Annotated in this window: 54 protein-coding genes, 4 tRNA genes, 2 pseudogenes and 1 riboswitch (2 of these 61 running past the window's edge); of the genes and pseudogenes, 17 read left to right on the top strand and 43 right to left on the bottom strand. The window is 59.4% G+C overall.

Annotation, left to right across the window (positions count from 1 at the left end; translation table 11 throughout):
- Positions 1-127 carry the end of a catalase family protein gene (locus AB4P97_RS04075; RefSeq protein WP_042558396.1) on the top strand. The gene continues 1040 nt to the left of window position 1, outside the view, so only the last 127 of its 1167 coding nucleotides appear in the window; the start codon falls outside the window, past its left edge; it ends in the stop codon at positions 125-127.
- 228 nt (positions 128-355) lie between these two features.
- Here the strand turns inward: AB4P97_RS04075 and AB4P97_RS04070 are convergent.
- From AB4P97_RS04070 to AB4P97_RS04055, 4 genes are all read right to left on the bottom strand, one after another.
- Positions 356-432 (bottom strand) — tRNA-Asp (locus tag AB4P97_RS04070).
- A 19-nt stretch (positions 433-451) separates the two neighbouring features.
- A tRNA-Val gene (locus tag AB4P97_RS04065) sits at positions 452-527 on the bottom strand.
- Between the two features lie 191 nt (positions 528-718).
- Positions 719-795 (bottom strand) — tRNA-Asp (locus AB4P97_RS04060).
- A gap of 19 nt (positions 796-814) precedes the next feature.
- Positions 815-890: transfer RNA gene (locus AB4P97_RS04055), tRNA-Val, on the bottom strand.
- Between the two features lie 159 nt (positions 891-1049).
- Here AB4P97_RS04055 and rdgC point away from each other — a divergent pair.
- The 3 genes from rdgC to sugE all read left to right on the top strand — a co-directional run bounded on the left by rdgC (position 1050) and on the right by sugE (position 3522).
- A complete protein-coding gene (rdgC, locus tag AB4P97_RS04050) occupies positions 1050-1970 on the top strand; it encodes a recombination-associated protein RdgC (RefSeq protein WP_042558339.1) in 921 nt (306 codons plus the stop codon).
- Positions 1971-2123: 153 nt separating this feature from the next.
- Positions 2124-3089: a bile acid:sodium symporter family protein gene (locus AB4P97_RS04045; protein ID WP_042558338.1), complete on the top strand. Its 966-nt coding sequence runs from the start codon at positions 2124-2126 to the stop codon at positions 3087-3089.
- A gap of 118 nt (positions 3090-3207) precedes the next feature.
- The gene (sugE, locus tag AB4P97_RS04040; RefSeq protein WP_042558337.1) at positions 3208-3522 is read left to right on the top strand and encodes a quaternary ammonium compound efflux SMR transporter SugE; all 315 of its coding nucleotides are present in this window, start codon (positions 3208-3210) and stop codon (positions 3520-3522) included.
- A gap of 114 nt (positions 3523-3636) precedes the next feature.
- Here the strand turns inward: sugE and AB4P97_RS04035 are convergent, their stop codons facing one another.
- The 4 genes from AB4P97_RS04035 to AB4P97_RS04020 all read right to left on the bottom strand — a co-directional run bounded on the left by AB4P97_RS04035 (position 3637) and on the right by AB4P97_RS04020 (position 8432).
- Positions 3637-5511 (bottom strand): MFS transporter, encoded by a 1875-nt coding sequence (locus AB4P97_RS04035; protein WP_042558336.1) that lies wholly within the window; start codon positions 5509-5511, stop codon positions 3637-3639.
- Positions 5512-5610: 99 nt separating this feature from the next.
- Positions 5611-6762, bottom strand: a complete 1152-nt coding sequence (locus AB4P97_RS04030; RefSeq protein ID WP_042561995.1) for a TDT family transporter — start codon at positions 6760-6762, stop codon at positions 5611-5613.
- Positions 6763-6868: 106 nt separating this feature from the next.
- Positions 6869-7180: a cupin domain-containing protein gene (locus AB4P97_RS04025; protein ID WP_042558335.1), complete on the bottom strand. Its 312-nt coding sequence runs from the start codon at positions 7178-7180 to the stop codon at positions 6869-6871.
- Positions 7181-7232: 52 nt separating this feature from the next.
- The gene (locus AB4P97_RS04020) at positions 7233-8432 is read right to left on the bottom strand and encodes an MFS transporter (RefSeq protein ID WP_395602091.1); all 1200 of its coding nucleotides are present in this window, start codon (positions 8430-8432) and stop codon (positions 7233-7235) included.
- A gap of 91 nt (positions 8433-8523) precedes the next feature.
- Between AB4P97_RS04020 and AB4P97_RS04015 the strand changes: the two genes are divergently transcribed.
- Positions 8524-9066, top strand: coding sequence for a TetR/AcrR family transcriptional regulator (locus tag AB4P97_RS04015; protein WP_042558333.1), 543 nt, complete (start codon positions 8524-8526; stop codon positions 9064-9066).
- Between the two features lie 246 nt (positions 9067-9312).
- The gene (locus tag AB4P97_RS04010) at positions 9313-12783 is read left to right on the top strand and encodes a PAS domain-containing hybrid sensor histidine kinase/response regulator (RefSeq protein WP_261736972.1); all 3471 of its coding nucleotides are present in this window, start codon (positions 9313-9315) and stop codon (positions 12781-12783) included.
- A gap of 112 nt (positions 12784-12895) precedes the next feature.
- Here AB4P97_RS04010 and rmuC read toward each other — a convergent pair whose 3' ends face one another.
- Complete coding sequence (rmuC, locus tag AB4P97_RS04005; RefSeq protein ID WP_162184597.1) at positions 12896-14260, bottom strand: DNA recombination protein RmuC; 1365 nt, start codon at positions 14258-14260, stop codon at positions 12896-12898.
- A gap of 175 nt (positions 14261-14435) precedes the next feature.
- On the bottom strand, positions 14436-14759 hold the full coding sequence (locus tag AB4P97_RS04000; RefSeq protein ID WP_047300324.1) for a sel1 repeat family protein: 324 nt from the start codon (positions 14757-14759) through the stop codon (positions 14436-14438).
- Positions 14760-15743: 984 nt separating this feature from the next.
- Here AB4P97_RS04000 and AB4P97_RS03995 point away from each other — a divergent pair.
- The 3 genes from AB4P97_RS03995 (at position 15744) to AB4P97_RS03985 (ending at position 18143) form a co-directional block, all read left to right on the top strand.
- Positions 15744-15968, top strand: a complete 225-nt coding sequence (locus AB4P97_RS03995; RefSeq protein ID WP_042558329.1) for a hypothetical protein — start codon at positions 15744-15746, stop codon at positions 15966-15968.
- A gap of 274 nt (positions 15969-16242) precedes the next feature.
- The gene (locus AB4P97_RS03990) at positions 16243-16725 is read left to right on the top strand and encodes a hypothetical protein (RefSeq protein WP_042558328.1); all 483 of its coding nucleotides are present in this window, start codon (positions 16243-16245) and stop codon (positions 16723-16725) included.
- A gap of 146 nt (positions 16726-16871) precedes the next feature.
- Positions 16872-18143 (top strand): OmpP1/FadL family transporter, encoded by a 1272-nt coding sequence (locus tag AB4P97_RS03985; RefSeq protein WP_042558327.1) that lies wholly within the window; start codon positions 16872-16874, stop codon positions 18141-18143.
- Positions 18144-18239: 96 nt separating this feature from the next.
- Here the strand turns inward: AB4P97_RS03985 and AB4P97_RS03980 are convergent, their stop codons facing one another.
- The 14 genes from AB4P97_RS03980 to cobO all read right to left on the bottom strand — a co-directional run bounded on the left by AB4P97_RS03980 (position 18240) and on the right by cobO (position 29899).
- Positions 18240-18800 carry a glutathione peroxidase gene (locus AB4P97_RS03980; RefSeq protein ID WP_042558326.1) on the bottom strand — a complete coding sequence of 187 codons (561 nt, stop codon included), beginning with the start codon at positions 18798-18800 and terminating at the stop codon, positions 18240-18242.
- A 54-nt stretch (positions 18801-18854) separates the two neighbouring features.
- Entirely contained in the window at positions 18855-18977 is a 123-nt protein-coding gene (locus tag AB4P97_RS03975; protein WP_267910631.1) for a hypothetical protein, read from the bottom strand.
- Positions 18974-20182: an MFS transporter gene (locus AB4P97_RS03970; protein ID WP_042558325.1), complete on the bottom strand. Its 1209-nt coding sequence runs from the start codon at positions 20180-20182 to the stop codon at positions 18974-18976. The genes AB4P97_RS03975 and AB4P97_RS03970 overlap by 4 nt, the downstream gene beginning before the upstream one ends.
- 52 nt (positions 20183-20234) lie before the next feature.
- On the bottom strand, positions 20235-20639 hold the full coding sequence (locus AB4P97_RS03965; RefSeq protein ID WP_042558324.1) for a MarR family winged helix-turn-helix transcriptional regulator: 405 nt from the start codon (positions 20637-20639) through the stop codon (positions 20235-20237).
- A 124-nt stretch (positions 20640-20763) separates the two neighbouring features.
- The gene (locus AB4P97_RS03960; RefSeq protein ID WP_042558323.1) at positions 20764-21495 is read right to left on the bottom strand and encodes an adenosylcobinamide-GDP ribazoletransferase; all 732 of its coding nucleotides are present in this window, start codon (positions 21493-21495) and stop codon (positions 20764-20766) included.
- A gap of 1 nt (position 21496) precedes the next feature.
- Positions 21497-22072: an alpha-ribazole phosphatase family protein gene (gene cobC / locus AB4P97_RS03955; RefSeq protein ID WP_042558322.1), complete on the bottom strand. Its 576-nt coding sequence runs from the start codon at positions 22070-22072 to the stop codon at positions 21497-21499.
- On the bottom strand, positions 22069-23124 hold the full coding sequence (gene cobT / locus AB4P97_RS03950; protein ID WP_395602090.1) for a nicotinate-nucleotide--dimethylbenzimidazole phosphoribosyltransferase: 1056 nt from the start codon (positions 23122-23124) through the stop codon (positions 22069-22071). The genes cobC and cobT overlap by 4 nt, the downstream gene beginning before the upstream one ends.
- Positions 23121-23642: a bifunctional adenosylcobinamide kinase/adenosylcobinamide-phosphate guanylyltransferase gene (cobU, locus tag AB4P97_RS03945; RefSeq protein WP_047300318.1), complete on the bottom strand. Its 522-nt coding sequence runs from the start codon at positions 23640-23642 to the stop codon at positions 23121-23123. Before cobU ends, cobT begins: the two co-directional genes overlap by 4 nt.
- Before the next feature lie 86 nt (positions 23643-23728).
- Positions 23729-25231, bottom strand: a complete 1503-nt coding sequence (locus AB4P97_RS03940; RefSeq protein WP_047300317.1) for a cobyric acid synthase — start codon at positions 25229-25231, stop codon at positions 23729-23731.
- Positions 25228-26220, bottom strand: coding sequence for a threonine-phosphate decarboxylase CobD (gene cobD / locus AB4P97_RS03935; protein WP_042558318.1), 993 nt, complete (start codon positions 26218-26220; stop codon positions 25228-25230). The genes AB4P97_RS03940 and cobD overlap by 4 nt, the downstream gene beginning before the upstream one ends.
- Positions 26213-27121: an adenosylcobinamide-phosphate synthase CbiB gene (gene cbiB, locus AB4P97_RS03930; RefSeq protein ID WP_042558317.1), complete on the bottom strand. Its 909-nt coding sequence runs from the start codon at positions 27119-27121 to the stop codon at positions 26213-26215. The genes cobD and cbiB overlap by 8 nt, the downstream gene beginning before the upstream one ends.
- Complete coding sequence (gene bluB / locus AB4P97_RS03925) at positions 27118-27768, bottom strand: 5,6-dimethylbenzimidazole synthase (protein WP_042558316.1); 651 nt, start codon at positions 27766-27768, stop codon at positions 27118-27120. Before bluB ends, cbiB begins: the two co-directional genes overlap by 4 nt.
- The gene (locus AB4P97_RS03920; protein WP_395602089.1) at positions 27765-29291 is read right to left on the bottom strand and encodes a cobyrinate a,c-diamide synthase; all 1527 of its coding nucleotides are present in this window, start codon (positions 29289-29291) and stop codon (positions 27765-27767) included. Before AB4P97_RS03920 ends, bluB begins: the two co-directional genes overlap by 4 nt.
- Positions 29288-29899: a cob(I)yrinic acid a,c-diamide adenosyltransferase gene (gene cobO, locus AB4P97_RS03915; protein WP_042558315.1), complete on the bottom strand. Its 612-nt coding sequence runs from the start codon at positions 29897-29899 to the stop codon at positions 29288-29290. The genes AB4P97_RS03920 and cobO overlap by 4 nt, the downstream gene beginning before the upstream one ends.
- 80 nt (positions 29900-29979) lie before the next feature.
- Positions 29980-30206: riboswitch (cobalamin riboswitch) on the bottom strand.
- A gap of 163 nt (positions 30207-30369) precedes the next feature.
- Between cobO and AB4P97_RS03910 the strand changes: the two genes are divergently transcribed.
- Together AB4P97_RS03910 and AB4P97_RS03905 are read left to right on the top strand one after the other, a co-directional pair.
- Entirely contained in the window at positions 30370-30954 is a 585-nt protein-coding gene (locus AB4P97_RS03910) for a hypothetical protein (protein ID WP_042558314.1), read from the top strand.
- Positions 30955-31020: 66 nt separating this feature from the next.
- Positions 31021-32334 (top strand): sorbosone dehydrogenase family protein, encoded by a 1314-nt coding sequence (locus AB4P97_RS03905; protein WP_261736965.1) that lies wholly within the window; start codon positions 31021-31023, stop codon positions 32332-32334.
- A 133-nt stretch (positions 32335-32467) separates the two neighbouring features.
- On the opposite strand, the gene AB4P97_RS03900 is transcribed toward AB4P97_RS03905, so the two are convergent.
- The 5 genes from AB4P97_RS03900 to AB4P97_RS03880 form a co-directional block, all read right to left on the bottom strand.
- The gene (locus AB4P97_RS03900; protein ID WP_047300311.1) at positions 32468-33004 is read right to left on the bottom strand and encodes a C40 family peptidase; all 537 of its coding nucleotides are present in this window, start codon (positions 33002-33004) and stop codon (positions 32468-32470) included.
- A 220-nt stretch (positions 33005-33224) separates the two neighbouring features.
- Entirely contained in the window at positions 33225-33842 is a 618-nt protein-coding gene (locus tag AB4P97_RS03895) for a C40 family peptidase (RefSeq protein WP_042558311.1), read from the bottom strand.
- 226 nt (positions 33843-34068) lie between these two features.
- On the bottom strand, positions 34069-34773 hold the full coding sequence (hda, locus tag AB4P97_RS03890) for a DnaA regulatory inactivator Hda (RefSeq protein WP_042558310.1): 705 nt from the start codon (positions 34771-34773) through the stop codon (positions 34069-34071).
- A 217-nt stretch (positions 34774-34990) separates the two neighbouring features.
- Complete coding sequence (locus tag AB4P97_RS03885) at positions 34991-36064, bottom strand: AI-2E family transporter (RefSeq protein WP_042558309.1); 1074 nt, start codon at positions 36062-36064, stop codon at positions 34991-34993.
- A 34-nt stretch (positions 36065-36098) separates the two neighbouring features.
- Positions 36099-37157: a DUF2066 domain-containing protein gene (locus tag AB4P97_RS03880; RefSeq protein ID WP_395602088.1), complete on the bottom strand. Its 1059-nt coding sequence runs from the start codon at positions 37155-37157 to the stop codon at positions 36099-36101.
- Positions 37158-37526: 369 nt separating this feature from the next.
- Here AB4P97_RS03880 and purM point away from each other — a divergent pair, with 369 nt between their 5' ends.
- From purM to AB4P97_RS03865, 3 genes are read left to right on the top strand one after another with little or no spacing between them, the layout of a single operon-like run.
- Entirely contained in the window at positions 37527-38585 is a 1059-nt protein-coding gene (purM, locus tag AB4P97_RS03875; RefSeq protein ID WP_042558307.1) for a phosphoribosylformylglycinamidine cyclo-ligase, read from the top strand.
- Positions 38585-39235, top strand: coding sequence for a phosphoribosylglycinamide formyltransferase (purN, locus tag AB4P97_RS03870; RefSeq protein ID WP_042558306.1), 651 nt, complete (start codon positions 38585-38587; stop codon positions 39233-39235). The genes purM and purN overlap by 1 nt, the downstream gene beginning before the upstream one ends.
- A gap of 8 nt (positions 39236-39243) precedes the next feature.
- Positions 39244-39957, top strand: coding sequence for a DUF3108 domain-containing protein (locus tag AB4P97_RS03865; RefSeq protein WP_042558305.1), 714 nt, complete (start codon positions 39244-39246; stop codon positions 39955-39957).
- A 148-nt stretch (positions 39958-40105) separates the two neighbouring features.
- On the opposite strand, the pseudogene AB4P97_RS03860 reads toward AB4P97_RS03865, so the two are convergent.
- From AB4P97_RS03860 to AB4P97_RS03850, 3 genes and pseudogenes are all read right to left on the bottom strand, one after another.
- Positions 40106-40705: pseudogene (locus AB4P97_RS03860) on the bottom strand (methyl-accepting chemotaxis protein); the annotation flags it as partial.
- 303 nt (positions 40706-41008) lie between these two features.
- Positions 41009-41668: pseudogene (locus AB4P97_RS03855) on the bottom strand (MCP four helix bundle domain-containing protein); the annotation flags it as partial.
- Between the two features lie 193 nt (positions 41669-41861).
- Complete coding sequence (locus tag AB4P97_RS03850; protein WP_395599189.1) at positions 41862-42917, bottom strand: amidohydrolase family protein; 1056 nt, start codon at positions 42915-42917, stop codon at positions 41862-41864.
- A 127-nt stretch (positions 42918-43044) separates the two neighbouring features.
- Between AB4P97_RS03850 and AB4P97_RS03845 the strand changes: the two genes are divergently transcribed.
- Both AB4P97_RS03845 and AB4P97_RS03840 read left to right on the top strand, forming a co-directional pair.
- Complete coding sequence (locus AB4P97_RS03845) at positions 43045-43461, top strand: OsmC family protein (protein ID WP_042558302.1); 417 nt, start codon at positions 43045-43047, stop codon at positions 43459-43461.
- Positions 43462-43522: 61 nt separating this feature from the next.
- Positions 43523-44386, top strand: a complete 864-nt coding sequence (locus AB4P97_RS03840; protein WP_047300306.1) for a pirin family protein — start codon at positions 43523-43525, stop codon at positions 44384-44386.
- A gap of 159 nt (positions 44387-44545) precedes the next feature.
- Here the strand turns inward: AB4P97_RS03840 and AB4P97_RS03835 are convergent, their stop codons facing one another.
- From AB4P97_RS03835 to AB4P97_RS03820, 4 genes are all read right to left on the bottom strand, one after another.
- The gene (locus AB4P97_RS03835; protein ID WP_042558300.1) at positions 44546-45274 is read right to left on the bottom strand and encodes a dienelactone hydrolase family protein; all 729 of its coding nucleotides are present in this window, start codon (positions 45272-45274) and stop codon (positions 44546-44548) included.
- A gap of 68 nt (positions 45275-45342) precedes the next feature.
- Positions 45343-47247: a molecular chaperone HtpG gene (gene htpG, locus AB4P97_RS03830; RefSeq protein WP_210622272.1), complete on the bottom strand. Its 1905-nt coding sequence runs from the start codon at positions 47245-47247 to the stop codon at positions 45343-45345.
- Between the two features lie 81 nt (positions 47248-47328).
- Entirely contained in the window at positions 47329-47781 is a 453-nt protein-coding gene (locus AB4P97_RS03825; RefSeq protein WP_115148235.1) for a PaaI family thioesterase, read from the bottom strand.
- Positions 47778-48254: a PaaI family thioesterase gene (locus AB4P97_RS03820; RefSeq protein WP_395602087.1), complete on the bottom strand. Its 477-nt coding sequence runs from the start codon at positions 48252-48254 to the stop codon at positions 47778-47780. Before AB4P97_RS03820 ends, AB4P97_RS03825 begins: the two co-directional genes overlap by 4 nt.
- A 158-nt stretch (positions 48255-48412) precedes the next feature.
- On the opposite strand from AB4P97_RS03820, the gene AB4P97_RS03815 reads away from it, so the two are divergent.
- The gene (locus AB4P97_RS03815; RefSeq protein WP_007959016.1) at positions 48413-48649 is read left to right on the top strand and encodes a hypothetical protein; all 237 of its coding nucleotides are present in this window, start codon (positions 48413-48415) and stop codon (positions 48647-48649) included.
- A gap of 77 nt (positions 48650-48726) precedes the next feature.
- Here AB4P97_RS03815 and AB4P97_RS03810 read toward each other — a convergent pair whose 3' ends face one another.
- The 7 genes from AB4P97_RS03810 to odhB form a co-directional block, all read right to left on the bottom strand.
- Positions 48727-49128 (bottom strand): MAPEG family protein, encoded by a 402-nt coding sequence (locus AB4P97_RS03810; protein WP_047300304.1) that lies wholly within the window; start codon positions 49126-49128, stop codon positions 48727-48729.
- The gene (locus tag AB4P97_RS03805) at positions 49125-49865 is read right to left on the bottom strand and encodes a DUF599 domain-containing protein (protein ID WP_042558296.1); all 741 of its coding nucleotides are present in this window, start codon (positions 49863-49865) and stop codon (positions 49125-49127) included. Before AB4P97_RS03805 ends, AB4P97_RS03810 begins: the two co-directional genes overlap by 4 nt.
- 176 nt (positions 49866-50041) lie before the next feature.
- On the bottom strand, positions 50042-51355 hold the full coding sequence (gene brnQ / locus AB4P97_RS03800) for a branched-chain amino acid transport system II carrier protein (protein WP_042558295.1): 1314 nt from the start codon (positions 51353-51355) through the stop codon (positions 50042-50044).
- Between the two features lie 362 nt (positions 51356-51717).
- A complete protein-coding gene (gene sucD, locus AB4P97_RS03795) occupies positions 51718-52599 on the bottom strand; it encodes a succinate--CoA ligase subunit alpha (protein ID WP_042558294.1) in 882 nt (293 codons plus the stop codon).
- A complete protein-coding gene (sucC, locus tag AB4P97_RS03790) occupies positions 52599-53765 on the bottom strand; it encodes an ADP-forming succinate--CoA ligase subunit beta (protein ID WP_007919879.1) in 1167 nt (388 codons plus the stop codon). Before sucC ends, sucD begins: the two co-directional genes overlap by 1 nt.
- Before the next feature lie 183 nt (positions 53766-53948).
- Entirely contained in the window at positions 53949-55385 is a 1437-nt protein-coding gene (lpdA, locus tag AB4P97_RS03785; protein ID WP_042558293.1) for a dihydrolipoyl dehydrogenase, read from the bottom strand.
- 107 nt (positions 55386-55492) lie between these two features.
- Positions 55493-55702, bottom strand: the 3' end of a protein-coding gene (odhB, locus tag AB4P97_RS03780) for a 2-oxoglutarate dehydrogenase complex dihydrolipoyllysine-residue succinyltransferase (RefSeq protein ID WP_042558292.1). The gene runs 1020 nt beyond the window's last position; 210 of the gene's 1230 nt are visible here — the last part of the coding sequence; its start codon lies beyond the right edge, outside the window; its stop codon occupies positions 55493-55495.

Raw genomic sequence — 55702 nt, 5'->3', positions numbered from 1 at the left:
CAACCTTTCTTTCAATCCGTGGTTTGGCATTGAGGCGCATCGGCCGATTGGCGGAATCAACCGCTTGCGTAAAGCAGTGTATGAGGCCGTGAGTGACTATCGACATAGCCAAAACGCCACACAATAGCGGGACAGGCAGACTAGCTCTGGCGATCGGATTTAATCCACGATGGGCTGCTCAGCGGCCCCAGCATCTGAAATCCTGAGCCTGCGGTGCAAGCCATCGGGAAATTAAGTCCCATCACCACAGGACTTGTGTCTGGCACACAAAAAGCCAAACGCCAGACAGCAAAAAGCCCGCACTAGGCGGGCTTTCTGTGGCGATCTGGCGTTCAGTGTTCCAGATTACCGAATATGGCGCAGCGGACGGGACTCGAACCCGCGACCCCCGGCGTGACAGGCCGGTATTCTAACCGACTGAACTACCGCTGCGCGAAACGCTTGAAACGAATGGTGGGTGATGACGGGATCGAACCGCCGACATTCTGCTTGTAAGGCAGACGCTCTCCCAGCTGAGCTAATCACCCTTCACTTCGTTACGGGACGCATTATGCCACAAGTTTTCGTAACGTGTTGATTTAATTGAATATTTTTTCAAATAAATCCGAAAACAGGTAAAACGACACATCCCGCGGGTACAACCTTGGAGCAGAAAAAAACCCGCCTTGGCGGGTTTTTCCGTGGTGACCTGGCGTTCAGCGTTCCAGGTTACCGAATATGGCGCAGCGGACGGGACTCGAACCCGCGACCCCCGGCGTGACAGGCCGGTATTCTAACCGACTGAACTACCGCTGCGCGTAACACATGAAACGAATGGTGGGTGATGACGGGATCGAACCGCCGACATTCTGCTTGTAAGGCAGACGCTCTCCCAGCTGAGCTAATCACCCTTCGCTTCGGTGTGGCGCGCATTCTACGGAGCGACCCCACCTCTGGCAAGCACTTTTTTAAATAATTTTCCGAGGCCTTCCAAAGGCTTAGAGAAGGGTTGGCCTATGCCACGGCGAAGACAATAATGCCCCCCTTTGTATAGAGGAGAGACTCACCCCATGTGGTTCAAAAACCTGCTTATCTATCGCCTGACCCAAGACCTGCCTGTCGATGCCGAGGCGCTGGAAACTGCACTGGCCACCAAACTGGCGCGTCCATGTGCAAGCCAGGAGTTGACCACCTACGGTTTCGTCGCGCCGTTCGGCAAAGGCGAAGATGCTCCACTGGTGCACGTCAGCGGTGATTTCCTGCTGATCTCTGCGCGTAAAGAAGAACGCATTCTGCCGGGCAGCGTCGTACGTGATGCGGTCAAGGAAAAGGTCGAAGAGATCGAAGCCGAGCAGATGCGCAAGGTCTATAAGAAGGAACGCGACCAGATCAAGGATGAAATCATCCAGGCCTTCCTGCCGCGCGCCTTCATCCGTCGTTCGTCGACCTTCGCTGCCATCGCGCCGAAACAGGGTCTGATCCTGGTCAACTCGGCCAGCCCGAAACGCGCCGAAGACCTGCTGTCGACCCTGCGTGAAGTGATCGGCACCCTGCCCGTCCGCCCGTTGACCGTGAAAATGTCGCCAACCGCGACCATGACCGAATGGGTCACCACGCAGAAAGCCGCCGACGACTTCTATGTGCTGGACGAGTGCGAACTGCGCGACACCCACGAAGACGGCGGTATCGTGCGTTGCAAGCGTCAGGACCTGACCAGCGAAGAAATCCAGCTGCATCTGAGCACCGGCAAAGTCGTTACTCAGCTGTCGCTGGCCTGGCAGGACAAGTTGTCGTTCATGCTCGACGACAAGATGACCGTCAAACGCCTGAAGTTCGAAGATCTGTTGCAGGATCAGGCGGAACAGGACGGCGGCGAAGAAGCCCTCGGCCAACTGGATGCCAGCTTTACACTGATGATGCTGACGTTCGGCGACTTCCTGCCGGCGCTGGTTGAAGCATTGGGTGGCGAAGAGACTCCGCAGGGGATCTGACCTGCCTTTTGTGTGAAAACTTAAAAGATCGCAGCCTTCGGCAGCTTCTACATCTGGAATGCATTTTCCTGTGGGAGCTGCCGGAGGCTGCGATCTTTTTGCTGGCGACGTATGCTTAGCTTCCTAACGCTTTCGCATAACAAGGAACAAGCCATGCGCGCACTGGCAGCACTCAGCCGCTTTGTCGGCAACACTTTCGCTTACTGGGTTCTGATTTTCGCCGTTGTGGCCTTCCTGCAACCTTCGTGGTTCCTCGGCCTGAAGAGCGCGATCGTGCCGTTGCTCGGGCTGGTGATGTTCGGCATGGGCCTGACCCTCAAACTCGATGACTTCGCCGCCGTCGCCCGCCAACCCTGGCGTGTGGCGCTGGGCGTGGTCGCACATTTCGTGATCATGCCGGGCATGGCGTGGTTGCTTTGCCAGATTTTTCATCTGCCACCGGAGATCGCCGTCGGCGTGATTCTGGTCGGTTGCTGCCCGAGCGGCACTTCATCCAACGTGATGACCTGGCTGGCCCGAGGTGATCTGGCGTTGTCGGTGGCCATCGCCGCCGTCACCACCCTCCTCGCCCCGCTGTTGACCCCGGCGCTGATCTGGCTGCTGGCCTCGGCGTGGTTGCCGGTGTCGTTCATGGAGCTGTTCTGGTCGATCCTGCAAGTGGTGCTGTTGCCGATCGTTCTGGGCGTGGTTGCGCAACGTTTGCTGGGCGACAAGGTTCGTCATGCGGTGGAGGTGCTGCCGCTGGTGTCGGTGGTGAGCATCGTGATCATCGTGACCGCCGTAGTGGCGGCCAGTCAGGCCAAAATCGCCGAATCCGGCGTGTTGATCATGGCGGTGGTGATGCTGCACAACAGCTTCGGCTACTTGCTGGGCTACTTCACCGGGCGTTTGTTCAACCTGCCGCTGGCGCAGCGTAAATCGCTGGCACTGGAAGTGGGCATGCAGAACTCGGGGTTGGGCGCCGCGCTGGCCAGTGCACACTTCTCGCCACTGGCGGCGGTACCAAGCGCCTTGTTCAGCGTTTGGCACAACATTTCCGGGGCGCTGCTGTCGACGTATTTCCGGCGGATGAGCGAAAAGGAAGATCGCGAAACGTTGGCACAGCAGGCGACTGACTGACCTGCGAACTTGATCCCCGGATTAATGCTCGTCAATATGTTGCGTAACGCGGGGACGACCCTGCGGCTCGATCGAGTTTTAATCTGGGGACGACCCCGTCAACCGATGGAGGTCTTTCATGTCCTGGATCATTCTGTTTTTCGCCGGCCTGTTCGAAGTCGGCTGGGCCGTCGGCCTCAAATACACCGATGGCTTCAGCCGTCCACTCCCCACCGCACTGACCATTGCAGCCATGGCCGTCAGCCTTGGCTTGCTGGGCCTTGCGATGAAGGAATTGCCGCTGGGCACGGCCTATGCGATCTGGACGGGTGTGGGTGCCGTGGGCACGGTGATTGCCGGGATCATTCTGTTTGGTGAGTCGATGGCGCTGATTCGGCTGGCCAGTGTGGCGCTGATCATTACCGGGTTGATTGGCCTTAAGGTCAGCGCTTAGGCTTCTACCGCTTTCGCGAGCAGGCTCGCTCCCACATTCAACCGCGTTCCGTCAGAGGAATACGATCAACTGTGGGAGCGAGCCTGCTCGCGAAGAGGCCCTTAAAATCGCCGACTATCTAACTGCCCCACGCAACTCTCCCACCAACCCCTGCAACTTCGCCGGCTCAGCCGCTTCCACAGCAACAGCAGAACCCGCCACCAGCGTCACCCGCGACCACAACCGCCGAAACACGCCTTTGTTCGGATCGCGACTGAAGAAACTTCCCCACAACCCCTGCAATGCCAGCGGAATCACCGGCACCGGTGTCTCTTCGAGAATCCGCGTCAGCCCGCCCTTGAACTCGTTGATCTCGCCATCGGTCGTCAACTTGCCCTCAGGGAAGATGCACACCAGTTCACCGTCCTTCAGATATTGGGCGATCCGGCTGAAGGCTTTTTCGTAGATCTGGATGTCTTCGTTGCGGCCGGCAATCGGAATCGTCCCGGCCGTGCGAAAGATAAAGTTCAGCACCGGCAGGTTGTAGATTTTGTAGTACATGACGAAGCGAATTGGCCTACGCACTGCGCCGCCAATCAGCAACGCATCGACGAACGAAACGTGATTGCACACCAGTAACGCCGCACCTTCATCCGGAATCGCGTCCAGGTTGCGATGTTCGACGCGGTACATGGAATGGCTGAGCAGCCAGATCATGAAGCGCATGCTGAACTCGGGGACGATCTTGAAGATGTAGGCATTGACGCCGATGTTGAGCAGCGACACCACGAGGAACAGTTGCGGGATCGACAGCTCGACCACACTCAGCAGCACGATCGACACGATGGCCGAAATAACCATAAACAGCGCGTTGAGAATGTTGTTGGCCGCGATCACCCGTGCCCGCTCGTTCTCGGCAGTGCGCGACTGGATCAACGCATACAGCGGCACGATGTAGAAACCACCGAAGACACCGAGGCCGAGAATGTCGAACAGCACCGCCCAGGTGTGGCCAAAACTCAGCACTTCAATCCAGCTATGGCCGGTGACGCTGTCGGGAATTCCCCCGGAATGCCACCACAGCAGCAGGCCGAACACGGTCAGACCGAACGAACCAAACGGCACCAGACCGATCTCGACTTTGCGCCCGGAAAGCTTCTCGCAGAGCATCGAACCCAGAGCAATCCCGACCGAGAATACAGTGAGGATCAAGGTGACCACGGTTTCGTCGCCGTGCATCCACTCCTTGGCGTAGGCCGGGATCTGCGTCAGATAAATCGCCCCGACAAACCAGAACCACGAGTTACCGACTATCGAGCGCGACACCGCCGGCGTCTGGCCCAAGCCCAGTTTCAGGGTGGCCCAGGACTGGCTGAAGATGTTCCAGTTCAGGCGCATATCCGGGGATGAAGCCGCCGCGCGGGGAATGCTGCGGCTGGCCAAATACCCCAGCACCGCAATGCCGACGATGGCGATCGACACCAGCGGCGCGTAGTGGGTCGACGACATGATCACACCGGCGCCGATGGTGCCGGCCAGAATCGCGAGGAACGTGCCCATCTCCACCAGACCGTTGCCGCCGACCAGCTCTTCTTCGCGCAAGGCTTGCGGCAGGATCGAATACTTCACCGGCCCGAACAGCGCCGAGTGGGTGCCCATGGCGAACAACGCCACCAGCATCAGCCACAAGTGATCGAAGAGAAAGCCGACGGATCCCACAGCCATGATGGCGATTTCCGCCAGTTTGATCAGACGGATCAACGCATCCTTGGCGAATTTCTCGCCGAACTGCCCGGCCAGCGCCGAGAACAGGAAGAACGGCAGGATAAACAGCAACGCACACAGGTTGACCCAGATCGAGCGGTCACCTTCGATGGTCAGCCGATAGAGAATGGCGAGGATCAACGACTGCTTGAACACGTTGTCGTTAAACGCGCCGAGCGACTGCGTAATGAAGAACGGCAGGAAGCGCCGGGTGCGCAGCAGGTTGAACTGTGAGGGGTGACTCATCTTCCGTGTTTCCCTGATGTTTAAGGTAGAGAGGCCTGGATACTGCTTATTGGAATGCCGATCCGCGATCCAGGCCACACCTTACCTAAACTTTTCAGGTTATTTCTTCAAACCTGCAATGCACGGCGAGACAAACAGTTCGCCGCGCCACGCTCCTTGTACGGTGCGCTTGCCAACGATCAGCCACATCACCGCCAACAATGTCACCAACACGCAGCCGACCACGCTGAAAAAGCCAAGGTTCAGCGTACTGGCGAGTTTCAGGGTCGCCAGCGAATACACGCCCAACGGGAAGGTGAAACCCCACCAGCCGAGGTTGAACGGAATGCCGTCACGCAGATAGCGAACGGTGATCAGCAACGCCATCAACATCCACCACAGCCCGAACCCCCACAGGGTGATCCCGGCCACCAGACCAAGGCCCGAAGCGATTTCGCCAACGCCCGGCAAGCCGTTGGCAGCGAAAATTGCCGGTGCTTCAGCGCCCATCAACAACATGCCCAGCGCACCGGTACCGATTGGCCCGAGTGCCAGCCAGCTCGAGGCGGCCATGTTTTCGTGGGGCAGTTTGTGCAGGGCCATGCGCAACAACAGGATGGTCAGAATGCTGAACGCCACCGGTAGGGAAAATGCCCAGAGCACGTAGCTTGTGGTCAGCACCACCAGTTGCGAGTGAGCATCGGTCAGGTGCGGCGCGAGCAGACCACCACTGGCCGCCGCGACTTCTGCTGCCACCACCGGCAACAGCCAAACGGCAGTCATCTGGTCGATGCTGTGTTCCTGACGGGTGAACATCATGTAGGGGATCAATACGCCACAGGCCAGCGACATCGCCACATCGATCCACCACAGCACTTCGGCAAGCTGAATGACGCCCTCGCCCCAACGCGGTAGCCCGAACAGCAGAAATCCGTTGATGATCGTTGCCAGGCCCATGGGAATGGTGCCGAAGAACATCGACACGGTGGAATGCCCGAAAATCCGCCGTGCCTCGTCGAAGAACAGAATCCAGCGGGCGGCGTAGGCTACGGTAAACAAGGTGAACAACAGGATGTTGAACAGCCACAGCCCTTCAGCCACGGCGTGTAAACCGGGGATCGCGACCGGCAAATTCGCCAAGGCCAGTGCCAGCACACCGGTACCCATGGTCGCAGCGAACCAGTTCGGCGTGAATTGGCGGATCACTTCGCGCGGGTGCTGAAGTTGGCTGAGCGGCTTTAAACCGGGTTTGGTGTTGTTGGGGCAAATCATCATGAAATCCTCTTCCTCTGGTGAGGTTGAGTCCATGGTAGATCCAAATCGAATATCTATATAACGGGTAATATCTCTAACTGTTATCTATTCTACAGATAAGCAGTCAAACGCTGCCTTCGCACTCGATCACCAGAATCCGCGCCACGCCCTGCGGATGGGCAACGTGTTCGGTGCCGACCGAGGCGTAAAAGATGTCACCGACTTCGAGCATCACTCGCTCTTCTTCACCATTTTCGCGATAGCGCATCTGCACCTGCCCATCGAGTACCACGAACACTTCCTCACCGTCGTTGACGTGCCATTTATACGGCTGATCAGTCCAGTGCAGGCGCGTGGTGATGCCGTTCATATTGGCGATGTCCAGGGCCCCCCAGGCACGCTCGGCGGTGAAGGTTTTGCTGCGAATAATCTTCATGGGTCGATCCGTTGGCAGAATGGCTGCGCAAGGCTAACCGAAAGCGCGGTGGTTATGGAGCGCCGCACACCTTGGCCGGTCGAGCCCGCAGACTGAGCAAAAGCGCCGCCACTGCCAGCACGATCAGCACCGCGCCATACACATCGGTCGTCGCGAGCAGCCCCAGGCGATGGGTGAAATGCCCTGCCAATAGCGCCGGCAAGCAAAACGCCAGATAACTCAGCACATAAAACGCCGACATCAACCCGGCCCGCTCATGGGGCAAGGCCAGCGGTACGAGGCTGCGCACCGCGCCGAGAAATCCGGCACCGAAACCACAACCGGCCACCAGTGTGCCGAGGAAGAACAGCGACAGGCTGGCGCTGTGCACACCGAGCAGGATCAACACCAGCCCAATCGGCAGCAGACTTGCGCCCAACTGCAAAGCGCGCGTGGCAGGACGATTGCGCAGGATGAAGATCATCAGTGCCCCGGTCACGGTCAATGCCGCTACGGTGGCGCCGCCAATCAGGTTGGACGTGGAGCCTGTGGCGGTGCGCACCAGCGACGGTGCGAGCGATGCGTAAAAACCACCGAGCGCCCAGGTCGCGGTATTCAGTGGCAGGACCCGCCACAGCGTTGCGCGGGCCTGAACCGGCACATGCAGTGTCGGCCGCAACGATGCCCATGCGCCCGCTTGGGGGGACACGCTTTCGGGCAGCCGCCAGACATACAGTGCCTGCCCCACAAACAGCGCGAGCAGTAACCAATAGGTCAGTTGCAACGGCGCCGGCGCGAACTCCGCCAACAAGCCACAGCCCATGCCGCCCAGCGCCATGCCCAGCAATGGCGCGACGCTGTTGATCAACGGCCCTTGCTGACGGTCAATGTCGAGCAATGTCGCGCTGAGGACCGCAGTCGCCATACCGGTGGCGAAGCCTTGCAGCACGCGCGCGCTGATCAACCACGTCACGCTGTAGGCGCTGATGAACAGCAACATCGCCAGTGCGTTGAGCAACACGGCGGTGAAGATCACCGGTTTGCGTCCCAGATGATCGGAGAGCGAACCGACGGTTAATAGCGCCGCCAACAGACTCAGAGCGTAGACGCCGAAAATCAGGGTCAGCACCGCTGCCGAGAAGTGCAGTTGATCCTGATAAAGGTGGTACAGCGGTGTCGGCGCGGTGGAAGCGGCGAGAAAACTGAGTAACGTGATCGCCAGAAACCACAGGCTGGGACGGTTGGACGCTAATCGGGACTGGGGGTTAATCATATGCACACTCCGCAAAAGCTAATTTTTTGCTTTTGCGGAGTGTGCTACCGCTCAATGCTTAAAGCAAATTCTTTGTGTTAAGGTCTGACGCATGGCTATTAAAGAAGGTTTACGCCCCGGCGGTCGCAGTGCCCGGGTGCAAGAGTCGATACATTCGGCAGTCCGCGCACTGCTGCAAGAGCAGGAGCGCTCGACCGTGACCGTCCCGCAGATTGCGGCGCGTGCGGGCGTTACGCCGTCGACGATCTATCGGCGCTGGGGCGATCTGGCGGCGTTGCTGGCCGACGTTGCCCTCGCCCGCATGCGCCCCGACAGCGAGCCCGCGGAAACCGGCAGCCTGCGCAGCGACATCCGCGCATGGGCCGAGCAATATCTCGACGAGATGAGCTCCGAGCCTGGGCGCAACATGATGCGCGACGTGCAGGCGAGCGCCACACCGGGGTATTGCGTGGCGATCATCGGGGCGCAGTTGCAGACCATTATCGAGCGCCATCCCGATGAGGCGGCGCCCAGTGTCGATCGGTTGATCAATCAGGTCGTGGCGCCGGTCGTGTTCCGGATTCTGTTTTCAGCGGCGGCGCTGGAGGTGGATGAATTGCATCGACTGATTGATATCGCGTTGCAGCAGGACTAACGCCATCGCTTGCAAGCCAGCTCCCACAAGATCTGTGGAGTTCACAAATTTTGTGTTCACTGAAGATCCCTGTGGGAGCTGGCTTGCCAGCGATGAGGCCTTGGCAGTCACCGCAGAACCGCCCGGTTCCATTCCTGCGACACCCCGCCACGCCACGACCTTGGTCGACACTGACTAACCGCCGCGCGCATGCGAGACTGTCCGCCCGGGCAGGAGTGCCGGGGAGTCTTTAGTCGGGAGTGTTGCATGTCGTTGTCCACCGGGCTGATCGCCGCCGTCGCCCTGGCCTATATGGCCATCATGTTCGCCATCGCCTTCTACGGCGACCGTCGCAGCACGCCGTTGCCGCCGCGAGTGCGCGCGTGGGTCTACAGCCTGTCGCTGGCGGTTTATTGCACCAGTTGGACATTTTTCGGCGCGGTCGGCCAGGCGGCTGAACAGCTGTGGTCATTCCTGCCGATTTACCTCGGGCCGATATTGCTGTTGGTCGGGGCGCCGTGGGTCTTGCAGAAAATGGTGATGATCAGCAAACAGGAGAACATCACCTCCATCGCTGACTTCATTGCTGCGCGCTACGGCAAATCGCAATCGCTGGCGGTCGTCGTCGCGCTGATCTGCCTGGTCGGCGTCCTCCCCTACATCGCTCTGCAACTCAAGGGCATCGTCCTCGGTGTGAACCTGTTGATCGGTGCTGGTGCCGATGCAATGGGCACTCGCGCCCAGGACACCGCATTGATCGTGTCACTGGTGCTGGCGCTGTTCACCATCGTCTTCGGCACGCGCAACCTCGACGCCACCGAGCACCACCGCGGCATGGTGCTGGCGATTGCCTTTGAATCGCTGGTCAAGCTGTTCGCCTTTCTCGCCGTCGGCGCGTTCGTCACCTACGGCCTCTACGACGGTTTCGACGACCTGTTCAATCAAGCCATGCTCGCCCCGCGCCTCGAGGAATACTGGAAAGAAACCATTAATTGGCCGTCGATGGTAGTACAGACCGGCGTCGCGATGATGGCGATCATCTGCCTGCCACGGCAGTTTCACGTCACGGTGGTCGAGAACATTGATCCGCAGGATCTGCGCCTGGCCAAATGGGTGTTCCCCGCGTACCTCGCGCTGGCGGCACTGTTTGTAGTCCCGATCGCTTTGGCCGGTCAGATGCTGCTGCCGAGCGACGTATTGCCCGACTCGTTCGTGATCAGCCTGCCTCTGGCTCAGGCCCATCCGGCGTTGGCGATGCTGGCGTTTATCGGCGGCGCGTCGGCGGCCACCGGTATGGTCATTGTCGCGAGTGTGGCGCTGTCGACCATGGTTTCCAACGACATGCTGTTGCCGTGGCTGCTGCGACGCAATAACGCCGAGCGCCCGTTTGAGGTGTTCCGCCAGTGGATGCTGTCGGTGCGCCGCGTGAGCATTGTGGTGATTCTGTTGCTGGCGTACGTCAGCTATCGCCTGCTCGGTTCGACGGCGAGCCTGGCGACCATCGGCCAGATTGCCTTCGCCGCCGTGACCCAACTGGCGCCGGCCATGCTCGGCGCGCTGTACTGGAAACAGGCCAACCGGCGCGGCGTGTTCGCCGGTCTCGCCGCCGGCACTTTCCTGTGGTTTTACACGCTGGTTTTGCCGATTGCCGCCCACAGCCTCGGCTGGTCGCTGAACAGTTTCCCGGGGTTGGCGTGGCTGCACAGTAACCCGCTGAACCTGCCAATCAGCCCGCTGACCCAAGGCGTGGTGTTGTCACTGGCCGGCAATTTCACGCTGTTTGCCTGGGTTTCGGTGCTGTCGCGCACGCGGGTGTCGGAGCACTGGCAGGCTGGGCGATTCATCGGTCAGGAGATCAGCGCCCGACCCAGTGCGCGGTCGATGCTGTCGGTGCAAGTCGACGATCTGCTGCAACTGGCGGCGCGGTTTGTCGGTGAGGAGCGTGCTCGCCAGAGCTTTATTCGATTCGCCTACCGCCAAGGCAAGGCTTTCAACCCGAACCAGAACGCCGACGGCGAATGGATCGCCCATACCGAGCGCTTGCTGGCCGGTGTCCTGGGCGCTTCTTCGACGCGAGCGGTGGTAAAAGCCGCGATCGAAGGTCGGGAAATGCAGTTGGAGGACGTAGTCCGAATCGCTGACGAAGCCTCGGAAGTCCTGCAATTCAACCGCGCTCTGCTCCAAGGCGCGATTGAAAACATCACCCAAGGCATCAGCGTGGTCGACCAGTCGCTGAAGCTTGTCGCCTGGAATCGACGTTACCTGGAGTTGTTCAACTACCCGGACGGTTTGATCAGCGTCGGCAGGCCAATCGCCGACATCATTCGCTACAACGCCGAGCGCGGGTTGTGTGGTCCCGGCGAGGCGGAAGTGCATGTCGCGCGTCGTTTGCACTGGATGCGTCAGGGCCGCGCGCACACCTCCGAACGGCTGTTCCCCAACGGCCGGGTGATTGAGCTGATCGGCAATCCGATGCCCGGTGGCGGCTTCGTCATGAGTTTCACCGACATCACCGCGTTCCGTGAAGCCGAACAGGCGCTGACCGAGGCCAACGAAGGCCTGGAACAACGGGTCAGCGAGCGAACCCAGGAACTGTCGCAACTCAACGTCGCGCTGACCGAAGCCAAGGGCACCGCCGAAACCGCCAACCAATCGAAAACCCGCTTTCTCGCAGCGGTCAGCCATGACTTGATGCAGCCGTTGAACGCCGCGCGACTGTTCTCCGCCGCCCTCTCCCACCAAGACGACGGATTGAGCAGCGAGGCGCAGAAACTGGTGCAGCATCTCGACAGTTCGTTACGCTCGGCCGAGGACCTGATCAGTGATCTGCTGGACATTTCCCGCCTGGAAAACGGCAAGATCAATCCCGATCGCAAGTCCTTTGCGGTGAACGAACTGTTCGACATTCTCGGCGCCGAGTTCAAGGCGCTGGCCCAGGAGCAAGGTTTGACCTTCCGTGTGCGTGGCAGCCACATGCGCATCGACAGCGACATCAAGTTGCTGCGGCGGATTCTGCAAAACTTCCTGACCAACGCTTTCCGCTATGCCAAAGGCCCGGTATTGCTCGGTGTACGGCGGCGCGGCGGGAAGTTGTGCCTGGAAGTATGGGATCGCGGACCGGGCATTCCGGAAGACAAGCAACAGGTGATATTCGAGGAATTCAAACGTCTCGACAGCCATCAGACGCGCGCCGAAAAAGGCCTGGGGCTTGGGCTGGCAATCGCTGATGGCCTGTGCCGCGTACTCGGGCATACCCTGCGCGTGCGCTCGTGGCCGGGGCGCGGCAGTGTGTTCAGCGTTACGGTGCCGTATGCGCGTACGCAAACCATACCGGCCATTGCCTCTGTGGAATTGAACGGCAAACTGCAGAACGGCGCACAAGTACTGTGCATCGACAATGAAGACAGCATTCTGATCGGCATGAACAGCCTGTTAAGCCGCTGGGGCTGCCAGGTCTGGACGGCGCGCAATCGCGAGGAATGCGAGGCGTTGCTCAGTGACGGAGTGCGGCCGCAACTGGCGCTGGTCGACTATCACCTGGATCACGGCGATACCGGCACCGAGTTGATGGCGTGGCTGCGCACGCGTCTCGGCGAGCCGGTGCCGGGCGTGGTGATCAGCGCCGACGGGCGCCCGGAGATGATTGCGCAGGTGCATGCAGCGGGGCTGGATTATCTGGCCAAACCGGTGAAACCGGCGGCGTTGCGGGCGTTGTTGAGTCGGTATCTGCCGCTGTAAACGTACGACTTGGGTGTTGTAGCGATACCGCTGCCGTCCTCGCAAGCAAGCTCGCTCCCACAATGTTCAGGTGATTCATGTGGGAGCGAGCCTGCTCGCGAAGCTTTTCAGACTATTCCGGCAACTCAACCAACCCATCAACATCTGTCATCGCCCGCTCCAGCAGATCCGCCGGCAAGCTTTTGCTCGCCCGTGCGCCCAACAGTTTGAGTTGCTCACTGCGGCTGACCAGGTTGCCGCGCCCTTCTGTCAGTTTGTTGCGCGCCGAGCTGTAGGCTTTGTCCAGTTGTTGCAGACGATTGCCGACTTCGTCCAGATCCTGAATGAACAGCACGAACTTGTCGTAAAGCCACCCGGCGCGCTCGGCGATTTCCCGCGCGTTCTGGCTCTGACGCTCTTGCTTCCACAGGCTGTCAATAACGCGCAATGTCGCCAGCAATGTGGTTGGGCTGACGATCACGATGTTGCGGTCGAACGCCTCCTGAAACAGCGATGGTTCGGCCTGCAATGCCGCCGAAAACGCGGCTTCGATCGGCACGAAGAGCAAAACGAAATCGAGGCTGTGCAGGCCTTCCAGGCGTTTGTAATCCTTGCCGGCGAGGCCTTTGACATGGTTGCGCAGAGACAGTACGTGCTGCTTGATCGCGATCTGTCCGAGCGTGTCGTCCTCGGCCGCGACGTATTGCTGATACGCCGTGAGACTGACCTTGGAGTCGACCACCACCTGTTTGTCGCCTGGCAGATAAATGACCACGTCTGGCTGGAAACGCTCACCATCCGGGCCTTTGAGATTGACCTGCGTCTGGTACTCGCGCCCCTTCTCCAGGCCTGCGTGTTCCAGCACGCGTTCGAGAATCAACTCGCCCCAATTGCCTTGGGTTTTCTGGCCTTTAAGGGCACGGGTCAGGTTCGTGGCTTCGTCACTCAAACGCAGATTGAGCGCTTGCAGACGCTCCAGCTCCTTGGCCAGCGAAAAGCGTTCGCGGGCCTCGGCCTGGTAACTTTCTTCCACACGTTTTTCGAAGGATTGAATGCGTTCTTTCAACGGATCGAGCAACTGACCGAGGCGTTGTTGGCTGGTTTCGGCAAAGCGCTGTTCACGCTCGTCGAAGATCTTGCCCGCCAGCTCGGCGAACTGCGCCCGCAATTCATCACGCGAACCCTGCAGATCATCGAGGCGCTGTTGATGGCTCTCCTGCTGCTCGCGCAGTTCGGCGTTCAGCGAAGCCGCCTGCGCGTCGAGACGGCGCAGTTCGGCTTCCTTGTTGGCGCGCTCAAGGTTCCAGGCGTGGGAGGCGTCACGGGCGTCGTCACGTTCTATCTGCAACAGCTCGACTTCGCGGCGCAGGGCTGCCAGTTCTGCTTGCTTGGCAGCGTTGGCCTGACCGAGGTCGGCGATTTCATCGCGACCGGCATCCAGTTGCGCGTTGAGCCCGTCCTGCGCCAGTTGCGCCATGGCCAACCGCTCTTCCAGCAACGCCACCTGCGCTTGCCCGTTGCTTGCCCGACGTTGCAGTTGCCAGGCCAAAGCCAACAACGGCAGCCCAGCGCCTGCGAGACCGAGCAATACGCTGGTCAAGTCCATAGCCATAGCGACTCCTGCCGATCGGTTAAAGCCTGAAGGGTAACCAAGGTGTCAGAACTTGGACAGCTCAGTCTTCGAGCAGGCCGAGTTCCACTTGGGCACGATGATCGCCAGCGCGAGCAGCCTGACGCAGCAGATCCTGACCGATGCGGCGATCGCGTGCATTACCACACTCACGGCACATCAACTGGCCGAGGCGGCTTTGCGCGGCAACCACACCTTCGCGCGCCGGTTGCTTGAGCAGGCGGCCGGCAAGGTGCTTGGCGTTGTGGCTTTCGCTCAGGCGCGGGCTGTCGAGCAGCCATTCGGCCACGCGCACGGAAAATCGCTTGGGCGGGATAACAGGAGGGGGTTGTGAGGTAACAGGGTCTGATACTGAGCGAAACTTCATAAAGCACTGTGGGACAGATCGGAAGGCGCGCCACTCTACTCTCTTTTTCTTACAGGTAAAGTCGAAATAAAACCCGGCACGCCCGTCCTAGAGCAAGCGCTCGGGACAATCCACAGAAGCTGTGGATAAGTCAGTGGACAACCGTCCTCCAACCCTCGCAAAGCCTTATGGAATGGGGCCCGCAGTCAAACTGACGATTTTTTCACCAACAAAAAAAAGCGATGTTTTTCATTGACTTAAACTTTCGATACAGGCAGCCATCAGGGTCAGGTTTGATATGACAGTGCCGTTACAGCCTGTGCAACTAATGTGCACAAGTACCTGTTACCCGGTTATATCGGTGCGCTTTTTCGGGTCGTTTTGCGCTTCGGGCTGGGGATAAGCGGCGTCTCGGTGGGAACCGCGCACGGTTTTGTGGCGACGAGTGGTCAACCTGACGTTTCATTTGTTATCTGATTACCGCCCCCGCGAGGACGATCGCCCCCACAATCGGCTGCGTTTTCTTGTAGAACACAACTTTTTTGGCGCAGGGTTTGCTTTACCAATTTCGATCCGTTACTATCCGCGGCGTTAGTACCAAGCTGAAAGTCAATTCCGGTCGAACAATCCCCACGGTACGCCTTCCAACAAGAAGCCCTCACCGAAAAAAAGCGGATACGACCCCTCGATGGTTTCCAGGTAAATCTTGCGACGACACAGCCTTTGAATGATGCAAAGGGTGTTGCGAAGACCGATTACTCTGACCGAACCAACCTGCAAATTGATCAGGATCTTCACCCCGGGCCCAGAACCTTTGCCCTTGATGTGTTGCCTGTCCTCCTAAGTACCTACCTGCCAGCCCAAGCGCGCCAAATTATCAGCGCTTCAAACTGGCTGCTTTGTTCCAGTCGGGTTCTTCGTTCGACCAATGGTGGTCGACGTTACTGGAACGTTTTAACGTTGCACGGTTCTTATCCGTGTCATTTGTAGGAACACCTAATAACTATGTCGACTCAAATCCATACTCAGGACGCCATTCGCGCCCTAACCAACGCTTTTGCTCCAATGAACTGCCTGATCATGGCCGCTCGCAAAGGCTGCTTCAGTTTCACACTGGTCAACGAACACGGGATCGCCCGCCACAGCGAGCGTCTGTATCCCGATCAGTACTCCAGCGCCGAACCGCTGCAGGCTGTTATTGATCGAACGCGTCAGGCACTGGTTGCCTGAGAGCCGAAAAGGCTGCAACAAACGAAGCCCCGCTTAAAACGCGGGGCTTTTTATTGCCTGATGTTTCACTTTTGAGCCTTGGCGCTTAAGCACCATCGGATATAACGGTTATAACGTGCAGCCGGAAATATTTTAAAAACAGTCCTTTACGTCGCGAATATGACACTACACTTCAACTCAAGCGGCGTTGTCCGCTTCCGGCGAGCCTGAACCGATCCAGCGCTGCCAAGGCCCCTTTCAGGTGTCGCCGCCCAATAACAAGATCGAGGGCTTTATGGGTATCGCTGCCAGCGAACTGTGCCGCTACGTGATTCGCCCCACGCTGATTTATCTGGGCCGTCACTGCGCCACCGCCGAATCACTGTTGCTGGGCATCGCCGCCAGCCAGTCAGCCCTCGGCTCCGCCCTGCATGACCGCCGTGGACACGGCCTCTACCGCATTGCCGAGCATCGCCATCAAGCACTCTGGGATGACTATCTGGCGCTTGATCCGGAACGTGCCAGCCTCGTTCGCGGACTGGCCAGCCAACACGCATTTCTCAGCGGACCGCACCTGGAATTGACCGTCAATCTGCGTTACGCCACAGCTATCGCCTGGCTGCTGGTGGAAGAACAAAACCCCACCCTCCCCGACCCGAACGACTTGCTCGGTATGGCGCGAATCTGGCGTCAGACCTTCCAGCCTCAAGGTCGTCTGCGCGATTTCACCTGCGCCTGGCAGACTTGTGTTTCACCGCTGAATCAGGTCGCTTGCTGACCGTCCAGTTCCGCAAGATCCTGTAACAGGTCGCGAATTTGGTCGGATTGTCCTACAAAACCGCTCTAAATCAAGGCATTCAGGCTATAGCGCTGAGACGAAAATGTTGGTAATTTTCGCCCCGGTGATCACCAGGAGTTCTAATAATGAAAAAAGTAATGCTCAAAACCACCCTTAGCCTTGCCGTTACCTTGGCATCCACGCAGATTTTCGCCGCTGGCTTTGCCATCAACGAACACAGCATTAGCGGGATGGGGACTGGGTACGCCGGGCGATCTTCTTCTGCCGATGACGCAAGCACTGTTTATGGCAACCCTGCCGGCATGTCGCGCATCAAGCGCGAACAAATCACCGGTGGCGCTGCATTCCTCGACGCATCGACCGATATCAGCAACGCCAGCTCCAGCCCGAATGGCGGGAGCAACAAAGGCGACATGGTGCCCTTCACCGCCGTACCTATGGGCTACTACGTCAAGCCAATCGACGATCACTGGGCATTCGGTTTCGGCGTTTACGTGCCGTTCGGCCTGATCACCGACTACGAAAACAACTTCGCCGGCCGTTACTTCGGCAGCAAGTCGGAAGTGCAAGTCATCACCTTCCAGCCGACCATCAGCTACGCCTTCAACGACAAGGTGTCGATCGGTTTCGGCCCGACCATCAACCGCATCGACGGCAAGCTGGAATCCAACCTGTCAATCACCCCGGCCTTCCCCGATGGCAAGGTCAAGATCAAGGGTGACGACACCGCGCTGGGCTACAACATCGGTGTATTGGTACAAGCGACCGACTCCACCCGCGTGGGTCTGACTTACCACTCGAAAGTCGACTACAAGCTCGAAGGCGACACCAAGGTCAACTACGGCGTACTGGGCCTGGCCGGTCTGAGCTCCAGCCAGAAGTACGACGCGTCGCTGAAGATCACCACACCTGAGTCGGTGGATCTGTCCGTCACTCAAGCGATCAACGATCAGTGGACTGTTTACGCCGGTTCGACTTTTACCCGCTGGAGCCAGCTGGATAAAATCACCGTCGAGAACTCCGGCGTTCAGCCTGCACTGGCCGGTCAGTTCGGCGAAATCAACGAAGACCAGAACTGGCACGACTCCTGGGCGTACGCGATCGGTACTTCGTACCAGTTGAACAAGGAATGGGTGCTGCGCACCGGTCTGACCTTCGACCAGTCGCCGACCAACAACGTCGACCGTTCGCCACGCATCCCGACTGGCGACCGGACCATCTTCAGCGTCGGTGCCGGCTGGAGCCCGACCGAAGACCTGACCATCGACGTCGCCTATTCGTACCTGAAGGAAGAGTCGGTCAACGTTCGTAACGAAAATAATCGTGGCCAGACTTACAACGCCAAGTATGAAAACTCGGCAAACGGCTTCGGCGTCGGCGCTACCTACCGCTTCTGATGCTATCGGGCGGGGCTAACCCCTCGCCCACTAAAAAGCCCCGCTCTCTTTGCAGAAGGCGGGGCTTTTTTATGCCTGGCTCGTTAACTCTGAGCCTTAGGGTTTCAGCGGTTTCGAGGCGATAGCTTTTTCGATCGCCGCAATAAACTCCGGATCATCCGGTTTGGTCAGGCTGGAGAAGTTGGCGATCACCTTGCCTTGGCGATCCACTACATATTTGTAGAAATTCCACTTCGGCGCGCTGCTCTGAGCGGCCAACACCTGGAACATATGCGTGGCATCATCGCCGCGGACTTTCTGCGGCTCGGTCATGGCAAACGTCACGCCGTAGTTGGCGTAGCAGACCTTGGCGGTCTCGACGCTGTCCTTGGACTCCTGCTTGAAGTCATTGGAAGGCACGCCGAGCATTTCCAGCCCCTGCGCCTTGTAGCGTTGATTGAGCGCCTCAAGGCCTTCGAATTGCGGCGCAAAACCGCAGAAGCTGGCGGTGTTGATCACCACCAGCGGTTTGTCCGCGTACTGTTTGCACAGATCGATGGATTCCTTGGCGCGCAACTTGGGCAGCGAGCCTTGCAACAATTCCGGACAGTCAGCGGCCTGGGCCAGGCCAGTCAACCCCATCAGCAACACGGGAACAGCACACCAGCGCATCAGCATGTCGAGCATCCTTGAGCAGTCATCAGCCTTCGAAGTTACTCGCCAAGCACGTCTCTAGCAAATGCTCATGCCCAACTGCATCAAGGCAAGGCCGCCCTGCTGCCAGCCCCACCACACCAGCGCCAACAATGCAGCAGCCAGTGCGGTAATGACGATTCGCGGCCAGAGACGGCTCATGCGACGCTCACACGAGGTTGCAGACGTTCGACCGGACGCTCGCGCACCGGCCAGTTCAACGCCGCCGCCAGCAGACTCAGAAGCACCGCCACTTGCCAGATCAAGTCATAACTCCCGGTACGGTCATACACCACCCCGCCCAGCCAGCCGCCGAGGAACGAACCGAGCTGATGGAACAGGAACACAATACCTCCGAGCATGGACAGATTTCGTACGCCGAACAAGGTCGCCACCGTGCCGTTGGTCAATGGCACCGTCGACAGCCACAGGAAGCCCATCGCCATGCCGAACAGATAGGCCGTCGTGGTCGTCACCGGCAGCCACAGGAACAGCACGATCACCACCGCCCTCATCAAATACAGCGCCGTCAGCAAACGCGGTTTGGACATACGTCCACCCAACCATCCGGCCGTGTATGTGCCGAAGATATTGAACAACCCGATCAACGCCAGCACCGTAGTGCCGACGGTGGCCGGCAGATGTTGATCGACCAGATACGCCGGCAAATGCACGCCGATAAACACCACCTGAAACCCGCAGACGAAGAAACCGAGCGCCAACAGCCAGAATCCGGAATGCGAACAGGCTTCGCGAAGGGCTTCGGACAGCGTCTGCTCATGGCCCAGTACCGGCAGCGGCTTGTCCTTGAGCATGCTCACCAGCGGCACAATCATCGCCACCAACAGGCCCAACACGAGCAATGCGGCCGACCAGCCGAGCCAACCAATCAGTCCGAGCGTGCCCGGCAACATGGCGAACTGCCCGAACGACCCGGCGGCACTGGCGATGCCCATGCCCATGCTGCGTTTCTCCGGCGGCACGGCCCGCCCGACCACGCCGAGGATCACCGAAAACGAAGTGCCGGACAGGCCGATACCGATCAGCAACCCAGCGCTCAATGACAACGTCATCGCCGAGTCGGACAAGCCCATGCACACCAGACCCACGGCATAGAGCACCCCGCCAACCAGCACTACTTTTGCCGCGCCAAAACGGTCGGCCAGCGCGCCGGTGAACGGCTGCGCCAGACCCCAGATCAAATTCTGCAAGGCAATGGCGAAGGCGAATACCTCACGCCCCCAGCCGAACTGCGCACTCATCGGTGAAAGGAACAGGCCAAAGCCGTGTCGCACGCCCAATGACAACGCCAGGATCAGCGCACTTCCCAGCAACACCCAACCGCACGTACGCCACATCGATGTCATTATTATTCTCCAGTCGCGGGTATATACCCGCTTGAGCCCGAACGAACTGGCATCAAGCCAGTTCGTCGAGCAATTTCAGCAAGGTTTCACGCTTCTCGGCGCCCAGACGATCAATCAATCGCTGTTGCGCCGCTTCCCAGGCCGGCAAGGCTGCTGCCAGACGTTGCGCACCGGTTTCGGTGAGACAGACGATGCGATTGCGCATGTCTTCGCCCTCAGCCAGCGCCACCAGCCCTTCGCCTTCCAGCACCCGCAGATTGCGCCCGAGGGTGCTGCGATCCAGGCCCATGGCTTCGGCGAGTTCGGAAATGCTCGGCTGATCCAGACGCTGCAGATTGCACAGCAAAGAATACTGGGCAACGTTGATCCCGAAGCCGTCGAGAGCGCCGTCGTAATGCCTGCTGACGCCACGAGCGGCGCGACGCAGGTTGGTGCACAAACACTGAGAAGGAAGCATGATGCGTGTATATACCCGCGACTGTGTTAAATCAAGTTATAGATCAAAAGATCGCAGCCTTCGGCAGCTCCTACATTGGGATGCCTACCCTGTAGGAGCTGCCGAAGGCTGCGATCTTTTGACGTTAAAGCAGCACGATTCCAACCAGCACCGCCATCTCCAGCAATTCCAGCAGCGCCCCGGCGGTATCTCCGGTCGTGCCGCTTAACCGCCGCATCATCACATGCCGCAGCCAGATAAATACGCCGACCGCCACCAGCAGCGCAATAATCGCCTGGGACCCGGCAATCGCCACGCAGGCTAGCGCGCTACCGCCCAGCACCCACCATCCCGCCTTGCGCGGCAGATGATCGGCCAGTGCCTGCCCCAACCCACCCTTGCGCACGTACGGCGTGGTCAGAAACAACCCCAGCAACGCCGCGCGCCCAAGCAGCGGCGCTATGATCAGCACCAGACCTTGCTGCTGCTCGATCAGCGCCAGCAACGCGGCAAACTTGAGCAGCAACACCAGCACCAGCGTCACCACCGCAATCGGCCCGCTGCGCGGATCTTTCATGATCGTCAGCGTACGCTCGCGATCACCGAAACCGCCGAGCCAGGCATCGGCGCTGTCCGCCAGGCCATCAAGGTGCAATGCGCCGCTGAGCAATACCCAAATCGTCAACAGCAATGCCGCATGCAACAGCAGCGGCGCGCCCGCCAATGCCAGGTTCAGCCCCCAAAGAATCACCCCGAACAGCAATCCCACCAGCGGATAGAACAGCAGTGAACGCCCCAGTTGCCCGGGCTCCGGCATCCCCGGCAGACGAATCGGCAGACTGCTGAGAAATTGCAGAGCGATCCACAGCGGCAACATGTCAGCGACCTTCCTTGAGTGAACCATCGGCTTCAACACTCAGCGAAAACAGCGCACCGTGCGCCACTTCGACGTTGAGCAATTGCTCACGCGGCAATCCCCGCGCCTGCGCCAGCAACAAACGCATGACACCGCCATGACTGACCAGCAACACGCGCTCGCCAGCGTACGCTGCTTGCAGCCGTGCGACGGCCGTCAGTACTCGCGAAGAAAAATCGCTGACCGGCTCACCCTGCGGTGGCGTAAACGCATACGGATCGGCCCAGAACAGCCCTAACGCTTCGGCATCCGTCTCCATCAGCGCCGCCGCGCTCTGCCCCTCCCACGCGCCGAAATGCAGTTCTTGCAGATCCTTTTCCAGATGCACCGGCAGATTCAGCTGCTCACCCAACTCTGCGGCAAACCGCGCACAGCGCTGCAACGGCGAGCTGACCAAGCGATCCCACGGCCCCCCTTCGAGCACCGCTTCGCGCATCTGTGCCCAACCCTTTTCGGTGAGCGCATCGTCGAGGCTGCCGCGCAAACCACCGCCGAGTTCGGTTTCACCATGGCGCAGCAGATCAAGTCGCAAGGTCATGCCGGACGATCCGCCACCGCCGCTTCCGCGAACGTTGCCATCTGCCCGTGCAGATCACACGCCAAACGCAACAACGGCACCGCCAACGCCGCACCACTGCCCTCGCCCAGGCGCAGGCCCAGTTCGAGCAAAGGTTCGGCGCTCAGGGTTTCCAGCACATGACGATGGCCCGGCTCGGCCCCGCGATGGCCGAACAGCAGCCACTCGCGACAGGCAGGATTCAAACGCACCGCCACCAGCGCAGCGACTGTGCAGATAAAGCCGTCGACCAATACCGCGATACCTTCCTGCGCACAGGCCAGATACGCGCCGACCAGCGCGGCGATTTCGAAACCGCCCACGTTGAACAGCGCCTGCAATGCATCACCGCGCTGGGCCGCGTGCAGGGCCAGGGCGCGCTCGATCACTTGCGCTTTATGGCTGACGCCTTCGGCGTTCAGGCCAGTACCCGGGCCGGTCAGATGCATCACCGGGCAATCGAGCAAGGCACAGGCCAGGGCACTTGCCGCAGTGGTGTTGCCGATGCCCATTTCCCCGCCGATGAACAGCTGAGTGCCAGCAGCTTTCGCCCGCAGCGCGCTGTCGCGACCAGCCTGTAACGCCAATTCGCCCTGGGCCTGAGTCATCGCCGCGCCCTTGGCGAAATTTGCCGTGCCCGGGCCGATGTTCAAGTGGCGCACGCCCGGCAGGTTCAGCGACGGCGTCACCGTGCCCAGATCCACCACTTCCAGCTGCGCATTGAGTTGACGCGCGAGCACGCTGATCGCCGCGCCACCGCTGACGAAGTTGAGCAACATCTGCCCGGTGACTTCCTGCGGAAATGCCGACACGCCTTCAGCGACCACACCGTGGTCACCGGCAAAAATCGCAATCCAGACCTGCGCAAGCGTCGGTTTGACCTGCCCTTGCAGGCCGGCCAGTTGCACCGCCACCGACTCAAGACGCCCCAGCGAACCGGCCGGTTTGGTCAGTTGCTGTTGCCGTGCCGCCGCTTGTTCAACGATATCGGCATGCACCGCTTTACACGGATTGAGCCACCAGGCTTGAGTCATAACGCAGGTCCTTTCAGGGTCAGGGGCAGGCCGGCGACGGTCAACACGACACGCTGACAGCGCTCAGCCAGGGCTTGATGCAGCCAACCGGCTTCATCGACGTAGCGGCGAGTCAATTCGCCCAGCGGCACGACACCCATTCCGGTCTCGTTGCTGACAAAAATGATTTCGCCCGGCAGTGACGCCAGGCAGTCCAGCAGGGCCTCGCGTTCGGCGGCGAGGCGCGTGGCGTCTTCGAGCATCAGCAGATTGGTCAGCCACAGCGTCAGGCAATCGACCAGCAGGCAGCGCTCGGCGCTGGCGTTTTCACGCAAGATGCGGGCGAGTTCCAGCGGCTCTTCGATGAGTGCCCATTCGACAGGACGGCGCGCGCGGTGATGGGCGACACGCTCGCTCATTTCACCGTCCAGCGGCTGGCTGGTGGCGATGTAGGTGACGGCCAACGCGCTGTCAGTCGCGAGTTTTTCGGCGAGGCGACTTTTGCCGGAGCGGGCGCCGCCGAGGATCAGCTGAAGCATGGAGACATCCTGAAAATTATCTGTTGAGGCAACCGGCCCCGTCGCTGGCGGCCAGCTAACACAGTGATCGCGTTAGCCGGATCACCTCAGCCCCCTGTGGGAGCTGGCTTGCCAGCGATGGGGCCATGACATTCACCCTGGATCCCACAGAGTTGCCGCAACAACCCGGTATCCAGATGCTTCTCCACCAGATCCGCCAAGCGCTCGATATCGCGCTCACGCAACCCGTGGTAATCCACCGTTTGCACATCGCTCAACCCGGCCCAACGCAGCAACGCCGAACTGGCTGCCGGCGATTCGAACAAGCCATGCAGATAGGTGCCGAACACCTGACCATCAGCACTCTGCGCACCGTCACAACGACCATCATCCAACCGTACCGCCGCGTTCTCCAGCGCCGGCCCGGTGGTCACACCGGCATGAATTTCGTAGCCGCTGACTTCGGCATCTTCCAGCGCCAGACGACCGCGCACATTGCGCAATTGCTTCTCGGCTTCGAGCTGCGTTTCGAAGGCCAGTAAACCCAAACCGGCACTGGAACCGGGCGCGCCCTCAAGACCCAGCGGATCGTGCACTTGCTCGCCGAGCATTTGCAGACCGCCGCAAATACCCAGCACTTTGCCGCCATAACGCAAATGGCGACTGATCGCTGTGTCCCAGCCATTGGCCCGCAGATAGGCCAGATCACTGCGTACGCTTTTCGAGCCCGGCAGAATGATCAGATCGGCCGGCGGAATCGCCTGTCCCGGGCCGACAAAATGCAGATCGACCTGTGGATGCAAACGCAGCGGATCGAAATCGGTGTGGTTGCTGATGCGCGGCAGCACCGGCACCACGACTTTCAGTACGTGTTCGGCCTTGTCGGTCTGACGCTGATCGATGCCGTCCTCGGCCTCAAGATGCAGATCCATCACGTACGGCAACACGCCCACCACCGGTTTGCCAGTGCGCTGTTCCAGCCAGTCGAGGCCCGGTTGCAGCAACGCAATGTCGCCGCGAAAACGGTTGATGATGAAGCCTTTGACCCGCGCCTGTTCGCTCGGCGACAGCAGCTCCAGCGTACCGACCAAATGGGCAAAAACTCCGCCGCGATTGATGTCGGCAATCAGCAGCACCGGGCAATCCACGGCCTCGGCAAAACCCATGTTGGCGATGTCGCCGGCGCGCAGGTTGATCTCCGCTGGCGAGCCTGCGCCTTCGACCATCACCAACGGATACGCGGCGCTGAGGCGATCGTGGGAGGCCAGCACGGCTTGCATCGCGATGGCTTTGTAGTCGTGATAGGCGACGGCGTTCATGCTGGTGACGGCGCGGCCATGGATGATCACTTGCGCGCCGGTGTCGCTGTTCGGCTTGAGCAGCACCGGGTTCATGTCGGTGTGCGGTTCAAGATTCGCCGCTTGCGCCTGCACCGCTTGCGCGCGACCGATCTCGCCGCCATCAGCCGTCACCGCGCTGTTGAGCGCCATGTTCTGCGGTTTGAACGGCACCACTGCTACACCCTGACGGGTGGCCCAGCGGCAGAGTGCCGTCACCAGTGTGCTTTTACCGGCGTCGGAAGTGGTGCCCTGCACCATCAGGGTTGTCATTGGGTTTCCTTGGCGAACGCTTGCAGCGCTTGTTCGAGGCGCGCCTCTTCAGCGGCATCGGCAGGCAGGCCGAAACGCAAACTGCTGTTGTGCGTGAAGAGGCGCAGGAGGATGCCGCGTCGGGCCATGAATTCGTACAGCGCTTGCGCCTGATCGGTGATCAACCATTGAAACAGCGCGCAACCGCCCTGGGGGTTGAAGCCGTATCGCGCCAGCAACACAGCCAGCCGCTCACTCGCCTCATCGCTGCGTATCCGCTGGCGTGCATGAACTTCGGTGTCTTGCAGACAGGCCTGGGCGAGCACCCGGGTCGGCCCGCTGACCGCCCACGGCCCGACCTGTTCGGCGAGCAGTTTAAGAAATTTGCGCTCGGCCAGCACAAAGCCCAGTCGCACCCCGGCCAGACCGAAGAACTTGCCAAACGAACGCAATACGACCAGACCCACCAAATGCGTGTGCGCGGCCAGACTCAATTGTGGCGTGTTGTCCATGAACGCTTCATCGACCACCAGCCAGCCACCGCGCTGCGCCAGCCGCGCATGCCAGTCGAGCAAACGCGCCGGGGTCAGGCTCAGGCCCGTGGGATTGTTCGGGTTGACCACCACCAGTACGTCGAGGTTGTCGATAAAGAACTCGACTTCCTGCTCCAGCACTTCGCGCACGATGTAACCGCTGCGGCGCCACGCCTCGGCGTGCTCGGCATAACACGGCGACAACACGCCGACCTTGCCGGCCCGGCGCAAACGCGGCAGCAACTGAATGGCCATTTGCGAACCGGCCACCGGCAACACCTGCGCCGCACCGTAGTAATCACACGCCGCCTGCTCCAGACCATCGTCGGTTTCCGGCAAGCGTGCCCAGGCGCGCAGCGGAATATCCGGGATCGGGAACGGCCATGGCGCCAGACCGCTGGAAAGATCCAGCCAATCAGCCTCGGCGATGCCGTGATCGAGTGCAGCCTTGCGCAGTCGGCCACCGTGCTCAAGCATAGAATTCAGCTCCCACGCAAAGAATCAGCAGCCATAACCATACCCCGCGCTGGACCAATTGCCAGCCACGGTCGATGGAATCGGCATCGGCAGGTGTGCCCTCGCCGAGTTGCGGACGCTCATGCAGTTCGCCGTGATAGATCGCCGGGCCGCCCAGTTCCACGCCCAGCGCGCCCGCGCCTGCCGCCATTACCGGGCCGGCGTTGGGGCTGTCCCATTTTGGCGCCTGTGTACGCCAGCACTTGAGGGCCAGTCGGGTTTTGCCCAGCAGCGCGTAGGTCAACGCCACGAGGCGCGCGGGAATGTAGTTGAGGACGTCGTCGATTTTTGCCGCACACCAGCCAAATCGTTCGAAACGTTCGTTGCGATAACCCCACATCGCATCAAGCGTATTGCTCAAGCGATAGAGCACCACGCCCGGCGCGCCGGCCACGGCAAACCAGAACAATGCGGCAAACACCGCATCGCTGCCATTCTCCAGCACCGATTCGGTAGCAGCACGGGCAACCGCAGTGCTGTCGAGTTCGCTGGTCTGGCGGCTGACCAGATAGCCGACACGCTTGCGCGCCTCATCCAGATCATCGGCGCGCAACGCCTTGGCCACCGGCTCGACGTGCTCGCCGAGGCTGCGCATGCCGAGGGCGCAATACAGCGCGAGTATCTCGACGATCCAGCCAACATAAGGCGCCCAGGAAAACGCGGTGGCGAGCAACGTCAGCGGTAACACCGCGATTACCCACGCGGTGACGCCATGACTGCGCCAGCCACGGCCACCGGCGTTGAAACGTTGCTCGATGCGCCCGGCAAAGTTGCCGAACGCCACCAGCGGATGCCAGCGTTTCGGTTCACCCAGCAGCGCATCCAGCGCCACTGCGGCGACACTCAACAACGCCACACTCATTGACTCACTCCCCAATAATTTTCATACAGCAACTCATTGAGCGGACGCGCCTGCGCCCACCCCTCAAGCACCAGCATCGGCGCCGGATAGAATTCCTTGACCGGGCCCAGACACAACACCGCGAGTGGCTTGGCGCCTTCCGGCAGTTTCAACAGATCGGCCAGCGCCTGGGGCTCGAACAGCGAGACCCAGCCCATGCCCAGACCTTCGGCGCGGGACGCCAGCCACAGGTTCTGGATCGCACAGGACAGTGACGCCATGTCCATTTCCGGCAGTGTGCGGCGACCGAAGATGTGTTTTTCGCGATCGTCCATCAATGCGGCGACCAGCACTTCCGCGCAATCATTGATGCCTTCGACCTTGAGTGTCATGAACTCATCGCTGCGCTCGCCGAGGGCAACAGCGGTACGGATGCGTTCTTCTTCCACCAGGTTCTGGATCTGCCCGCGCAAGGCTCGGTCGCTGATGCGAATGAAGCGCCAGGGCTGCATCAGGCCGACGCTCGGGGCCTGATGCGCGGCTTCGAGCAAGCGCCGCAACAGTTCCGGCGCGACGCTGCCACCGGTGAAGTGGCGCATGTCACGGCGCTCGGCGATAGCTTTGTAGACCGCTGCGCGTTCGGCTTCGGAGAATGCGTTGTCTGTCATGGCCCCATCGCTGGCAAGCCAGCTCCCACAGGGGATGGCGTTTCTTCAGGCATTTCACCACCCACTGTGGAAGCTGGCTCGCCAGTTACCCCATGGGATTGCGATTCTTCAGGCACTCCGCCGCTCCCTTTTGGAGCTGACTTGCCAGTTACCCCATGGGATTGCGAATCTTCAGGCACTACACCGCCCACTGTGGGAGCTGGCTTGCCAGCGATGGCGGCCTCAAGTTGAGGCGCAAACAGTGCTGCGATAGCCGCAGGGTTCGACGGAAAGTAGAAGTGCACATAAGAAGCGGTCATTCGCCCATCGCGATAAACCGCCTCCGCCCCACGCCCGCCATTCGGGCTAAGGCCGCGAGCAATCGGGGTCAATTCAGTCGTCGTCAGGGAATGATGATAAGTGTGCCCACGCAGTGAGCCCTCCGGCAGATCAACCGCTTGCAGCGCCAACGCCGCCAGACGTTTTTGCATCACCGCATCGCCGCTCAGCAAACCGACCAGTTCGGCGCGGGTGCCTTCGATATCAGTCAGCGAATCGAGCAGATAAAGCATGCCGCCACACTCGGCCAGCAATGGTTTGCCCGCCGCATGGTGCGCGCGGATCGCGTCGAGCATCGCGGTGTTCTGCGACAACGCCACGTGGTGCAATTCCGGGTAGCCGCCCGGCAGATACAGACTGTCCGCCTCAGGCAATTGCGTGTCGCGGATCGGCGAGAAGAAACTCAACTCGGCGCCCATCGCCCGCAGCAAATCGAGGCTGGCGCCGTAGGTGAAGGCAAACGCCTCATCATGGGCGATAGCGATTCGCAGACCTTGCAATAACGGTTCGGCAACGATCACTTCCGGCGCCGCGAACTCCACGGCCGGTGGCAGCGCTACCTCGCAACTGCTGGCAAGCGCTTGGGCGGCGGCGTCGAGGCGAACATCCAGGTCGTTCAGTTCGCTGGCCTGCACCAGACCCAGATGACGGCTCGGCAGCTCGATCCCGGTCTCGCGGGACAGCGCGCCGTACCAACGCAAACCCTCGGTGAGGCTGCCTTCAAGCAGTTGCGCATGACGCAAGGTACCCACGCGATTGGCCAGCACGCCCGCAAACGGCAAGTCCGGCTGATAACGCGCAAGGCCCAGCGCCAATGCGCCAAACGTCTGCGCCATCGCGGTGCCGTCGATCACGCCCAGCACCGGTACACCGAAATGCCGCGCCAGGTCAGCGCTCGACGGTGTGCCGTCAAACAGTCCCATCACGCCTTCGATCAAAATCAGATCGGCTTCGCCGGCGGCTTCCCACAACAGGCGACGACTTTCCTGCTCGCCGACCATCCACATATCGAGTTGATAAACCGGCGCACCGCTGGCGCGCTCGAGGATCATCGGGTCGAGGAAGTCCGGGCCGCATTTGAACACGCGCACCTTGCGCCCCTGATTGCGATGCAAACGAGCGAGCGCGGCAGTAACGGTGGTCTTGCCCTGACCGGAGGCCGGCGCGGCGATCAATACCGCCGGGCAGTGACGTGGCTGATTCAAAGTTCGACGCCCTTCTGCGCTTTGATGCCAGCCTGAAAGGCGTGTTTTAGCATGCCCATTTCGGTGACCGTGTCTCCCATCTCGATCATTTCCGGCTTCGCCCCGCGACCGGTGACGATCACATGCTGCATCGGCGGACGCGCCTGCAAATCGCTCAGCACCTGATCGAGATCGAGGTAGCCGTGCTTGAGGGCGATGTTCAATTCATCGAGCACCACCAGACCGATCGCCGGATCACGCAGCAACTCGCGCGACACCGCCCACGCAGCTTCGGCGGCAGCGATGTCGCGCTGGCGATCCTGAGTCTCCCAGGTGAAGCCCTCGCCCATCACGTGAAAACGCACCTGCTCTGGAAAGCGGCGGAAGAACAGCTCTTCACCGGTGCTGTTGCGACCCTTGATGAACTGCACCACGCCGCACTGCATGCCGTGGCCCATGGCGCGGGCGAGCATGCCGAACGCCGAGCTGCTTTTGCCTTTGCCGTTACCGGTCAGCACCAGCACCAGGCCGCACTCGTCGGGGGAGTTGGCGATGCGTTCATCGATCACGGCTTTTTTGCGCTGCATACGCGCCAGGTGGCGTTCGTCACGCTCGGGGGAATCAGTCATGGGGGAGCTCTCCGTTGAGGCTGGATAACGGCGGGCAGGCACAAGAATAGACGGCAAAAAGCCTGGCATCGCCCACCGTGATGCCGCTGGATGGATCAGGCCGGTCTCCGGGCTCATGAGCGGCGTTCGCCTGACTGCGCGCCTTCCCGCTGTTAAGCAGTGGCACAAGACGCAGTTTTCACTCATTTACCGTTGCGGGGGCAGCGCCGGGATCGTGGTTGTTATTCGCTTGAAAACAACCCTCACCGGCTTCCCTGTTTCACTCTGTCGACGCAGGTCACAGAGCACCTGAAACAAGCCGCGAAGGTTAGAGGGTTGGGGGTGGAGCGTCAATTAAAGAGGGGGGGATCGGGCGAATAACTGCCGCCGATCAATTATCTGACGCCAATCTTGTGCCACGCTGAAACAAATGATATCAAAGAGCCATGCTTTTACCGCAAAAGCACACCACAACAATAAGGATGATTACCATGCAAGGCATGATCATCAGCAATCCGCGCCTGGAATTCCTGCGCCCGGTACTAGAACGCTGGTTTGACTGTATCGACCGCTACAACGCCGTGCGCGGCGACAGTGACACGCCCTACTGGCACGACGAGAAAGCCAATCTCGGATTGCTCTGCGCGGCTGCATGGATGGCCGAACTGGTGACATTGCGCGACACCGCCACCCGCAAGCAGAACGAGGAAGGCGAGCGCAACGCCCGCGCCGATCTGTTTCTGGCGGGTGCCGAAGACCGCGCATTTATCCAGGCCACGCAACGCTGGCCACGCGTCAACAACCTCAACCTGACTCAACCCCTGCTGGATATCACCCACGACGCCAAACGCATCAGCTACGCCAGCGACCTCAAGCTCGGCTGCCTGTTTGTCGCCCCGCAAAAAGCCCAGCACAGCGCCAGTCCGGAAGAATTGCAGGACATGGTCGACGACCTGCAAAAGGAACACACCTGCGCCGTTGCCTGGTATTTCCCCTACGCCTATCGCAAATTGCGCAATGAGGCCGGTAACTATCACCCGGGCATTGCCTTGCTGTTCAAAGAAGCCCGCGGCTGAGCAGTTGAACCATCGGGCTTGTGCGATCCTCTATGACTAGGAATGCATTCATAGGGAAGATCAGCAATGCGCAAGCCCCAACTCGTTTTCGTCATCGCCCTCGCCGGGGGGCTCGCCGCCTGTGGTGAATCGTCCAGCCTGCAGGTCATCGACGGCACCGGCCCGTCACCGAAACTGCCCGAACCGAACAAAACCCTGATCCCGACGGTGAATATCGCCCCGGCGGTCGGCTGGCCCGCGGGCGGTAAACCGACCGCTGCGGCAGGCACACAAGTCGCCGCGTTTGCCGAAGGCCTTGATCATCCGCGCTGGCTCTACGTGTTGCCCAATGGCGATGTGCTGGTAGCAGAAACCAACGCACCGCCCAAACCTGATGACAGCAAAGGCGTGCGCGGCTGGGTCATGGAAAAAGTCATGGGCAAGGCCGGCGCCGGCGTACCAAGCCCCAATCGCATTACCCTGCTGCGCGATGCCGACCACGATGGCGTGGCTGAAACGCGCACGGTATTCCTGCAAAACCTCAATTCACCGTTCGGCATGACGCTGGTTGGCAACGACCTGTACGTCGCCGACACCGATCGCCTGCTGCGCTTCAACTACGAACCCGGCGCAACCGAAATCAAGACGCAGCCGATCAAGGTTGTCGATCTGCCTGGCGGCACGCTCAACCATCACTGGACCAAGAACGTCATCGCCAGCAAGGACGGCAGCAAACTGTACGTCACGGTCGGCTCGAACAGTAACGTCGGCGAAAACGGTCTGGATAAAGAGGAAGGCCGCGCCGCAATCTGGGAAGTGGACCGCGCAACCGGCAATCACCGCATCTTCGCATCGGGCATCCGCAACCCCAACGGCCTCGCGTGGGAGCCCACCAGTGGCGCGTTGTGGACCGCAGTAAACGAGCGCGACGAAATCGGCAGCGATCTGGTGCCGGACTACATCACCTCGGTCAAGGACGGTGGTTTCTATGGCTGGCCGTTCAGCTATTACGGCCAGCATGTCGATGTGCGCGTCGAGCCGCAGAACCCCGACCTGGTCGCCAAAGCCATTGCGCCGGACTACGCCGTTGGCCCGCATACAGCTTCGCTGGGTCTGACGTTCGCCGAGGGCAACAAGCTGCCTGCGCAGTTCAAGGAAGGCGCATTTATCGGCCAGCACGGGTCCTGGAACCGCAAGCCGCACAGTGGTTATAAAGTGATTTTCGTACCGTTCGCGGCGGGCAAACCAACAGGCCAGCCAGTGGATGTACTGACCGGTTTTCTCGACAAGGACGAGAACGCACTGGGTCGCCCGGTGGGCGTAGTGATCGACCAGCAAGGTGGCTTGCTGGTGGCTGATGATGTAGGGAACAAAGTGTGGCGAGTATCGGCCACCAAGTGATTTTAGATGCGCCCTGAAACAACTGTGGGAGCGAGTCTGCTCGCGAAGGCGTGATATCAGTCAACATTGAGTTGGCTGATACACCGCTTTCGCGAGCAGGCTCGCTCCCACATTGGGTTTGGTGTTGTCCTTGTTATGGGTTATGCGCCAGATGTTCCGGCTGCAACACCCGCTTGGCACTCAGATAAGCTTTCTGCCAATACGCCTTCGACAGGCTATCGAGCTTCACCGTGCCGCCGGTTGCCGGCGCATGCACGAAGCGCCCTTCCCCGACATAAATTCCCGCATGGCTGACCTGCGAACCGCCATTGGTGGCGAAGAAGATCAGATCGCCTGTCTGCAAACCTTCCTTACCCACATTCGGCGCCTGCATCACGATCAGATCGCGTGTGGTTCTTGGCAGCAAAATACCCGCCGCATCACGGTAAACAAAACCGATCAGCCCACTGCAATCAAATCCCGAGTCCGGCGTATTGCCGCCCCAGCGATAAGGCGTGCCCACCAGACCGAGCGCGCGAAACAGCACGTCTTCAGCAGCGGGCGAGAATGATTGCGAGGGGCCGAATACCACCGGAGCGCGCACCACGGGTGCTGGTGGCGGCGTACGGCTGGCGCAGGCGCTGAGCAGCGCTGCAAAAAAGATCAATGTGAGGCGGGCCGACATGGTCATAAGCAGAACATCCTGATCTGGCTGCGGCTTTTTCTGCCGGAGGGGCAGAAAACAAAACCGCCTGCGTCAGCACGCAGGCGGTTTGCCATCAATATAGATTCAGGATTCTAGCGGCTACGCGGCAAACTTCAAGTAAGACTTTAACTTCACCTTGTAAAGTCTAGGTCTACTCCGTTGCCGGAAGCCTGATTGCCGCTGCGAACGCCGCGGCATCGGGGAATTACTTGCGAGCGGTGACGACGGTCGGAGCGTTGGCCAGAGCGCGTTTCGCTTCGATGAAGGTCTTGCTCCAGTAGCTGTCACCCAGGCTGTCGATGCGAACACCGCCGCTGCGACGACTGCTGGAGTGAATGAACTGGTTGTCACCCAGGTAGATCCCGGCGTGACTGACACGGCCGCGACGACCATTGGTGGCGAAGAACAGCAGATCGCCCGGCTCAAGGTTTTTGCGCGAAACCAGCGGCGCATCCACATTGATCATTTCGCGAGTCGAGCGTGGCAAGTTCATGCCAGCTTCTTCGCGGAACAGGTAGCCGATGAAACCACTGCAATCGAAACCGGCTTCAGAGGTACCGCCGAAACGGTAACGGGTACCGATCAGGGACATGCCGCGCTCGAGGATACTGTCGGCCAGAACTGGCAGCTGGTAAGGCTTGTTGCCGTTGAAATCCGACAGTTCTTTTTCGGTGTCCAGCTCTTCCTGGTAAATAACGGAAGACTGGGCAGTGACGGAATTCTTGACCTGCTGAGGCTGCTCTTGAACTGGAGAATGAGCAGCGCAACCGTATAACAGGGTGACGAGTGCGAGAGGCACGAGGGGTGCGAAGCGCTTTAGCATGGGCACGACCGTGGCTGATAGTTGTAAAGAAGGCGAGACTATGCCCGCTATCAACCTCATTTGCAAATTCAATCGATCTTTTTGTGACTTCTCGGTTTCTCGCTTACATCTAAGCGCTTAAGCCCATTTGAACCGATACGCGCTCTGCACACCGTGTAGAAAAGCGGATTTTCTGGCGCCTGAAATACGCCGAAACCCGCTGGAAGCCACAGACTGCAAGGGTCAGCTACCAGCCCAGGGTTTCTTTCAGGAAGGGAATGGTCAGCTTGCGCTGAGCCTGCAAGGAAGCCTGGTCGAGCTGTTCCAGCAGATCAAACAGCGCGCTCATGCTGCGGGTGCCACGGGTCAAGATAAAATGCCCGACTTCATCGGTCAGATGCAGACCACGACGCGATGCGCGCAATTGCAGGGCACGCAATTTGTCTTCATCGGAAAGTGGGCGCATCTGAAAAATCAGCGCCAGCGTCAGGCGTGATTTCAGGTCAGCCAGTTTGACCGGCAGCTCACGTGGTGAGGTGGACGCGGCAATCAGCAGGCGCCGACCGCTGTCACGCAGACGATTGAACAGATGAAACATCGCCTCTTCCCAATCAGCCTTGCCGGCAATCACCTGCAAGTCGTCCAGGCAAACCAGTTCGTACTGTTCAAGGTTGTCGAGAATTTCGGTGCCGCGATCCATCAACTCGGCCAGCGGCAGATACACCGCCGGTTCACCCATCTGCTCGAAACGCAGGCAAGCAGCCTGCAACAGATGCGTACGCCCTACGCCGTGCTTGCCCCACAGATAGATAAGGCTTTCCGTCCAGCCGGCGTCGGCTTCGCATAAGCGCTCGACATAGCCGAGTGCAGCGGCATTGGCGCCTGGGTAGTAGTTGATGAAGGTGGCGTCGTCACGCAGACGCACACCTAGGGGCAGCTGAATCGGTTTCATGCTGACTGAACAGTTCTCAAGGAACCGTTAGTGGCCTCTGTGTAAAGTTGGCGAAGTTTATACCCGTGAAGCTAAGCGCACAATGCGACAGAGTCCAAGCAAAATCAAAGGTTTGCGTTAACGCACTGGTTTTATGACAGTTTCTCTGACGCAGTCGAGCCACTATTCCCCGCAAAACACGGGCCAACCCGGCTATTCGCCGGGTCGCCCATCTGCGCTACAGCTGCGGCTCGTCAGCACCACTATAAATGTCGGAGTCCTTGTACAAGTCGTGCATGTGGCGCACCAGCACCATGATCACCGCCGCCACCGGCAGCGCCAGCAACACACCCGTGAAGCCAAACAGCTCGCCGCCGGCCAGGATCGCGAAGATCACCGCCACCGGGTGCAGGCCGATCCGGTCGCCTACCAATAATGGGGTCAACACCATGCCTTCCAGGGCTTGACCGACCATGAACACCGCGACGATCCCGACCATCGGATACAGATCACCACCGAACTGGAACAGCCCGGCAACCAACGCCGCACCGATGCCGATCACAAAGCCCATGTACGGCACGATCGCCGCCAGCCCCGCGATCAACCCGATCAACAGCCCAAGTTCCAGGCCGACGATCATCAGCCCAGCCGCGTAAATCACCCCTAGCGCCACCATCACCATTAACTGCCCGCGCACGAATGCACCGAGCACCTCATGGCATTCAGCGGCCAGCGCGACGATGGTTGGTTCACGATCACGCGGCAACAGGCTGCGGATCTTGGCCATCATCACGTCCCAGTCGCGCAGCAAGTAGAAACTCACCACCGGGATCAGCACCAGATTGGCCAGCCAGCCGATCAGCGCCAGACTCGAAGCCGTCGCCTGGCTCAGCACCACGCCGACAATATCGGTGGTCTGCCCCATGTGCTCACTGATCGCAGCCTTGACCTTGTCGAATTTCCAGAAGCCGTCCGACAGCCCCAGCTTCGACTGCGCCCACGGCACCGCCGAGTGCTGCAGCCAGTCGAGCATTTGCGGTACCAGTTCGTACAGGCGCAGCAGCTGTTTGGCGAGCATCGGCACCAACACCAGCATCAGCGCGGTGAAGATCAGCGTGAACAACGTGAACACCGCGATCACACCCCAGGTGCGCGACAAACCGAGCTTCTCCAGCCGATCCACCAGCGGATCGAACAGATACGCCAGCAACAGCGCCACCAGAAACGGCGTGAGGATCGAGTGCAATAACCACACAAACACGCAAAGCAGGACTATCCCACCGAGCCAGAACCAACGCCGCGTATCGGCCATGTACAACTCCTACTGTTTCTATATAAGGAAAGACTTACCAGCGAAACCGCAATGACGGCGCCGCAGGTGCCGGGGCTGGCGCCGCGACAGGTGCCGCACCCGCAACCACAGGCTGCGGCGCGGCCACCTGAGCCGGAGCTTCGGCTGGCAGTTCCTGCAACCTGGCCAGCGACAACTGCGCGCGCATCTGATCGGCACTGCCATTGACCCGATAGACGATACGATCGCCATCTACACTTTGCAGACGCACGCCAAACGGTTCGAGTAACCGCAACAGCGCAGCGTAACGCTCCAGATTCATGCCCTGCACTTCCAGGGTCTGCTGCCCGGTTGCCCCAGGCTTGGCGGCAAAGCGTGGCGCCAGGCGCTGGGCAACCGCCAGCATCACTGCATCCGCCACGGCGGCCTGATCCGGCCCCTGCACACTGCCCGCTTCTTTTTGATCACCTAGCCACAAATGCCATTTGGCCTGCCACTGACCACCCTCTTCCCGCGCATGCACAGCCAGCAGGGCGTCAGCGTTGTAGCGCTCCGACGCATCGCGCAAAGGTGCTGCATCCGTGCCTTGGAGTGCCGGCGCTGTAGCGACCAGTTGTTCACTCAGATCAGCCAGCGGCAAACGCAACGGCAAACCACGATGCTGAGCCGCCGTGCGCAACGGCGCGGCAGCAGCCTGACCATCACCGACCAGACTCGAACCTTCGGCCGAGTCGTTCAGCCACCAGCTCAGTATCGACGGCCGGCTGGCGCCCCACAGGGATAACCCGGCGCGACGCAATGCCTGCTCGGTACTGCTCGGATCGAAATCGACTTTCAGCACCTCCGGCGGCCCGGCATCAAAACCGAACTGACTGATGATCTGCTGCGGATCCTTGCGCACGGCCGCCAAACCCGGATTTTGCGCAGCTTTAGGGTCACCGGTCAGGCGCAATACCAACGTATCCAGCGCGGCCTGAGTAGCGCGTTCACGCTCCTCCGGAGCCTGGCCCTGGACCGGCTCACGCACTTGATAAAGGCCTTTGAGGTTTTCGGCATGACTCGCCAGGCTGACCACAGACAAACAGCCCACAAACAACAATTTACAAAAACGCATGGAGAATTCCCGTCGACAGGAGCGGCTGGAACAGGCCGCGTGAACCGATTTGGCAAGGCTGTGACAGTCTGCCAGCACCAAACATTCACACGGCGGCGGTAAGTTTTTGCACAGTGATAACGATAGACGGTTAATTGCCACACCTTATACAGGCAGCCGTACGCCTCAATTGCAAAAAATTTCGGGTGATATGGCCCTGCCCGTCGGTACGAGGATGGCCGCTGCCCCTCAAGCCTGATAAAATCGCGCGCCTTCGCAGACCGGCAACAGCCGGGCACCTCGAAACTCGCGTGAGGCTATCGCCCCATCGACTTCGGCGCCCCGCTGAACTCGGTCGTTACCCCTGAATCCCCCCTAAAGGCCTGGATCATGAGCAAGCAACCCTCCCTGAGCTACAAGGACGCCGGTGTAGACATCGACGCCGGTGAAGCATTGGTCGAACGCATCAAGAGCGTCGCCAAGCGCACTGCGCGTCCGGAAGTCATGGGCGGCCTGGGCGGTTTCGGCGCCCTCTGCGAAATCCCGGCCGGCTACAAGCAGCCCGTACTGGTTTCCGGCACTGACGGCGTCGGCACCAAGCTGCGCCTGGCCCTGAACCTGAACAAGCACGACACCATCGGTATCGACCTGGTCGCCATGTGCGTCAACGACCTGGTGGTGTGCGGTGCCGAGCCGCTGTTCTTCCTCGACTACTACGCCACCGGCAAACTCAACGTCGAGACCGCCGCCCAGGTTGTGACCGGCATCGGCGCCGGCTGCGAACTGTCCGGTTGCTCGCTGGTTGGCGGCGAAACCGCTGAAATGCCTGGCATGTACGAAGGCGAAGACTACGATCTGGCCGGCTTCTGCGTCGGCGTCGTGGAAAAAGCCGAAATCATCGACGGCTCGAAAGTCGCCACCGGTGACGCGCTGATCGCCCTGCCTTCGTCCGGCCCGCACTCCAACGGCTACTCGCTGATCCGCAAGATCATCGAAGTGTCCGGCTCCGACATCGAAAACATCCAGCTCGACGGCAAACCGCTGACCGACCTGCTGATGGCCCCGACCCGTATCTATGTGAAGCCGCTGCTCAAGCTGATCAAAGACACCGGCGCCGTCAAAGCCATGGCCCACATCACCGGTGGCGGCCTGCTCGACAACATCCCGCGCGTTCTGCCAAAAGGCGCTCAGGCCGTGGTTGACGTCGCCAGCTGGAATCGCCCGGCCGTGTTCGACTGGCTGCAAGAGAAAGGCAACGTTGACGAGACCGAGATGCACCGCGTTCTGAACTGCGGCGTCGGCATGGTCATCTGCGTGGCTCAGGAGCACGTTGAAGTTGCGCTCAACACCCTGCGTGACGCTGGCGAACAGCCTTGGGTCATCGGCCAGATCGCAGTCGCTGCCGAAGGCGCTGCCCAGGTCGAACTGAAGAACCTTAAGGCTCATTAATGTCCGCAACCTGTGATGTCGTGGTGCTGTTGTCCGGCACCGGCAGTAACTTGCAGGCCTTGATCGACAGCACGCGGACCGGCGAAAGCCCGGTCCGCATCGCTGCGGTGATTTCCAACCGCGCCGACGCTTACGGCCTGCAACGCGCCAGTGACGCGGGTATCGCCACCCGCTCGCTGGATCACAAGGCCTTCGAAGGTCGCGAGGCCTTCGATGCTGCCCTGATCGAACTGATCGACGAATTCAATCCCAAACTCGTGGTACTGGCCGGTTTCATGCGCATTCTCAGCGCTGACTTCGTACGCCACTATCAGGGTCGCCTGCTCAACATCCATCCTTCGCTGCTGCCCAAATACAAAGGGTTACACACCCATCAGCGCGCGCTGGAGGCCGGCGACACCGAGCACGGCTGCTCCGTCCACTTCGTCACCGAGGAACTCGATGGCGGACCACTGGTCGTACAGGCAGTAATACCGGTAGAGTTGCACGACACGCCGCAGAGTCTGGCGCAGCGAGTGCATGTTCAGGAACACTTGATCTACCCCATGGCGGTACGCTGGTTTGCCGAAGGCAGGCTTGCACTCGGGGGCGAAGGTGCTTCACTGGACGGCCAGTTACTCGCGGCCAGCGGCCATTTGATTCGACACTAGGAGATATTATGCGTCGCGCCCTGCTATTTGCTTGCGCACTGCTCGCCCTGCCTTTCGCGCAGGCGGCAGACCTTCAACCGTTCTCCGCCAGCTACACCGCCGACTGGAAACAGCTGCCGATGAGCGGCACTGCCGAGCGCAGCCTGTCAAAGGATGCCAAAGGCGTCTGGACGCTCAGCTTCAAGGCGTCGATGATGATCGCCAGCCTCACCGAGACCAGCACCCTGACCCTGGACAAGGACACGCTGCTGCCGCAGTCCTACCACTTCGAACGTGGCGGTCTGGGCAAAGCGAAGAAGGCTGATCTGGACTTCGACTGGACCAACAAACTGGTCACCGGCACCGACCGTGGCGATGCGGTGAAAATCCCGCTGAACCGTGGCATGGTCGACAAATCGACTTATCAGCTGGCACTGCAACATGATGTCGCCGCCGGCAAGAAGACCATGAGCTACCAAGTGGTCGATGACGGCGAGATCGATACCTATGATTTCCGCGTGCTAGGCTCGGAAAAAGTCGACACCAAGGCAGGCAAGATCGATGCGATCAAGGTCGAGCGCGTACGCGACCCGACACAAAGCAAGCGCATCACCGTCCTCTGGTTCGCCAAGGATTGGGATTACCTGCTGGTTCGTCTGCAACAAGTTGAAACCGACGGCAAGGAGTACAACATCATGCTCCAGGACGGTACGGTCAACGGCAAGGCTGTGAAAGGCAGCTGATCCGAAGTGATGTAAAAAAGCCCCGCGATTGCGGGGCTTTTTATTGCCTGAATGTTGGCCTGAAGAATGGTGCGAGGCTCGCCCCTCACCCCAGCCCTCTCCCAAGGGAGAGGGTTAGGGCGAGGGCAACCCCGAGATCACCACACACTCAAACTGAAAACCTGGCCACCATGCTGTTCAAATCCACCGCCAATCGCGACAACTCCTGGCTCGCCGCACTGGTCTGATTCGCACCCGCCGACGTCTGCATCGCCAGATCACGGATATTCATCAAATTGCGATCCACCTCCCGCGCCACTGCCGCTTGCTCTTCCGAAGCACTGGCGATCACCAGATTGCGCTCGTTGATCACGGTGAATGCCGAAGCAATTTCCTCCAGCGCAGTGCCGGCCGACTTGGCCAGGTCCAGCGTCGCACGCGCCCGCACATTGCTCTGCTGCATCGAACCGACCGCTGAATCCGTGCCTTGCTGAATGCCACCGATCATCTGCTCGATTTCCTGAGTCGACTGCTGAGTGCGATGCGCCAGCGCCCGCACCTCATCCGCGACCACTGCAAAACCGCGCCCGGCATCGCCAGCCCGTGCTGCTTCGATCGCCGCGTTCAACGCCAGCAGGTTGGTCTGCTCGGCGATCGAGCGGATCACATCCAGCACTTTGCTGATGCCATGAACCTTCTGCGCCAGATCTTCCATCTGCGTCGCATTGGCCGTCACATCCTCGGCGAGGGATTCGATTGACGATACGGTCTGCTGCACCTGCTGGCGACCATGCTGGGCAATGCGATCGGATTCGCGCGAGGCCTCGGAGGTCGCCACAGCATTGCTGGCCACCTCCTCCACTGCCGCGGTCATCTGATTTACCGCTGTCGCCGCCTGTTCGATTTCCAGACTCTGCTGGTGCAGCCCACGCGTAGCGTCTTCCGTGACGCAGCTCAGCTCTTCCGACGCCGAAGCCAACTGACTGGACGACTCGGAAATTTGCCGAATCGTGTCGCGCAGATTGTGCTGCATGCTTTTGAGCGCTTGCAGCAGCCGCGCCGGCTCGTCCTTGCCGGAAATATTGATGTCACCGGTAAGGTCGCCGCCGGCCACTACTTGCGCCACGCCTAAGGACTGCGCCAATGGCAAGACGATGCTGCGCGTCAGCAACAGCGCCAGGCCGATGGTGATCAGCGCGGTAACGCCGATCATGACCCCGACCCAAACCCGTGACTGAGTGAACACCAGCCGCGCGCCCTCGGTGGCGAGATTGGCGTTGTGTTTGTTGAGTTCGACCAACTGACGCAGGACGACGGCGATTTCATCGGCCAACGGGCTCATCTCGCCATTGAGAATGCGCGCCGCCTCCTCCACCCGGTTCTGCGCAGACAACTGCAAGACTTGCGCCTGAAGCTCCAGATATTGTTGCTCGGCCACCTTGAAGCGATCAAATAACTGGCGCTCTTCAGGCAGCACGATCAGCACGTCATAACGCTGCTGGGCCTCACTCAGCACCGCGCGCAGCTCATCTAGCTTGGCAACATTCTGCTGCAACGCCTGCGGATCACGATTGAGCAACAGGCGCATGGTCAGCGCGCGCAGGCGCAACATGTCCTGACTCATCTCGCCAACCGCCATCACGCTCGGCAGCCAGTTGTTGTCGACCTCGTCGGACTGGGCGCGCATGTTCGACATTTGCAGCAGAGCGAACGCCCCGAGGGCGCACACCATCAACGCCAATAGGCCAAAACCGAGGCCGGCACGCGGGGCAATATTGAGACTACGGATACTCATTAATTTGGCTTCCTTCCAAAAGCGCTGCATCAACCTACAGCGGGTTGCTCTAGAAGGTATCGGCCCGGAAGAAATTTGCGTAAGACGAAAACGTGATATCAAAACGCCTTAATACTTCTAACCCACGGCATTAACGATTCAGCGCAGTTTTGCCGGACTTGAGCGCTGTTCGCGGCAATATCGCCAGGAAGTTATCGCGAGCGACCTTTTGTGCAATTTCTTCGGGAAGCGCATCGAGGAAAGGCGCGAAGCTGTGCATTTCCTCACCGAGCTTGTTGAATCGCCCTACGACATCCGAGCCGAGCATGAAGCGCTCCGGGTATTTCTTTACCAGCGCCAGCCATTCCGGGCGTGGCTTGCCCTGTTCATCCAGCAGATACGGCGTGAGCATGCTCCACGACAGATCAATGAACAGATTCGGATATGCCTCGAGCATGCGTGTGAGGGTCGGCAGGAGAAAGTCTAGTTGTGTCTGGTGCCGATGAATTTCCGCGCTGGTGCCGGCGTGCGCCCAGATGAACCGTGTGTGCGGGTGATTACGCAGCGGCTCTTCGATTTCCTGCAGGTAAAGCGGATTTCTCTCACGTTTGGAAGTGATGTTGGAATGCACCATTACCGGCAGATCGTTTTCTGCCGCCAGATGATAAATCTTGGTCATCGCCTCGTTGTTGGCGCGCGGCGTGTCACCGGACGTCAGCGCCGTCAGGTCGTCATGCCGCGTGAAGACTTCGCCAATGCCTTGCCACAGCCCCGGATAGAGTTCGAGCATGCGCTGAATATGTGCGGCGGAGTTCTTGTCGTTAGGGTTGAAGCCTGACAGAAACGGATGAAAGTAGGGCCGCTGCTCAGGCGTCAGTTTTTGCACTGCATCAGCGACGATCACGTCGGTGGCGCTGTACCAATAGGCGTCGGCATCATCACCGGCGTAATAGCGCGGGCGTTTCGGTTCATCCTCATGCCACTTCTTCGCCACGGGAATGCCGGAAATCATCACATGCTCAATGGAGTTTTCCTTCATGGCCGTCAGCAATTTCGGCATGCCGGCGGTTTCCTGGAAAAAATCCACGTAGTGCAGGTGCGCATCGCTGTAGGTGTATTCGCGGGCGCTGGCGTTACCGGCAAACACCAGCAGGCAGGCAAGACTCAAACGATACAGGGACACAATTAATCTCCGACAAGTAGGCATAGCCTAGACCCCGCCCTGCCCCCAAGGGTTCATCCCGCAGGAAAGTGGAACGCGTGCCGCTGGCAATGCTCTATAACTGCAAGGTCTTTTTGATCGAACGACTTTTCCTACTGCCAGTGAGGTTCACATGACCGTTACCGTCAATACCGTCTCCGCTGAAGGTTTTCGTCACACTGTCCAGATCGATGAACACGAACTGTTTGCCGACGTACCGGCCTCTGCCGGCGGCGAAGGCACGGCGCCAGAGCCGCACGATTACTTCGACGCCGCACTCGGCGCCTGCAAGGCCCTGACCCTGAAGATGTACGCGAAGAAGAAAGACATCCCGCTGACCGGCGTGGGTGTTGAGGTCAAACGCGATAACAGTGAAGAGCAGAAAGGCAAATACGCCCTGCACGTCACCCTCACCCTCAAAGGCGTGCTCACAGACGCCCAGCGCGAGGAACTGCTGCGAGTCGCCGACCGCTGCCCGATCCACAAGCTCATGACCACCAGCGAAGTCAGCATCGAAACCCATGCCCCACAAGGCTTCGACAGCCAATAACCATCCTGATGCCAGCGGCGGGTTATGCTTCTGGCATCACCCGCTCAGCCTGGAATGCACCATGGACACGCAACCCCTGATCATCCGCCCGCGAGCCGAAGACGTCGAAGGCCAGCCGATTCTTCGTCCGTTGCCGTCAGCCAAATGCCGCAGCGTCGGGCCATTCGTGTTTTTTGATCACATGCTCGAAACGGTTTATCCGACGGGCAAAGGCATGAACATCCGACAGCATCCGCACATTGGCCTGTCGACACTGACCTATTTGTTTGAAGGCCAACTCCAGCACAAGGACAGCCTAGGCTCCGATCAGGTCGTCAGCGCTGGCGATGTCAGCTGGATGACCGCCGGCAGCGCGATTGCCCACGTTGAACGCACGCCGGAGCCGCTGTGGGATCAGAGTTTCACGATGCACGGTTTGCAGATCTGGCTGGCCTCGCCCAAGGATCACGAACAAGGCCCGGGGCATTACAGTCATCACCCGGCAGCAACCTTGCCGGTCAGCGATAACCTCGGCGTGCAGATTCGGATGATTGCCGGGTCAGGCTTTTGTCTGGAATCGCCAGTCCCGGTGCTTTCTCCTACGTTGTATGCCGAAGTGAGGATGCAAACGGCGACCACATTGCTGATTCCCTCAGAGCATGAAGAGCGGGCGCTGTATGTATTGAGTGGCGATGCACAACTGAACGGCGAAACGGTCGAACCCCACGCGCTGGTGGTGTTGCCGGTTGGGGAAGAAATGAGTCTGTTTGCCGAGAGCGAGGTTCACGCGGTGGTGTTCGGCGGCGCACCGCTGGATGGCCCAAGGCGGATCAACTGGAACTTTGTTGCGAGCGATCCGGCGGCGATTGATGAGGCTCGACGCAAATGGGCGGCCGGGGAATGGCCGACGGTGCCGGGGGAAAGTGAGCGAATCGAACTGCCCTGAAATTTTTATTGCCTTTGAGTCAGCCATCGCTGGCAAGCCAGCTCCCACAGGATTTCGCGTCGAACACAGGCTTTGCTAACGGCGCGATAACTGTGGGAGCTGGCTTGCCAGCGATGAGGCCCTGTCAGACACCGCCCAAGTCAGTGCCTGACAACTGAATCAGCCGCTGAACACTTCATCCAGCAAATCATGCATCGACTTGAACGCCCGTTTGGCCGTCTTCGCGTCGTACATCATCTTGCCCGGCACATTGGCGTGCGGGTCGGTAAACGAGTGCACCGCACCGCCGTAGCTCAGCAATTGCCAATCCACCTTCGCCGCGTTCATCTCGTCTTCGAAGGCCGGCAACTGCTCCTTCGGCACCAACGGATCGGACGCGCCGTGAAGCACCAGCACCGAGCCTTTGATGTTCTGCGCATCCGCAGGATTCGGTGAATCCAGCGTGCCGTGGAACGACACCGCCGCTTTCACCGGCGCACCGGTGCGCGCCAGATCCAGCGCACAGCAACCGCCAAAGCAGAAACCGAACACCGCCAGCTTCGACGTATCGACTGCCGCTTCGCCCTGGGTCTGCAACTGCTCGAACGCAGCCTGCATACGCGTGCGCAGCAGTGCGCGATCATCCTTGAGCGGCATCATCGCCGCACCGGCCTGATCAGCGTTCTGCGGACGCACGGCCTGACCGTAGACATCAGCGATCAACACCACGTAGCCCTTGGCCGCCACCGACCTGGCGATTTCTTCAGCGCCAGCGCTGACGCCCATCCAGTTCGGCGCCATCAACAAACCCGGACGGGCGCCTTTGTGCTCGGCGTCGAATGCAAGCCGACCTTCATAAGGCTGGCCATCAATCTGATAGATCACGGAACGTACTGTGACTTGGCTCATTTCTGACTCCTGATTACTTGAACACCAGAATAAAAAAACCCGCCGAAGCGGGTTTTTTTACAACTTCATCAAACCGACAGTTCGACCAGCAGCTTGTTCAGGCGGCGCACATAAGCGGCCGGGTCCTTCAAGCTGTCGCCGGCAGCCAGGGCTGCCTGATCGAAGAGGATGTGCGACAGATCGCCAAACCGCTCTTCGCTCTGCTCGCCGTCGAGTTTCTCGATCAGCGGGTGGCTCGGGTTGAATTCGAAGATAGGCTTCGAATCCGGCACCTTCTGACCGCTGGCCTCGAGGATCTGACGCATTTGCAGACCCAGGTCCTGCTCGCCGATGGCCAGAATGGCCGGCGAATCGGTCAGACGATGGGAAACCCGCACTTCAGCGACGGAATCGCCCAGCGCGGTTTTCAGACGCTCGACCAGACCTTCTTTGGACTTGGCGACTTCTTCTGCGGCTTTCTTGTCCTCTTCCGAGTCCAGATTGCCCAGGTCCAGGTCACCGCGTGCCACGTCAACGAAGGACTTGCCGTCGAAGTCGCTGAGGTAGCTCATCAGCCACTCGTCGATACGGTCGGTCAGCAGCAGCACTTCGATGCCTTTCTTGCGGAAGACTTCCAGGTGCGGGCTGTTTTTGACCTGCGCGTAGGTTTCGCCGGTGAGGTAGTAGATCTTGTCCTGACCTTCCTTGGCGCGTGCCAGGTAGTCAGCCAGACCGACGATCTGCTCGCCGTCGTCGCCGTTGGTCGACGCGAAACGCAGCAGACCCGCGATTTTTTCCTTGTTGGCGAAGTCTTCTGCAGGGCCTTCTTTCATGACCTGACCGAAGTTCTTCCAGAAGCCCTTGTATTGCTCAGGCTCGTTCTTCGCCAGTTTTTCCAGCATGTCGAGCACACGCTTGGTCAGCGCCGACTTCATCGAGTCGATGATCGGGTCTTTCTGCAGAATTTCCCGCGACACGTTCAGCGACAGGTCGTTGGAGTCGACCACGCCTTTGATGAAGCGCAGGTAGAGCGGCAGGAACGACTCGGCCTGATCCATCACGAACACGCGTTGCACGTACAGCTTCAGGCCTTTCGGCGCTTCACGCTGATACAAATCGAACGGTGCGCGGGCCGGCACGTACAGCAGCGAGCTGTATTCGAGTTTGCCTTCAACCTTGTTGTGGCTCCAGGCCAGCGGGTTCTCGAAATCGTGGGCGATGTGCTTGTAGAACTCCTGGTATTCCTCGTCCTTCACTTCGGTGCGTGGACGAGTCCACAGGGCACTGGCGCGGTTGACGGTTTCCCACTCGAGCGCTGGCGCCTCTTCGCCTTCGGCAGCCGTGACTTCTTTCGGCAGTTCGATCGGCAAAGCGATATGGTCGGAGTACTTCTTGATGATGTTGCGCAGACGCCAGCCATCGGCGAACTCGTCTTCTGCAGCTTTCAGGTGCAGGACGATGCGAGTGCCGCGCTCAGGCTTTTCGATGGTGGCGACTTCGAACTCGCCCTCGCCTTTCGACGACCAGTGCACGCCTTCGCTGGCCGGAGTGCCGGCGCGACGGCTGTACACGTCAACCTGGTCGGCAACGATGAAGGCCGAGTAGAAGCCAACACCGAACTGGCCGATCAGGTGCGAATCTTTTTTCTGATCACCCGACAGATTCTTCATGAAATCGGCGGTGCCCGACTTGGCGATGGTCCCCAGGTGGGCGATCACATCGTCACGGTTCATGCCGATACCGTTGTCTTCGAGGGTGACGGTCTTGGCGTCCTTGTCGAAGCTCACACGGATTTTCAGATCTGCGCCACCTTCGAGCAACTCAGGCTTGGCCAGGGCTTCGAAGCGCAGCTTGTCGACAGCGTCAGAGGCGTTCGAGATCAATTCGCGAAGGAAAATTTCCTTGTTGGAATACAGCGAATGGATCATGAGGTGCAGCAGCTGCTTCACCTCGGTCTGGAAGCCCAGGGTTTCCTTTTGAGTTTCCACACTCATGGTCATCAAACTCCAATCAGATGGCATTGGCCGCGACCCGAATGGTCTGCGGCGGGTTGTCATCTGAGTTTGGGGCAGTGTTCAGGATTTCAAGGGCTCATCGATTTTGAAATGCGCCCGCGCCGTGGCAATCGGTTCGCTTTCGGTACTTTGCCACGCCGTGATGGCAACGTTCGCCACCCGCCGCCCCTGCCGGCAGACCTGACATCTGGCCCAGGTGTCGCGAAACTGCCCGGCGCGCAGGTAATCGAGGGAAAAATCGATGATCTTCGGTACGTCCGGCGCCCCGGTAAAAATCAATAAATGCAGGGCTGCGGCCAGTTCCATGAACCCGGCAATCACTCCGCCATGAATTGCCGGCAATAAAGGGTTACCAATGTTGTCCTTATTCGCCGGCAGCTTGAACAGCAAGTCATCGCCAACGCGAGAGCACTCGATGCCGATCAGCCCGGCGTACGGAATCAACTCGAGCAGCGGTGCGTAGTCGCCTTGCGCATGGGCCCTCTGCAACTGATCCTTGAGGTCGTCGCTCATTGGCCCTCTCCCCTGATAGCGCCACCAAAACCCTTGGTGCCCCTGATGTTTTTGCCCATGCGCATGAAAGTGCCAACGACGTGGGCAATCGGCTGCTCGGGATCATCCTGGTAGGCGAAGCCGCGAGCGAAGATCACATCAGTCGTCACTCGATAGCACTGGGCGAAGCCGTAAACGTCTTTATGGGGTTCTGCGGCGTGCATGTAGTCGATGCGCAGATCGAGGGTCGGGCAGGCTTCAAATTCCGGCAGTACGCACAGGGTCGACATGCCGCACGCGGTGTCCATCAAAGAAGTGATAGCGCCACCGTGTATCACGCCTGTCTGCGGGTTACCGACGATTTTCGTGCTGTATGGCAGGATCACCGTGAGCCCATCGACAGAGGCGCTGTGCACTTGCAACCCTAGGACCTGGCAGTGTCGCAACGCCGAAAGAAATCGCGTCGCACGCTCAAAAACGGGGTTTTCAGCCATATGATAATTACTCTCGTTAGAGCCTTTTGCCAGTAGTGAGAAAAACCGCAAAAGTTCCACTGAAAAAAGATCTTATATATCTGAAACAAATGAGGAACTTAACCCTTGGCGCCGAGTTCTTAAGGCCAGTAGTTATTTTCCATAAGGAGAAACACCCCATGCGTAAGACTTTAGCTATTGCCTTGATGTTGACCGCTTCCCTCGGTCTCGCTGCCTGCGATAAAAAATCCGAGGACAAAGCTCAAGATGCAAATCAACATGCTGAACAAGCTCAGCAAGACATGAACAAAGCTCAGGATAAAGTGAACGACGCTGCGAAAGAAAACGCCGAAGCTGCCAAAGCTCAGGCTGAATCGAACGCCGCTGCACAAGAAGAAGCCGCCAAAAAGCAATAATCCGCTTTCTGGTGTAACAAAAGAAAACCCGCCAAGTGCGGGTTTTCTTTTGCCTGCGTTTTATCGGCAATGACTTTTTAGAGCAGAACAGTTCTAAAAGTCGGACTAATCATCAGCAACAACGAGCACACCAGGCCGACCAGCCAGATCAAGCTGCGCAATGCAGGCTTGTCAGCCAGGTAGAGCCACAAGTAGAGGATCCGCGCGATTACAAAAATGATCGCCAACGTATCGATCAGCCATCCCGCTGTTTGCGTGGTATGCGCCATAAGCACCCCCACTGCGAACAATATGAATGCCTCGATGCTGTTCTGGTGCGCCGCCAGCGCTCTCGCGCCGTAACCAGTGAGCTGTGCCTGCTGTTGACGCGGCAGGTGGTTGTTGTAACCGCCCTGCTCTTTCATGGCCTTGCCCACCGGCAGGCGCGCGATATAAATCAACAGGGCACTGATAAACACACACCAGAACGGAATACTCATGAAACGACCTCTTTGTTCGCCTCGGGAATGGGCGCCTCTGTAGGGGTATAGACCATGACATCCAGAACGTCGGAATGAAACTCGCGGCGATACAAGACGACAACGACCCCGGCACTCATCAGCATGAACAACCAAGGGCTGACAAACCACGCCAGCATACTCATGCCGAAGTAGTACGAGCGCAGGCCGAAGTTGAACTGGTTGGCCGCCATCGAAATCACCCGCGCCGCTCGCGAAGCGAAGGCTTTGCGCTCCAGCTCCGAGACTTGTCGCTCACCGATCATCGGCGCCGAGCCCACCAGAATCGCCGCGAAGTTGTACTGGCGCATGCACCAGCTGAACGTAAAGAACGCGTAGACAAATACCATTGCCAGGCACAGCAACTTGATCTCCGACATGCCTTGCGAGGCCTGCTGCACCATCGGAATATCCGCCAGCAATGACACCGCACGGTCGGAAGCGCCCAGCACGGTGAGGATACCTGCAAGGATAATCAGCGTGCTGGATGCAAAGAACGAGGCGTTACGCTCCAGGTTGCCGATCACGCTGGCGTCCGCGATGCGGTTGTCGCGCAGCAACATGCGGCGCATCCAGTCTTCGCGGTACAGGTGCAGCACGCTGGCCAGACACGCGGTGTCGCGAGCCTTCCAGCCGGCGTAACGGGTATAGCCGCCCCAGCAGATGACAAACCAGAGTGCGGCGAGCAGATGAATCAGATTGGCCTGGATGAACGACATGCGGTTCCTTGTGATGTGTGAACACGATTCCTGTAGGAGTGAACCTAAGCAACCCTTCGACGCTAGCTCACGGAAAAAGACACTGCCTTATGCCCATAAAAAATGCCCCGTATCGATTGATACGGGGCATTTCTGTTTAAGCGTCACCGGCCCGCTTATGACGGGCCTGATGAACGTCAGGCGATAGCGCTACGACGTTTGCCCAGGGCGCTATCGATCGCCACGGCGAACACCAGCGTGATCACGGACGGGATCAGCCATGCAAGGCCCTGCTCGCTCAGTGGCAGCGTTGCAAGCGGTCCAGGCATCCAGCCTGCCAGATCGGCGCCTTTGAGCGCGTCAATGCAGCCGAACAGGAACGACACCAGCATGACCGGGCCGACGATGCGCACCTGCTCGTTCCAGAAGCTCGAGCAGAAACTCAGGGCGACCAGAACGATGCACGGTGGGTAAATCGCCGTCAGCACAGGAATCGAGAAGGCAATGAGGTTCGTCAGGCCCAGGTTGGACACCAACAGGGAGAACACAGCAAGAATGATCACCAGCGTCTTGTAGGACAGTGGCAGCACACGGCTGAAATACTCGGCGCAGGCGCAGGTCAGGCCCACCGCCGTCACCAGACACGCCAGCGAGATCAGCACCGCAAGGAAACCGCTGCCCAACGAACCGAAGGTGTGTTGCACATAAGCGTGCAATACCGCCGCACCATTGGTGGCACCGACAGCCACTTCATGGCTACCCGAACCGAGACGGAACAGGCTGACATACACCAGCGCCAGACCGACACCGGCAATCAGCCCGGCGATGATCGCGTAACGGGTGATCAGCGCTGGCGACTCGACGCCACGGGAGCGAATCGCGTTAACGATGACGATACCGAACACCAATGCGCCGAGGGTATCCATGGTCAGGTAACCATTGATGAAACCTTGGGAGAACGGTGCCGCCACGTATTCGGGTGTGCCGTGACCGATATCACCGGCCGGCAAGGCGAAGGCAGCGATGCCCAGCACGGCCAGCGCGATGATCTTCAGCGGCGCGAGGAAACGCCCGACGGTATCCAGCAAACGGCCCGGATACAGCGAGATGAAGAACACCAGCAGGAAATAAACCGAGCTGTAGAGGAACAGCGCCAACGGGCTCTCGCCGGTCAACGGCGCCAGGCCCACTTCGAACGACACGGTTGCAGTACGCGGGGTAGCGAACAGCGGGCCGACCGCCAGGTAGCACGCGGCAGCCAGCACACCACCGGCAATTTTGCCGATCGGGCTGCTCAGGGCATCCATCGCTCCACCGACCTTGGCCAGCGCAACCACGGTGATCACCGGCAAACCGACTGCTGTGATCAAAAAGCCCAGCGCCGCCATCCAGACGTGAGGTCCGGCCTGCAAACCGACGATAGGCGGGAAGATGATGTTACCGGCCCCAACGAACAGGGCAAACGTCATAAAACCGAGTGCCAGGATGTCCTGACCTTTCAAAACTTTCATTAAGGAAATACCACACTACTGAATCGGAATTTAGAGGGGGATTGCCCTGTGGGATTAGGGAAATGCTGTCGATCCGTATGGGACTGACCCGTAACGCGCGGTGCATGCCTTGTGGGCGGCAGACGCAAAAATGGCTGCTAGCCTAACGAATTTGCCTGACAAACGCACTGTTAGAGGGCGAACTATCCGATACCCGACGTTTCCGTGTCGCGTTTATGTATGAAAAGCCGCTCCAGGCTACAAGTTTCAAGCGGCAAGCTTTTGTCTTGTAGCTAGCAACTTGAAGCTTGCAACCGCTCTGAAACGACAAAGGCCACCCGAAGGTGGCCTTTGTTTGGTAAAGCGTCAGCTAAGCGGGAAGCTTACTTGACAGCCCAACCGGTCAGCTCGGACAAAGCCTTGCCGATGTCTGCCAGCGAACGCACGGTTTTAACGCCTGCGTCTTCCAGGGCAGCAAACTTCTCGTCTGCAGTGCCTTTGCCGCCAGAGATGATTGCGCCAGCATGGCCCATGCGCTTGCCCGGAGGAGCAGTCACACCAGCGATGTAGGAAACAACCGGCTTGGTCACGTGTGCCTTGATGTAGGCAGCCGCTTCTTCTTCAGCCGAACCGCCGATCTCACCGATCATCACGATCGCTTCGGTCTTCGGGTCTTCCTGGAACAGCTTCAGGATGTCGATGAAGTTCGAACCCGGGATCGGGTCACCACCGATGCCGACGCAAGTCGACTGACCGAAACCGGCGTCAGTAGTCTGCTTCACAGCTTCGTAGGTCAGGGTGCCGGAACGCGAAACGATACCGACCTTGCCTGGCAAGTGAATGTGACCTGGCATGATGCCGATCTTGCATTCGCCTGGGGTGATCACGCCTGGGCAGTTAGGGCCGATCAGGACTACGCCCAGCTCGTCGCACTTAACTTTAGCGTCCAGCATGTCCAGGGTAGGAATGCCTTCGGTGATGCAGACGATCAGCTTGATGCCGCCGAAAGCCGCTTCCAGGATCGAGTCCTTGCAGAAAGGAGCTGGAACGTAGATCACGCTGGCGGTGGCGCCAGTTTGAGCAACAGCATCTTTCACGGTGTTGAACACTGGCAGACCCAGGTGCTCGGTGCCGCCTTTACCAGGAGTAACGCCACCAACCATCTTGGTGCCGTATTCAATGGCTTGCTGGGTGTGGAAACTACCTTGCGAACCGGTAATACCCTGGCAGATAACTTTGGTGTCTTTATTGATCAGGACGCTCATTATTTGCCCTCCGCAGCTTTAACAACTTGTTGAGCAGCGTCGGTCAGGCTGGTAGCAGCGATGATGTTCAAACCGCTTTCTGCCAGTACTTTAGCGCCCAGCTCAGCGTTGTTGCCTTCAAGGCGAACAACAACCGGGATTTTCACGCCGACTTCTTTCACAGCGCCGATGATGCCTTCGGCAATCATGTCGCAACGAACGATGCCGCCGAAGATGTTGACCAGTACTGCAGCGACGTTGGTGTCGGACAGAATGATCTTGAACGCTTCAGTTACGCGTTCTTTGGTAGCACCACCACCTACGTCGAGGAAGTTGGCTGGCTTGCCGCCATGCAGGTTGACGATGTCCATGGTACCCATGGCCAGGCCAGCACCGTTGACCATGCAGCCGATGTTGCCTTCCAGCGCTACGTAGTTCAGTTCGAACTTGGCAGCGTGCGCTTCGCGCGGATCGTCTTGCGACGGATCGTGGAAAGTCTTCAGCTTAGGCTGACGGTACATTGCGTTGGCGTCGATGTTGATCTTGGCATCAAGGCAGTGCAGATCGCCGTCAGCCTTGATCACCAGCGGGTTCACTTCCAGCAGAGCCAGATCGTGATCCTTGAACAGTTTGGCCAGACCTACGAAGATCTTGGCGAACTGAGCAACCTGCTTGCCTTCCAGACCCAACTGGAATGCCAGCTCGCGACCCTGGAACGGCTGAGCGCCAACCAGTGGATCGATAGTGGCTTTCAGAATTTTTTCTGGAGTGTCGTGAGCGATTTTCTCGATGTCCACGCCACCTTCGGTGGAAGCCATGAACACGATGCGACGGCTCGAACGGTCAACGACAGCGCCCAGGTACAGCTCTTTAGCGATATCAGTGCACGATTCAACCAGGATCTTGGTGACTGGCTGGCCATTGGCGTCAGTCTGGTAAGTCACCAGACGCTTGCCCAGCCACTGCTGTGCGAAGGCTTTGGCGTCTTCTTTGCTGCGAACCAGCTTAACGCCGCCCGCTTTACCGCGACCACCGGCGTGGACCTGGGCTTTGACAACCCACTCGCTGCCGCCGATTTTGTCGCAAGCTTCTGCTGCTGCTTCTGGGGTGTCTACTGCGTAACCAGTGGAAACTGGCAGGCCGTATTCAGCGAACAGCTGCTTACCCTGATACTCGTGAAGATTCATGCTTTTTACCGTCTTCGTTAGGTACTGCGCATTCGGCGCTGCACTCGTGATGAGTGCCGCGCCACCTTTGACTGCTGCTTGCGTAGCTGAGCTACGCAAGACTGCGTCCAGCGGACATTCCGCGGTGAGTCTTGCTCGCAAGGCTCACGACGGGCCGTTACCGCCGTGGTTTCTTATTGTCTGTTAACGCTTCTTGCGGTTGGCAATGTGGATGGCGCCGCCATTCACAGCCAGAGCAGCTTCGTGCAAGGCTTCAGACAGGGTCGGATGGGAGAAAACCATCATGCCCAGGTCTTCAGCGCTGGTGCCGAATTCCATACCGATCGCGCCCTGCTGAACCAGTTCTGCAGCGCTCGGACCAATTACGTGCACGCCCAATACGCGGTCAGTCTTGGCATCAGCGATGACCTTGACGAAACCACCGGTATCGTTGGCGGCCATGGCACGGCCGGAAGCGGCGAACGGGAAGGTGCCGACGTTAACTTCAACGCCTTCAGCTTTCAAGGCCTGCTCGGTTTTGCCAACCCACGCGATTTCCGGGTGAGTATAAATAACCGAAGGGATCAGGTCATAGTTCATCTGGGCTTTGTGGCCCTTGATGCGCTCGACAACCATGATGCCTTCTTCCGAAGCCTTGTGAGCCAGCATCATGCCGCGAACCACGTCACCGATGGCGAAAACGCCCGGTACGGTGGTAGCGCAGTGATCGTCAACGTGCACGAAACCGCGCTCGTCCAGGGTCACACCGCTGTCGGCAGCCAGCAGATCAGTGGTCACCGGACGGCGACCAACGGCTACGATCAGCTTGTCGAAAGTAATGGTCTGTTCGCCGTTGGCATCGGTGTAGTTCACAACGACTTCGTCGCCATTCACTTTAGAACCGGTAACGCGAGCGCCCAGCTTGATGTCCAGACCTTGCTTGGTCAGGGTTTTCAGCGCTTCCTTGGAAACAGCGGTGTCAGCTGCCATCAGGAAGGTGTCCAGTGCTTCGAGGACAACCACTTGCGAACCCAGACGCGACCAAACCGAACCCAGTTCCAGACCGATTACGCCAGCGCCGATAACGCCCAGACGCTTAGGTACGGCTTGGAATTCCAGTGCGCCAGTGGAATCGACGATGACGTTCTGATCAACCGGAGCCGGTGGGATGTCGATCGGACGCGAACCTGGTGCCAGGATGACGTTTTCAGCTTCGATGATTTCTACCGAGCCGTCTGGCTTGGTGACTTCGACTTTCTTGCCGGCCAGCAGTTTGCCGTGGCCCTGGATCGAAGTAACGCCGTTGGCCTTGAACAGAGTGGCAACGCCGCCGGTCAGGTTCTTGACGATGCCAGCCTTGCGGCCAACCATCGCAGCAACGTCCATTTTGACTTCGCCGGTCGAGATACCGTGAACGTTGAAGCTTTCTTTCGCTTCCTTGTATTTCCAGGAGCTGTCGAGCAGCGCCTTGGAAGGAATGCAGCCGACGTTCAGGCAGGTGCCGCCCAGGGCTTGCTTGCCTTCGGCGTCGGTGTACTTCTCGATGCAGGCAGTGGTCAGACCCAGCTGCGCGGCCTTGATGGCAGCCACATAGCCACCAGGGCCAGCACCGATCACTACTACGTCAAATTTCTGCGACATTCAAAAAATCCTCTTTAGCGAAAAGCTTCAAGCCGCAAGCTTCAAGCTGCAAGCCCACCCGCTCGTCTTGAGCTTGAGGCTTGTAGCTGAAAGCTTGCAGCTGCTTTTTAGATATCCAGCAACAGACGAGCTGGGTCTTCCAGCAGGTTCTTGATGGTCACCAGGAAGGTCACAGCTTCTTTGCCATCGATCAGACGGTGATCGTAGGACAGTGCCAGGTACATCATCGGACGGATAACGACCTGACCGTTGATGGCCATCGGACGCTGGATGATGTTGTGCATGCCCAGAATCGCTGCCTGCGGCGGGTTGACGAT

Source organism: Pseudomonas sp. A1230, assembly GCF_044218825.1.
Classification (GTDB): domain Bacteria; phylum Pseudomonadota; class Gammaproteobacteria; order Pseudomonadales; family Pseudomonadaceae; genus Aquipseudomonas; species Aquipseudomonas iridis.
This window is presented reverse-complemented; position numbering and strand designations above follow the sequence as displayed.

What these genes read in the sequence shown, in the direction of transcription:
- rdgC (WP_042558339.1), top strand. Translation starts at nt 1,050, where the DNA reads ATGTGGTTCAAAAACCTGCTTATCTATCGCCTGACCCAAGACCTGCCT.
- AB4P97_RS04045 (WP_042558338.1), top strand. Translation starts at nt 2,124, where the DNA reads ATGCGCGCACTGGCAGCACTCAGCCGCTTTGTCGGCAACACTTTCGCT.
- sugE (WP_042558337.1), top strand. Translation starts at nt 3,208, where the DNA reads ATGTCCTGGATCATTCTGTTTTTCGCCGGCCTGTTCGAAGTCGGCTGG.
- AB4P97_RS04035 (WP_042558336.1), bottom strand. Translation starts at nt 5,511, where the DNA reads ATGAGTCACCCCTCACAGTTCAACCTGCTGCGCACCCGGCGCTTCCTG.
- AB4P97_RS04030 (WP_042561995.1), bottom strand. Translation starts at nt 6,762, where the DNA reads ATGATTTGCCCCAACAACACCAAACCCGGTTTAAAGCCGCTCAGCCAA.
- AB4P97_RS04025 (WP_042558335.1), bottom strand. Translation starts at nt 7,180, where the DNA reads ATGAAGATTATTCGCAGCAAAACCTTCACCGCCGAGCGTGCCTGGGGG.
- AB4P97_RS04020 (WP_395602091.1), bottom strand. Translation starts at nt 8,432, where the DNA reads ATGATTAACCCCCAGTCCCGATTAGCGTCCAACCGTCCCAGCCTGTGG.
- AB4P97_RS04015 (WP_042558333.1), top strand. Translation starts at nt 8,524, where the DNA reads ATGGCTATTAAAGAAGGTTTACGCCCCGGCGGTCGCAGTGCCCGGGTG.
- AB4P97_RS04010 (WP_261736972.1), top strand. Translation starts at nt 9,313, where the DNA reads ATGTCGTTGTCCACCGGGCTGATCGCCGCCGTCGCCCTGGCCTATATG.
- AB4P97_RS04000 (WP_047300324.1), bottom strand. Translation starts at nt 14,759, where the DNA reads ATGAAGTTTCGCTCAGTATCAGACCCTGTTACCTCACAACCCCCTCCT.
- AB4P97_RS03995 (WP_042558329.1), top strand. Translation starts at nt 15,744, where the DNA reads ATGTCGACTCAAATCCATACTCAGGACGCCATTCGCGCCCTAACCAAC.
- AB4P97_RS03990 (WP_042558328.1), top strand. Translation starts at nt 16,243, where the DNA reads ATGGGTATCGCTGCCAGCGAACTGTGCCGCTACGTGATTCGCCCCACG.
- AB4P97_RS03985 (WP_042558327.1), top strand. Translation starts at nt 16,872, where the DNA reads ATGAAAAAAGTAATGCTCAAAACCACCCTTAGCCTTGCCGTTACCTTG.
- AB4P97_RS03980 (WP_042558326.1), bottom strand. Translation starts at nt 18,800, where the DNA reads ATGCTGATGCGCTGGTGTGCTGTTCCCGTGTTGCTGATGGGGTTGACT.
- AB4P97_RS03975 (WP_267910631.1), bottom strand. Translation starts at nt 18,977, where the DNA reads ATGAGCCGTCTCTGGCCGCGAATCGTCATTACCGCACTGGCTGCTGCA.
- AB4P97_RS03970 (WP_042558325.1), bottom strand. Translation starts at nt 20,182, where the DNA reads ATGACATCGATGTGGCGTACGTGCGGTTGGGTGTTGCTGGGAAGTGCG.
- AB4P97_RS03965 (WP_042558324.1), bottom strand. Translation starts at nt 20,639, where the DNA reads ATGCTTCCTTCTCAGTGTTTGTGCACCAACCTGCGTCGCGCCGCTCGT.
- AB4P97_RS03960 (WP_042558323.1), bottom strand. Translation starts at nt 21,495, where the DNA reads ATGTTGCCGCTGTGGATCGCTCTGCAATTTCTCAGCAGTCTGCCGATT.
- cobC (WP_042558322.1), bottom strand. Translation starts at nt 22,072, where the DNA reads ATGACCTTGCGACTTGATCTGCTGCGCCATGGTGAAACCGAACTCGGC.
- cobT (WP_395602090.1), bottom strand. Translation starts at nt 23,124, where the DNA reads ATGACTCAAGCCTGGTGGCTCAATCCGTGTAAAGCGGTGCATGCCGAT.
- cobU (WP_047300318.1), bottom strand. Translation starts at nt 23,642, where the DNA reads ATGCTTCAGCTGATCCTCGGCGGCGCCCGCTCCGGCAAAAGTCGCCTC.
- AB4P97_RS03940 (WP_047300317.1), bottom strand. Translation starts at nt 25,231, where the DNA reads ATGACAACCCTGATGGTGCAGGGCACCACTTCCGACGCCGGTAAAAGC.
- cobD (WP_042558318.1), bottom strand. Translation starts at nt 26,220, where the DNA reads ATGCTTGAGCACGGTGGCCGACTGCGCAAGGCTGCACTCGATCACGGC.
- cbiB (WP_042558317.1), bottom strand. Translation starts at nt 27,121, where the DNA reads ATGAGTGTGGCGTTGTTGAGTGTCGCCGCAGTGGCGCTGGATGCGCTG.
- bluB (WP_042558316.1), bottom strand. Translation starts at nt 27,768, where the DNA reads ATGACAGACAACGCATTCTCCGAAGCCGAACGCGCAGCGGTCTACAAA.
- cobO (WP_042558315.1), bottom strand. Translation starts at nt 29,899, where the DNA reads ATGACTGATTCCCCCGAGCGTGACGAACGCCACCTGGCGCGTATGCAG.
- AB4P97_RS03910 (WP_042558314.1), top strand. Translation starts at nt 30,370, where the DNA reads ATGCAAGGCATGATCATCAGCAATCCGCGCCTGGAATTCCTGCGCCCG.
- AB4P97_RS03905 (WP_261736965.1), top strand. Translation starts at nt 31,021, where the DNA reads ATGCGCAAGCCCCAACTCGTTTTCGTCATCGCCCTCGCCGGGGGGCTC.
- AB4P97_RS03900 (WP_047300311.1), bottom strand. Translation starts at nt 33,004, where the DNA reads ATGACCATGTCGGCCCGCCTCACATTGATCTTTTTTGCAGCGCTGCTC.
- AB4P97_RS03895 (WP_042558311.1), bottom strand. Translation starts at nt 33,842, where the DNA reads ATGCTAAAGCGCTTCGCACCCCTCGTGCCTCTCGCACTCGTCACCCTG.
- hda (WP_042558310.1), bottom strand. Translation starts at nt 34,773, where the DNA reads ATGAAACCGATTCAGCTGCCCCTAGGTGTGCGTCTGCGTGACGACGCC.
- AB4P97_RS03885 (WP_042558309.1), bottom strand. Translation starts at nt 36,064, where the DNA reads ATGGCCGATACGCGGCGTTGGTTCTGGCTCGGTGGGATAGTCCTGCTT.
- AB4P97_RS03880 (WP_395602088.1), bottom strand. Translation starts at nt 37,157, where the DNA reads ATGCGTTTTTGTAAATTGTTGTTTGTGGGCTGTTTGTCTGTGGTCAGC.
- purM (WP_042558307.1), top strand. Translation starts at nt 37,527, where the DNA reads ATGAGCAAGCAACCCTCCCTGAGCTACAAGGACGCCGGTGTAGACATC.
- purN (WP_042558306.1), top strand. Translation starts at nt 38,585, where the DNA reads ATGTCCGCAACCTGTGATGTCGTGGTGCTGTTGTCCGGCACCGGCAGT.
- AB4P97_RS03865 (WP_042558305.1), top strand. Translation starts at nt 39,244, where the DNA reads ATGCGTCGCGCCCTGCTATTTGCTTGCGCACTGCTCGCCCTGCCTTTC.
- AB4P97_RS03850 (WP_395599189.1), bottom strand. Translation starts at nt 42,917, where the DNA reads ATGCCTACTTGTCGGAGATTAATTGTGTCCCTGTATCGTTTGAGTCTT.
- AB4P97_RS03845 (WP_042558302.1), top strand. Translation starts at nt 43,045, where the DNA reads ATGACCGTTACCGTCAATACCGTCTCCGCTGAAGGTTTTCGTCACACT.
- AB4P97_RS03840 (WP_047300306.1), top strand. Translation starts at nt 43,523, where the DNA reads ATGGACACGCAACCCCTGATCATCCGCCCGCGAGCCGAAGACGTCGAA.
- AB4P97_RS03835 (WP_042558300.1), bottom strand. Translation starts at nt 45,274, where the DNA reads ATGAGCCAAGTCACAGTACGTTCCGTGATCTATCAGATTGATGGCCAG.
- htpG (WP_210622272.1), bottom strand. Translation starts at nt 47,247, where the DNA reads ATGAGTGTGGAAACTCAAAAGGAAACCCTGGGCTTCCAGACCGAGGTG.
- AB4P97_RS03825 (WP_115148235.1), bottom strand. Translation starts at nt 47,781, where the DNA reads ATGAGCGACGACCTCAAGGATCAGTTGCAGAGGGCCCATGCGCAAGGC.
- AB4P97_RS03820 (WP_395602087.1), bottom strand. Translation starts at nt 48,254, where the DNA reads ATGGCTGAAAACCCCGTTTTTGAGCGTGCGACGCGATTTCTTTCGGCG.
- AB4P97_RS03815 (WP_007959016.1), top strand. Translation starts at nt 48,413, where the DNA reads ATGCGTAAGACTTTAGCTATTGCCTTGATGTTGACCGCTTCCCTCGGT.
- AB4P97_RS03810 (WP_047300304.1), bottom strand. Translation starts at nt 49,128, where the DNA reads ATGAGTATTCCGTTCTGGTGTGTGTTTATCAGTGCCCTGTTGATTTAT.
- AB4P97_RS03805 (WP_042558296.1), bottom strand. Translation starts at nt 49,865, where the DNA reads ATGTCGTTCATCCAGGCCAATCTGATTCATCTGCTCGCCGCACTCTGG.
- brnQ (WP_042558295.1), bottom strand. Translation starts at nt 51,355, where the DNA reads ATGAAAGTTTTGAAAGGTCAGGACATCCTGGCACTCGGTTTTATGACG.
- sucD (WP_042558294.1), bottom strand. Translation starts at nt 52,599, where the DNA reads ATGAGCGTCCTGATCAATAAAGACACCAAAGTTATCTGCCAGGGTATT.
- sucC (WP_007919879.1), bottom strand. Translation starts at nt 53,765, where the DNA reads ATGAATCTTCACGAGTATCAGGGTAAGCAGCTGTTCGCTGAATACGGC.
- lpdA (WP_042558293.1), bottom strand. Translation starts at nt 55,385, where the DNA reads ATGTCGCAGAAATTTGACGTAGTAGTGATCGGTGCTGGCCCTGGTGGC.